We start from the raw sequence: 57,671 nt of genomic DNA on the forward strand, positions 1-57,671 counted from the left end.
TTTCCGGAGCTTGAAAAGCAATTCCAACAGCTTTAGACAATTCGCCCGTACTGTCCGATAATAACAAATAATTTAATTTTCCTTTGTCATCTGTTACTTTCAGACTTTTTGGAGCATCAGAACTTATGGCGATTATTTGATATCCTAAATCTAGCAATTCTTTTTCGGCTTCAGCCAATGCGGCTAAATGAATATTACAATACGGACACCAACCACCACGATAAAAAACTAAAACGGTTTTTTTTTTGGTAATTAATTCGGTTAAATTGACCTCTTTATTTTCAACGGATTTTAAAGTGACATTAGGAATTTTTTCTCCAATAAGTAGTGGTGCGATTTCAGTGGCTGATTTTGGTAAATCATTTTGAGCATTTACCGTTAGTCCAATTGCTAATAAAGCCAAACAAATTATTTTTTTCATAGTGTTACATTTTTAAGTTGTAAAACTACTGTGTTATATCGAGATGATATGTCGGCTATATTACAGTTCTACTAAAATAATTATATTTTACTGATATCTGTTATGATAATTTCTTTTCTACTATAAACAATTGTGCCATTAGTTTCCATTTCATTGAGTAAATGAGTCGCTGTTTGTCTCGAAGTACAGATAATTTGCGCTATATCGTTTTGTGTTAGGTAGTTTTCAATTACAACTTTATTCTCTACTTGTTTGCCTTCTTTTTCAGCCCAATCTTTTAAGAACTGAAACAATCTGGTTTTAGCGTCTTTAGAAATCAAATTAGAATAACTGTTCTTAATGCGTTTCATCTTTAAGCCTACAAACTTAGTATAGGACAAAGCCAGACTTGGATTTCGCAACAATAAATTTTCGAAATCCGACATTAGAAAACTACAAATGGCTACATCATCCGAAAGCACTTTTGCATATTCATTGGATTGAATGTCCGCCTCCAAAGTCAGTTCCCCAAACAAATCTCCTTTTTGAATAATATCTTTAATCGTTTCATTTCCGTCTTCATCGACCGCAACAATTTTTATATTCCCTTTTTTAAGCAAAAAAATTCTTGGTAAATCCGAAGCAGAAAAATAGATAATTTCGCCTTTCTGTGCTTTTTTAAAACCGGTAATAATACACAATTGCTTGATTTGCCCAAAACTCAAAGTCCGAAACAATTTGTGATCGCGCAAATACCAATATTTTAAATCTTCATACATAAAAATTCTTTTCGTAAATGTATTAAAAAAACAATTTGAAAAACAAAACCCTTTCAAATCATAACTTGAAAGGGTTTATAAAATCGTATAAAATATATTTATGAAACTAATGTTCTTGAAATTACAATTCTTTGTATTTCAGAAGTTCCTTCATAAATCTGAGTAATTTTAGCATCACGCATCATGCGCTCTACATGATATTCAGCCACATATCCATTCCCCCCGTGAATTTGAACAGCTTCAATAGTGGTATCCATAGCCGTTTGCGAAGCAAATAACTTAGCCATGGCCCCAGATTGTGAAATGTCTTTCCCTTCATCTTTTTCAGAAGCTGCTTTAAGAACTAGCATTTTTGCAGCCATAATTTGAGTAGCCATATCCGCTAATTTAAAAGCGATTGCTTGGTGTTTGAAAATTTCCTTTCCAAAAGCTTTTCTTACTTGTGAATATTTCAATGCCAGTTCATACGCGCCAGTTGCAATACCTAATGCTTGAGAAGCAATACCTATTCTTCCACCGTTCAATACTGACATGGCAAAGTTAAAACCAAATCCATCAGCCCCAATTCGGTTCTCTTTAGGAACTTTTACATCAGTGAACATTAAAGAATGCGTATCTGATCCACGGATTCCCATTTTCTTTTCTTTTGGTCCAATATCAAATCCTGCCCAACCTTTTTCAACAATAAAAGCATTGATTCCTTTGTGCCCTTTTTCAATATCCGTTTGAGCAATTATAATATAAGTAGATGCAGACGAACCATTAGTTATCCAGTTTTTTGTACCATTTAACAGGTAATGATCTCCATTATCTATTGCAGTTGTTTTTTGAGATGTTGCATCTGAACCCGCTTCCGGTTCTGACAAACAAAAAGCGCCTATCACTTCTCCTTTAGCAAGAGGAACCAAATATTTCATTTTTTGTTCTTCATTACAATATTTTTCTATACCGGCACAAACTAATGAATTATTTACTGACATAATCACCGCTGCAGAAGCATCAACTTTTGAAATTTCGGTCATAGCCAAAACATACGAAACACTATCTAAACCAGATCCGCCATATTTAGGATCAACCATCATTCCCAAGAAACCTAAATCAGCCATCATCTTTACCTGTTCAGTTGGAAACTTAGAATATTCATCTCTTTCAATAACTCCAGGTAACAATTCGGCATTCGCAAAATCACGGGCAGCCTGTTGAATCATTAAATGCTCTTCGGTTAGGTTAAAATCCATATTTTTATAGTAAATTAAATGTTCTTAAATTTGTCGTCAAAAGTAATTATTAAATATCAGATTTCAAACGATTTCGTAAATTTAGCCAATGTTAAAAAAAAAGTATATAGTTGTAGGGGTAATGTCCGGAACTTCTCTCGATGGAGTAGATTTGGCGCATATTGTCTTTACTGTAAAAAATAATAAATGGGAATTTCAAATCTTGGAATCCGAAACCGTTTCTTATAGCGCTGATTGGGTGAACCAATTGAAAATAGCCGTTGATTTTTCAGACAAAGAACTTCAGAAATTAAATCAAGACTACACACAACTCCTGGCTGCTATTATTTTCAATTTTATCAAAAAGCACAAAATCGAAAATCTCGATGCCGTTTGTTCCCACGGACATACTATTTTACACCAACCACAAAACGGATTCACGCTTCAAATTGGTAATTTACCCGAAATCGCTACTTTAATTAATCAAACGGTAGTTTGTGATTTCAGAATTCAGGATGTACAACTTGGCGGTCAAGGCGCACCTTTGGTTCCTATTGGTGACCGAATTTTATTTCCTGAATATGATTACTGCATGAATTTAGGCGGTTTTTCGAATGTTTCATTTGAACAAAATAACAACCGAATTGCCTTTGATATTTCGCCGGTAAACACTGTTTTGAATTTTTATGCGAACCAATTGGGTTTGGATTATGATAACAAAGGCATTATATCAAGAACCGGAATTTGTAATGAAGATTTATTGAATGAATTAAATGCTTTAGATTTCTATCAAAAGAAACATCCTAAATCATTGGGTTTTGAATTTGTAAAAGAAACTGTTTTACCTATTATCGACAGCTATTCCATTCCAGTTGAAGACAAATTACATACTTTCACCGAACATGTAGCGTTGCAAATTGCTTTGGCTTTGCCAAATAAAAACGGAAGCCTTTATATCACTGGCGGCGGTGCTTACAATGATTTTCTCATCGAACGCATTCGGTATCATTTGCCGGAAATGAAAATTATTATTCCATCAACTAAAATCCTGGAATTCAAAGAAGCGTTGATTTTTGCGCTACTCGGTGTTTTAAAATTACGCGGAGAAATCAATGTTTTGAGCAGTGTCACTGGTGCTAGTACAGATCATAGTTCAGGTGAAATTTATGTGTTTAATTCAAAACAAAATCGGTAACTTTTTTCATTATATCTTTGCTTTTTAAATCGTGTCCCAATCCCTCTGTAAGAATCAATTGGCTGTTTTTCCAATGCTTATTTAATCGTATGGAATAATTATAACTAGTTGCCAAATCATTTTTATCATGTACGATTAAAGCCGGAATAGCAATGCTTTCTGCAAATTTAGCACTCGAAAAATAGCTTGGTAATTTTCCTAATTGTACCTGAAATTCATCAATAATTAAGTTGACAGATTTTGTAGTTAATCCTAATGTTTGTTTGTAAAAATCAAAAAAATCGGAAGCTTCACCGGGTGCACCCATAATAACCACTTTTTCAATAGTATGTTCTTTGTATTCATCTAAAAAATAAGCAGTTGCGAATCCGCCGATGGAATGACTGACAATTGATGAAATATCTGAATTTATTTCTAAAAAAACGTTTATAACTTTCGCATACAAAACCACATGAATGTATTTACCGGAAGATAAACCATGAGCAGGTGCATCTAAGGAGTAAACCGTAAAATCGTTTTTAACCAAATGTTCAATATAGTTTTTCCAACGGAAAGAATGGCTGGCCCAACCATGAACTAAAAGTATTTTTTTACTCCCACTGCCCCATTTATACGTTTGGATTTTGTACCCTTCAAAATTTAGAACATCTGACATTCCTCTTTGCAAAAATTCCAATTGATGCGGTTTTACTTTTCGAGCAAATGGATTGCAAAAAAGTAAAAAACCATCCTTTTTTAGCTTTTTTGGATGAATAAATGACAACAAATTGAAATAAAACCCTGTCGATTTTTGCATTATTTTTCTAAAATTCATAATTATTTTTGTTTTAAGATACCGATTGGTATCAAATTGTTTAAATTTTTTTACAGTAATATATCCGAAACAATCCAGTTTTTTAAATGGTTCACTACAATCTCAATATCGGAGTTTGAATTTTGAAGTTTACTCATCATCACACCGCCTTCAAGTGTTGAAATCAATATAGTTGCCACTAGTTTTTCGTTAACTAAATTCCGAACTTGTTTGTGTGTTTTTCCATTGATAATTATTTTCTCCACAGAATCGCGAAAAACGAACAAGGCTTGTTGTGCTTTTTGCTTCAATTCCAAATTAGTATCATCAACTTCTACAGCAAGATTTAGCAGCGGGCAACCACCAATAATTAATGGACTTGTAATGTAACTTTGAAACAAATTAAGCACACAAAACAACTTATCTCTAGTGTTGTTTTCGACCTTAATTTTCTCATTTAAAGCCCCAAAAATGGCTTGCATCATTTTCTGAAAAGCTTCAATTTCAAGACCTTCTTTATTCTCAAAATGCCTGTAAATAGCACCTTTGGTCAAACCTGTAGCCTCAGTAATATCACTTAATGACGTAGATTTATACCCTTTTGTATTAAAAAGAGTAGTCGCTTCTTTTAGCACTTTTGCTTTTGTTATTTCCGATGATCGCATATGTAAAGATACCAATCGGTATCTAAATAACAAAAAAAAAGTAAAATTTCTTTTTAAATTGTTTGAAAAAACTAGATTTGCATATCAAAATTAATTGTCACAAATGAAAGATTTATTAAAGAAATTCGAAAATAAAGAACCTGAGATTGTTTTCCATTGGAAAGATGCTGAAACGGAAGCTGAAGGATGGACAGTTATCAATTCGCTACGTGGTGGTGCTGCCGGTGGTGGAACTCGCATGAGAAAAGGGTTGGATATGAATGAAGTTTTGTCTTTGGCAAAAACCATGGAAGTGAAATTTTCGGTTTCTGGACCTGCTATTGGCGGTGCTAAATCTGGAATTAATTTTGATCCGAATGACCCAAGAAAAAAAGGCGTTTTACAACGTTGGTACAAAGCTGTTTCTCCTTTATTGAAAAGTTACTACGGAACTGGTGGTGATTTGAATGTAGATGAAATTCACGAAGTAATTCCAATGACGGAAGAATGTGGCGTCTGGCATCCGCAAGAAGGTGTTTTCAACGGTCACTTCAAACCGACAGAAGCAGACAAAATCAACAGAATTGGACAATTGCGTCAAGGTGTGGTGAAAGTGATTGAAAATCCAAAATTTTCCCCTGATGTTTCCAGAAAATATACTGTTGCCGATATGATTACCGGTTATGGCGTTGCCGAAGCTGTCCGTAATTATTACACTATTTATGGTGGAGATGTAAAAGGGAAGAAAGCAATTGTACAAGGTTTTGGAAATGTAGGTTCTGCTGCTGCTTTTTACTTAGCCGAAATGGGTGCAAAAGTAATTGGTATCATCGACAGAGATGGTGGATTAATCAATGAAGAAGGATTCACTTTTGAAGAAATAAGAGCCTTATTTCTTGCAAAAGACGGAAACAAACTGGTTGCCGAAAATATGATTCTTTTTGAAGAAATCAATCAAAAAATCTGGACAATCGGTGCTGAAATATTCACTCCATGTGCCGCTTCCAGATTAGTAACTCAATCTCAAATTGACAGTTTAATTGCCAATGGTCTTGAAGTAATTTCGTGTGGTGCAAATGTTCCTTTTGCCGACAAAGAAATCTTTTTTGGTCCAATTATGGAAGATGTAGATCATAAAGTGAGTTTGATTCCTGACTTTATTTCTAATTGTGGTATGGCTCGTGTTTTTGCTTACTTCATGGAAAAGAAAGTACAAATGACAGATGAAGCTATCTTCCAAGACACTTCGGAAATCATCAAAAAAGCAATTGAAAAAGCGCATAATTTGAATCCAAGTAAAACAAATATCAGTGCAACTGCTTTTGAAATCGCATTGAAGCAGCTTACTTAAAATCAAATAGTATTCTTTTATATTTATCGGAACTGGGATTAAGCAGATTTTAAAATCTATTTAATCCCTTTTCTTATTTCTAGTTTTAAGCGAAAGCAATCCTTATTTATATTCTGGCAGTAGCTTTTTACTCTTAACAATTTTTAGTACTTTTCAACGTTTTTTAGTAATAGACTTTTTAAAATTTTAAATACAAATGAGTTCCACCATTTCATCAGATCAAAAGAAATCGTTAGCACTATCTATTCTTTTGTATGCGACAATGTTGTTGATTTTATTTTTCATCCGATTTTGGCCACCTGCAAACATCGATGAACTTGCTGGCGGCGGCGGTGGCGGTGGCGTTACTGTAAATTTTGGTGACAGCGATTTCGGTTCTGGAGCAAATTATAAAAGCGAAGTTTTGGAAATAAAAAACCAAACCAGACAAACGCCTGCAAAATCAACTCCAGAGGAAGCTATTTTATCTCAAGAAAACAGTACCGAAGAAAGTGTTGTGATTCCAACAAAAGAAAAAACTAAAAAACCAACAGTAGTCGTAAAAGAAGAAACGAAACCAGTGGTTGTAAAACCTAAAGTTTCTAACAATACAAATGATGCTTTATCCAGCATTCTAAAAGGCTCTAATAAAGGAGGCGATGGCGATGACAAAGCAGCCGGAAACAAAGGAAAAGCTAGCGGAAGCTTGAGTTCTAATGGTTATTATGGAACCGGTGGTTCTGGTGGGGGAACAGGCGGTGGAAATGGTACCGGAACCGGAATAGGAACTGGCAGTGGATATGGCTCCGGAAGCGGAGGAGGAAGCGGAAGTGGTTCTGGCGGAGGAGTTGGATATTCATTAGGAAACCGAAAAGCATTATCAAAACCCGCACCAAAATATACTTGCAATGAACAAGGAAAAGTTGTCGTAGAAGTTTCTGTTGACAGAACCGGAAGGACTATAAATGCAGTTGCCGGTGTAAAAGGAACTACGAATACCGCAAAATGCTTATTAGATCAGGCCCGAATTGCAGCGATGAACACGAGATGGGATGCCAGCAGTGATGCACCGGAAAAACAAGTCGGTAAGATTGTTTACAATTTCAATTTGAATTAAAACAATTAGGAACGGGCGCCATCGCATAACGAGAGTAACAACTGTGATTGCTTCGTTCCTCGCAATGACAACTGCAATAATTTGATAGTTTACGAATTTGCTTGAGGGATAGAAGCAAGTACCGAAGTACTGCGGATAGCCCGACCGTAATAGAAAAAGGGGCTAATCAGCATAAAGTTGATTAGCCCCTTTTTCTATTGTGGTCACGCCCAAACGATGCGATTGCTTCTTAAAAACTCGCAATGACGCTTACTTGGGACTCGTAGCAATCACAAACTTCAGATTGTTCTTCACTCCTATTTGCAGTACGTCAACTAAATCTTGTACTTGTAAATTGAATGGAATACGAACAATAACGGTTTGATCTTTCTCTGAATTCATCTTAGACATCAAAGTCGTTTCCAGTTCTTCAAAGGAAACCGCTTGCTTATCTATGTAGAATTTTTTATCCTCAGTAACAGACAAACTGATGTATTGCTTGTTTGTTTTCTCGTTAGATTTGGCTTTTGGCAATGTCATTTTGATAACATTAGGATTTGCCAACGTTGATATAATCAGGAAAAACAACAACAAGAAAAACATAATATCACTTAATGACGAAGTAGCCACCTCGGCATGAAATCTTCTTTTTCGTTTTATAGACATGTTACGATCTTTGAATAATATTTACAAACTCTAATATTTGTTTTTGAATTTTCAACGCAAAATTATCAATCTTGCCGTTTAATAAATGATATCCGCTATACGCAATAATACCAACTATTAATCCAGCTCCACTACTGATCATTTTCTCATACAATCCTCCAGAAATATTACCAATACTAATATTCTCAGTTACCGAAATACTGTAAAATATTTTAATTACTCCTGATATAGTTCCAATAAATCCTAGTGTAGGTGCAATTCCGGCAATAAGTCCCAAATGACCTAAATGCTTTTCCATTCCTCCTATTTCTATATCTGCAGCACGATCCATGTTGGATTCAATCTCAATAATAGGCCTCCCAATAACCAAAATACCTTCTCTTACAATATTTCCTGAAGCAGTATTATTTCTTTCTGCAATAGATCGAGCCAAATCAAGATTTCCTGAATTTAGATTATCGCGTACATCGCGCATTAAAAGAGTATCAATTTTTGATGCTTTACTAATATACAAATAGCGTTCAATAATCAGATAAAAAGTGTAAAATAATAGAATCCCGATTGGGATAAGCCACACACCACCTTTTAAAAGAAATCCTAAAGTGGATATTTCGGCATTTGGAGCAATTTTTTCAATAACTACGTTTGAAGCAGCGTTGGTAATGGTGTCGGCCTGTAATTGTATAAAACTAAACATATAATATTATTGTATTTTAATCATTAATTCTAAAAATTATTTCAATTTTGCACTAAAGATACTTTTCGATGTACTATTAAACTAAAAAAATAGAAAAATATTTTAAACAACTACTATTTTATTACAAAAATGAACTATCAGGAAACCATAAATTGGATGTTTAATCAACTCCCGATGTACCAACTTCAGGGCGCTTCGGCCTATAAAAAAGATTTAACCAACACGCATTTACTCATAGCTCATCTTGATAATCCACAAGAAAAAATAAAGTGTATTCATGTTGCAGGAACTAACGGAAAAGGTTCCACTTCTCACATGCTGGCATCCATACTTCAAGAAGCGGGTTATAAAGTTGGATTGTATACATCACCCCATTTAAAGGATTTCCGAGAACGTATAAAAATTAACGAACAGAATATTTCTAAAGAATTTGTCACTGATTTCATCAATGAACACAAAAGTTTTTTCGAATCAAACGACATGAGTTTTTTCGAAATGACTGTTGGACTGGCTTTCGATTATTTTGCCAAAGAAAAAGTAGACATCGCTGTTATTGAAGTGGGAATGGGCGGAAGATTGGATGCCACCAATATCATCACTCCATTAGTTTCAGTTATTACCAATATAGGATTGGATCACACACAATTTTTGGGCAACACACTTGAAGCTGTTGCTTTTGAAAAAGCAGGAATCATAAAGCCAAATATTCCCGTAATTATTGGAGAATATACTCCTGAAACCAAACCCGTTTTTTTGGCCAAAGCCAAAGAATGTAATTCGGAAATCTATTTTGCTCCTGATTTGATTTCAGAAACCTATCCTTCTGATTTAATTGGCGATTATCAAATGCACAATAAAAAGACGGTCTTACAAACCGTTTCTGTTTTAAATAGTCAGAACGAATTTAAAATTACTCCCGAAAATACAAAATCCGGCTTACTAAATGTGGCAAAAAACACCGGACTTCAAGGAAGATGGCAACAATTAGGAGAATTTCCAAAAGTCATTTGCGATACTGCGCACAATAAAAACGGACTGGAAATTGTTTTGAATCAAATACAAAAAGAATATTTTGATACTTTACATATTGTTTTGGGAGTAGTAAATGACAAAGATTTAGATGAAATTCTACCTTTATTCCCTAAAAAAGCTAATTATTATTTCTGTAAACCTAACATTCCTCGCGGGCTTGATGTTCTAATTCTAAAACAAAAAGCAGCAACTTTCGAACTAAAAGGCGAAGTATACAATTCTGTTTCAGAAGCTTATCGAAAAGCAATTGAAAACGCTGCAAAATCTGATTTTATATACATTGGCGGAAGCACATTTGTAGTAGCAGAAATTTTATAATTTTTTTGGTTTTTACTTGCAAATCTAGAAAAGTGGCGTATATTTGCACACGCAATAACGGAAACGAAAGTAACTAAATTGCATTAGGGCGATTAGCTCAGCTGGTTCAGAGCACCTCGTTTACACCGAGGGGGTCGGGGGTTCGAACCCCTCATCGCCCACAAGTTTAATAACAAATGGTTTCAAAACCCTATAGATCTTATGATTTATAGGGTTTTTTATTTTGGGCATACTTCAAATTATTCATTCAATCTTAATGCTAAAGGAGCAAAATCGAGACCCTTCAAATTTCAAAATTTAGGGTCTCGCTAAATCTTCTTAAGTCCAGCAAACAGTCGTACTAACAACCAGTTTACTACTTGTTCAGAATATGTACATCTTGCTTGCTATCAATTAGAAAATTAAATTGAATACTAATTAAAAGGTCACCACTATGAAAGCAAAAATCACCTTGCACATTTATGCAAAAACTACAAAAGCTAATGCAGCTGGACAATTACCCATTTATATTCGGTTAACAGTTGACGGACAACGTTTCGAATTCAGTTCCAAGAAATTCATTGAAAAAACCAAATGGTCGCCAGAACTATCCAAAATGAAAGGTGGTTCGGAAGAAGCTAGAACAATAAATAACTATCTTGATTTAATGAAATCTAAAGTTTTTGATATTCAAATGGAGCTACTTCATAAAAACGAAGAATTATCCCTGGAGAATTTCAAATCTAGAATATTAGGAACCCATCAACGAGAACGAATGTTAATTCCAATTTATCAAAATCACAATGATAAAATTGAAGAACTTATCGGAAATGGTTATGCTTATGGAACATTAGAACGTTTCAAAATATCTTTGAAACACCTGCAAGAATTCATTTTGCGGAAGTATAATATTGCAGACATAAGCATTAATAAAATTGATTATGCCTTTGTAACTGAATTTGAATTCTATTTGCGAAGCGTTAAAAAATGCAATAACAATACTGCTGTAAAATATGTTAGGAATTTTAGAAAAATAATTAAAATCTGTTTAGATAATGATTGGTTAGATAAAAATCCTTGTAGCCGATACGAAGGAAAAATGAAAGAAGTCGAACGAGATTTTCTTACTGAAGTAGAACTAAACAGGATTTACAACAAACGGTTTTCATCAGAACGATTAACTTTAGTGAAAGACATTTTTATATTTTCCTGCTATACTGGATTGGCTTATGTTGATGTAAAAGGATTAAAGAAAGACCACATAGCAATAGGCATCGATGGCGAAAAATGGATTTTCAAAAATCGCCAGAAAACAGATACCAAGTCAAAAATTCCAGTGCTGCCAATTGCCCAAGAAATCATTCAAAAATATGCCAATCATCCAAAGTGTTTAAATGAAGATAGTGTCTTACCCATTTTAACTAACCAAAAAATGAATGGTTATCTCAAAGAAGTTGGAGATCTATGTGATATTTCAAAAGAAATCACTTTTCACATGGCTCGACACACATTCGCAACATCAGTAACACTTACAAATGGCGTTCCCATTGAAACCGTAAGCAAAATGCTTGGGCATAAAAATATTCAGACTACTCAGCATTATGCTAAAATATTGGATAAAAAAGTGAGCGAGGATATGATGAATTTGAGAAATAAATTCAATTTAATAAAAGACTCATGTAATAATTCTTTAGAAGTAAAGTCTGTTTTTTCCTGATATAAGAAGACCATTATATCAACTTATATCAGGATAATGCATTATAAAGAATTAATAAAACTCAACAAATTTAAGATAGTCTTTTTTAAAATCCGTAAATTACTGGAAGTTGCCCATGAGTATTTTTACCGTTCTTTTTCATCTCTCCATTTCTTGGACTTATATTTTATTAAAAACGAGTAACGGTACTTTGGCTTTAAAGGAATAATTGGCTGAGTTACTGGAGAAAAATATTTTGTCGAAAAAACTTCTATTTTGTTGCGTGAACATAATCATCATGGAAGGTTTTGACTGCTTAATTACCGCCTCTATGTTTGAAATTAAGCTCTTGGCCAGATTGATATTTTCGATATGCAGTTTAATATTATACTTTGAATTTTTTTTCACCAATTCATCTATGGTGTTTTTATTTGTTGATATTTCGGTGGGGTAATTGAAATGGAGTATTTCAACTTTTGCCTTTAATGGCTTTGTGAATTCAATTACTTTTTTCAGTTCATTTTCAAGATTTACAAGGTCGGAGGCGTAAATGACGCTCTTTATTTCACTTCTGTGATAATTGTGGGGTATCGCTATAACCGGAACTGTGGAATGGGCGATTAGACTGGAAGTGTTTGTTCCGAATATTTTTTTCAGTTTTCCTGAGCCTCTGGTGCTGATACAGATAAAATTGAATTCATTTTCCTGGGCATATTCCCTGATATTGCTGTCTGCAAAAACAGCACTATTTATCACACACTTATTATTTATAGAAATAACATCCATGTCCTTATAAACCGATGCAACAAATTGGTTCAGTTTTTTTTGAATTTTATTCGCTTCTTTTTTTTCATAATCAGCAAAGGCGGCATCGCTCTTTGATGTAAGGTTTGCAATGTAATAGGAATGAAAAAAAGTCAACTCAAATTTATGTTGTGATGCCAATTGAATGGCAAAACGCAAAGCTCCTTTTGAGTTTGAAGAGAAATCGGTGGTAACAAGAATTTTATCCATTATCTTTTATGTTGATTGTTATTTTGACAAAAAACTATTCAATTGGCTGATCAAACCTAATGGTATTACTATATAAAGCCTAATCCACTTTCATTAACTTTAGTAAACTGAGCCACTTCATTTTTTTTTAATTATTTTTATCACGAAAAGCGGAGGCATCATTATCTCTCTTGTTAACCATTAACGATACTGCAATGCTTACGATTAAAATAACAACAATCACCAACAAAGCAATTTGTATCGGCAATTTGTAGAAATCAACTACCAACATCTTCAGCCCGACAAACATTAATATCAAAGCTAGCCCCTTCGACAAATAGCGGAATTTATCCATCATCCCCGCCAGTGCAAAATACAGAGAACGCAAGCCAAGTATGGCAAACACATTTGAAGTGTAAACAATAAAATGGTCTTGGGTAATTGCCAGTATTGCAGGAATGCTATCTGCTGCAAAAATCAAATCGGTGGTTTCAATCAACACCAAAACTAAAAACAAAGGCGTTGCAAACCGTTTTCCATTCTGTTTTACAAAAAATTTACCACCATGCAGTTCATTAGTAACAGGCATTACTCTTCTGAATAATTTTATAAGGGGATTTTTTTCTGGCTCAATTATCATCTCCTTTTGCGTAAGCATCTTATATCCTGTATAAATCAGTATCGCTCCGAAAACATAAATCGTCCAATGGAATTTTTCGAGTAACGCCACTCCCGCAAAAATAAAAGCAGCCCGCATTATTAAAGCTCCGATAATTCCCCAAAACAAAATTTTATGCTGATGAATCGCTGGAGTTTTGAAATAAGAAAAAATTAAAACGAATACAAAAATATTATCTACGCTCAATGCTTTTTCAATTACGTAGCCCGTAAAAAACTCCAATGCTTTTACCTCACCTTGCCAATAATAAATAAGCCCATTGAAACACATGGCAAGTGTTATCCAAACCCCCGTCCAAATCATGGCTTCTTTAATGCTTACTTCATGCGCTTTGCGGTTAAACACCCCTAAATCCAATGCCAGCATCAGAAGCACGAATACATTAAAGCCAATCCAGAAACTCAAATCCGTTTGCATACTTGTACTTGTTTAATTTTTCGACTCTTCTTGTTTTACCAAATTCATTTGGTCAATTTTTACGGTTTACCAAAATGATTGTCTGTTGAATGTTGCTAAAATATTTACCTATAACTACGTCAGACGGTTTGCTGCTACAAGCTGTTCGGGATTTACTTGTATAAACTGTCTTGAACGAAAATACTTCTTAAAGATAATGAACTTTTTGGCAAATGCCTAACAAAATTTTATACCATGAAAAAACTTGAAGCTTGTATGAATCCTTTATAGTTTGTGATGCCTATACTATTGATTATAGTTATATTTCCTATTCTTTTGTTTATATTCGGTTCGAATTTTTTTTCTATAATACTCTGTAAGTTTGACACAAATGTTGCGGCATAAAAACCTTGTTCAATACTCCAAACTGTATGACCTCTAAATTGTTCAAATTGTTGCTGTGTTGTTTCACAGTAATTGCCAAAGTAGTTTCATGAGTTCAGTGTTTATGTTTTTTTATTTCATCAGCATAAGGATCATATCCATCTTGTTTTAGGTTTTCGTTGATTGGTGCACAAAATATTTCATTTACTATGCTACAATCCATTCTTCCTCCTTGTAAAACACTTCTTGACAACAAGTTTTTCCTCGCAAATAAAACATGTACTTCACAACAAGTATTACATCTTAACATTTTTAAAATATTTTCTTTGAATCCATTTTTCAACACTGATAATTATTAAAATTGAAAAAGCTACCATGGCTGACATCCCCCATGCCTCAGCTTTTAATGGAGATGAATGAAACCAACGATTCATAAATGGAAAATAAACAAAAGCGGCCTGAACAAACAGTACTGTTGCAATTCCGATATAAATAAATGGATTGGAGAAAAGCCCGATTTTATTGACTGAAAAATTAAGAGATCGGCAATCAATAAGGTAAAACACCTGAAATAAAACCATTGCTGTTACAGCCATTGTTTGAGCTTCCGAAATGGCCAGTGAGTGTTCCATGCCTCTGGACAGTTCAATATTATATTCCCAAAGAAATAATCCAATTGTTCCACCTGCCATTACCAGAGAAACCAGTATCATCCTGAAAATTATCAAAGAACTTAATAAAGGTTTATTGGGCTTACGTGGAGGACGATTCATTACATCAGGTTCCATTGCTTCAAGTGCAAGCGGCAATGACAAGGCAACGGCAGTTATAAGATTGATCCATAATACCTGAACAGGCTGTATTGGGATGAGTAGAATTCCCCCTTCTGAGGGAAAAAATAACACGGCAATAAAAATAACCAATCCCAATCCTATACTTGTAGGCAGAAGAAATACAATCGATTTCAAAAGGTTATCAAATACTCTGCGTCCTTCTTCAACAGCAGCCTTTATACTTTCAAAATTATCATCGGCCAGGATCATGTCTGCCGCCTCTTTGGCAACAGCCGTACCACTGATACCCATAGCTACGCCAATATCTGCACGTTTAAGTGCTGGGGCGTCATTTACACCATCTCCTGTCATGGCTACCACTTCCCCGTTGGCCTGAAGGGCTTTTACTAGATTTAATTTATCTTCGGGGGATACCCGTGCAAAAATATTGGTGTTTTTTACTACCTCTTGAATCTCCTGAGCATTCAAATTCTGAAGTTCCTTTCCGGTGATAACCCTGTCTGCATTTATAAATCCAAGTTCCCTGCCTATTGCTGCGGCTGTTGCAGGATGGTCTCCGGTAATCATTTTCACCGTAATACCTGCATTATGACACGAATCGATCGCTTCTTTTACTTCCATCCTTGGAGGGTCACTTATGGCCTGTATCCCTAAAAAAGTAAAATCGCAAAGATCCTCTTCCGTAATGAGTGATGAATGTTCGCTATCCAACTTTCTGGAAGCGAAAGCCAATACTCTCATTCCTGTTCCTGCTAATTGTAAAGCCTCCGTTCGTACCTGTTCTGTGTCAAAGACAATGGATGAATTTTCACTATTTAATAAAAGTGGAATAACTGATTCAGGTGCGCCTTTAAGGTAAAATATTTTTTCTCCGGAAGGGGATAGATGGAGCGTAGCCATTATTTTTTTTTCGGAATCAAAGGGTAATTCATCCAGCCTCCGCCATTTGCTTCTTAGTTCGTCCTCGTTTATTCCAAACTTTCCGGCTACTGCTATCAGGGCAACCTCTGTAGGGTCTCCTACTGATTTCCAATAACCCTCTTTTTTATGAAGTGTTGCATCATTGCACAGTGCTGCAGCCCTAATAAGTTCACCAATTTCATCCTCCTTTCCCTCTTCATCGGAATCATTTTTTAAAATTTTACCATCAGTATTAATACCTACTCCTGTAACATTGAATTTTTGCTTTCCATTCCAAAGTACCTGAACGGTCATTTCGTTAAGGGTAAGCGTTCCCGTTTTGTCTGAGCAGATTACAGTGGTGCTGCCCAAGGTTTCTACAGCGGATAAATGCCTGATAATAGCTTGTCTCTTTGCCATTCGCATAATACCGATAGCTGATGCGATAGTAATTACGGCAGGCAGTCCTTCTGGGATAGCTGCTACCGCAAGAGTAATGGCAAAAAATATTGCATCTATGAATGTATAATTACGAAATATTCCTATTAGAAAAACTAAAATACCAACAAGGATGATGGCATACGTAATTCCCCGTGCAATTTTTTCAAGAGATTTTGTCAGTGGAGATTTGACTGATGTGGTAGTTTGAAGAAGCGCGGAAATTTTACCGATCTCGGTTTTAATGCCTGTCAAAACAACTACGCCTTCTGCTGTGCCGGAAGTAATCAATGTGCCGCTAAAAACCATATTTTTACGATCAGCAACTCCTGCATCTGCGTCAATAATATCCGTGTTTTTTTCCACCGGCAAGGATTCTCCTGTAAGGATAGATTCATTACACTGCATATTTTTTACGAATGTGAGCCGCATATCTGCCGATACCTTATCGCCAGCCTGAAGCAATACATAATCACCGGGAACTAGTTCAGCAGCCTGGATATTCTTTTGCTTTCCATCTCTAATCACTGTAGCATTTTCCGGAATTAATTGAAGAAGCCCCTGAATGGTTTTTCCAGCCTGGTACTCCTGAAGAAACCCGATAATGGCATTAATAATTATTACACAAAATACCACTATACCATCTGTGATTTTGCCCATAGTTATAGCAAGGATGGTAGCAGTAAGTAGAACATATATAAGCGGGTTAAGAAATTGCCTCAGCAAAATTTTAAAGGCACTTTCTCTACTTTGCCTGTAAATGATATTAGGCCCTTCCTTTTTCAAGCGCTTCCCAGCTTCTGTTGTACTAAGACCTTCAGAGGAAGTATCGAGACTCTCTAATACATTACTGTATGAAACTGAATGCCATTCTTTATTTTGGGCTATGCTACTCATAAAATCTTCAGTTATCGTTGCTTTAATTATCTAAAAATAATTAAAATCATTCAGAAATAGGTGCTACTTAAATTTGTTTAGGGTTTGTTTTGTGGTGTCTTACAATATTTTAATAAAAAATAAGTAAGACCGAGTGCAGCAATTAATAAAGCTAAACTTATAATAATATTACTATTTGTTTGCTGTATATCTAGTGTGATTATTTTAGTTGAAATAGCAATAATTGAGATTTCTATAATTGGAACAGTAGGAATTGTATCGGATGAAATAATTAATAGCAATGCTTTTATAAGCTCATATCCAATCGCAATAATCAATATCAAATTAAATACTTCGAATAAAGTGGAAACATCAATCAATAAATAAGGTGGAGCGGTAATTTTTTTAAATTCTAAATAGATAAGATGTAATGTGCCCAATATTAAAATTAAAGTCATAATTCCAACTAAAACACGAATTATATTTTTATTAATGGCTATAATTATTCTTAAAAATTTATCATCGCTCTTCATAGTATTTTTTTTAACAGATTAAAGTTGGAGATTAATTATTTCAATTTTTAAGCGTTGGCTTGTCAAATCGGCAAAAAGCCCTCCGAAAATTGATCTTAAGTTTTCGATATTTTATGTTTGTCCTCTGTATCAATTTTATCAGGGTTGTCTTTTACGCTATTAAAGTCCTGTTATTACAAGTAAATTTAGTTATAAATAATGTGTCCCTTTAGCAATATAATTGTTTTTTTGTTTTTTTTAATTGATTGTTAGCAAAAAAAACAGAAACATTAGCTTGTTGGTTAGCAAAGCGTTAATCGTAAGTTGTCGATGTTTTATGTTTAACAACTATGACAATTTTGTAGGATCTTTGTTTTTTTTGCGTAAGTTTTACTTTTCCACTTTCCACATTTTAATTGTCAGCTTAAGTTCCGCGATTTAGTTTTTTCACGCTTCTATTTCCCACTTTCCAAATTTCGTTTTTTTGCGTCATTGCTTGCTGATGAACCTGATTTGCCAAAAGGAAAAATGCCTAACCATCGTTCAAACGGGTTAACTTAATGGCATTACTCTAGACTACGGTTGTGCCATTTAAAAATAAAAAAACTGCCGAATTTTAAAGTAACGACTCTATATTGGGTTCAGATGTGTATTTTAAAATGGTTTGTTTGTCAATTGTTTGCTCGTTATCAATGTGAAATAAAGATTTCAGCCCTGTATATTCGCAAATGAATTTTTCACTGGAATATACAGGATTCCCGTTAAATATTATTCCTTTAATGGGAATGTTTCTGTTTTGAAGGGCTTCGACAGAAAGCAATGTATGGTTTATGCTTCCGAGATAATTCCTGGAAACCAGAATAACTTCTGCTTTTAATTTTTCTATAAGGTCAATTACCAAAGAATCATCATTGAGCGGAACCATCAAACCGCCTGCTCCTTCAATAATGAGATTATTGCTGGTTGATGGAACTTTAATGGAATCTAAATTAATCGTAACACCATCAATCGCGGCGGCGGCGTGTGGAGACATTGGTTCTGTAAGGCGATACGCTTCAGAAAAAAAATGAGAAGTGGAGTTACTGATGAGTCCCTGCACTTTCATTGTATCCGTTTGGTGCAGATCTCCTGATTGTATAGGCTTCCAGTAATCAGCTTTTAGCGCTTCTACGAGAATGGCTGATACGATTGTTTTTCCTACATCCGTTCCAATCCCTGTTATGAAATATGTTTTCATTTGCCGTGTGTTTTTTAATTGAATTCTAATCTTTGACCCGGAATGAATTCAGAGAAATTACCATTCTCACAGACAAGATTTCCGTTAACAAACGTATGGGTTACTTTTGATTGAAATGTTTGGCCTTCTAATGGCGACCAACCGCACTTGTATAAAATATTTTCTTTACCAACCGTCCAAGGCGAATTCAAGTCAACAAGCGTTAAATCGGCAAAATAACCCTCACGGATAAAGCCTCTCTTTTCAATACCATAAAGTATCGCTACATTATGACACATTTTTTCGGCAATTTTTTCTAATGAAATTAGCCCTTGTTTGTATAATTCAAGCATAACATACAAGGAATGCTGTACCATTGGCGCACCCGACATGGATTGGAAGTATGGTTTTTGCTTTTCCTCCAAAGTGTGCGGTGCATGGTCGGTAGTAATAATATCAATTCTGTCATCAAGCAAGGCCTGCAAAAGTCCTTTTTTATCCTTTTCGGTTTTTATGGCAGGATTCCATTTTATTAAGGTCCCCAATCGCTCATAATCCTTATCTGAAAACCAAAGATTTTGAACCGATACTTCGGTGGTGATATTCTTTTCTTTTAGCGGTATGTCGTTTCGGAACAAATGGGTTTCTGCGGCTGTGGTCAAATGCAGGATATGCAACCTTGCCTTGTGTTTTTCGGCAATGGCAATGGCTCTTTTGGTAGATTGATAACATCCCTCTTCACTGCGAATTAACGGATGACATGCAATTGGCACGTCTTCACCATATTCTGCTCGGTAAATTTCCTCGTTCTCTTCTATGATTTTTTCCATTTCAGAATGAATGGCAATAATGGATTTACAATTCGAAAAAAGTTTCTCCATAGTATCTGGACTATCGGCAAGCAAATTTCCCTTCTTGGTAAAATAAAGTCCATCATCAGAAACTCCTATGAATTGAGACGTATCCATTTGAAGTACATTGTCTAAGTTATCGTTATTAACCCCTAAAAAGAAAGAATAATTAGCCCAAGATTTTTCTGAGGCGATACTGAATTTCTCATCGAGAATTTCAGTAGTCAATACATTGGGAACAGTGTTTGGCATGTCGATAAAAGAAGTCGTGCCACCTGCAACAGCCGCCCTGCTTTCTGTATAGAGATCTCCTTTATGTGTTAGTCCAGGTTCCCTAAAATGTACTTGCCCGTCTATAATACCCGGAAACAGGTACTTTCCGGTTCCATCAATGGTTACAGTTTCCTTTGTGATTTCTACGGACAGATTTCCAATGCTTTCTATAACGCCATTTTGAATAAAAACATCAGCAATTTTAATTTGCCCTTCGTTTACAATCTTGACATTTGTTATTAATATAGGATGTTTCATAGGTGTTTTGTTTGTAATTATTTTTTTTGTGGATTCATTCAATGCCTAAATAGAATTTACACGAGGATAAAAACACTACATGACTATCCGTAATGCAGACTAAATTCATTTTTTGTAGCGCTATTTACCAATTTCTCAATTTTATTTTTTTTTTTAAATACTTGACAATCAGCCATCAGACTGTACTGATTAGCACGGATTTCTTTAACTTGAATGGATAGCAAAATTTAAATCTGTGTAAAATCAGTTCAATCCGTGTTATCCGTGGCCCATTTTTTAAATTTTTTGGATAGTATTTATTTTTGGTGCATATTGCGGACAGTCCTAAAATATCTACTTCACAGCATCAAAAAACAAATGCGTAGTGAGCATAAACCCACTATTGTATTGAAATACCGATTGATTATTTACTCTTTTACCTTGTTGTAAAATTTGACTTAAATAACCCGCTTCAATTTTTACATTTTTGTTTGCTTTATAACCTACTAACGCAGCCAGTCTATTTTGATCAAAAACATTTGCTCCGACATTTTCCCCAAAACCAACAAACACTTCATCTAATACAATAATGCTCAGGCTGTTTTTTATATACAGGAATCTCCGCTCTTAGCCTGTATCGCATCCTGTTGAGGAAAATCCATTCTGTGTTAGTCTCTCCGTTTTGGGTTATAAATTTTTCAAGAAATCGTTGTTCCAAGGTAAATCGATGGGACACCTCCACTTTTCCTATTGGGTTTTTTAAAATTATCTGCTCATACATGCGATGTTCAGAAAAAGTATTTGCATTTGGATAATCCCCATAAGGTTCCGTTTCGGCAAAAGCATAACCTGCATTTAAACTCACATCCTTTTTCAGGGCATAATTCACCCCTGTTCTGAGCAAACTTTGTTGCGGGTTTTTAAGTCCTTCTACTCTTCGCCATTGGTATTCGGTATGCAATGCAATTTTTGAACTTATTTTAAATGTGCCGGTGTAGGCAAGCCAGCCAATACTATTATTATCTGTAATTCTTTGTTCTTGCGAATAAATATAATTGTGTAGAAATAGTGTTAGAATAAAAATAAAATACTTTCCAGTTGTCATAAGTTCTTTGTTATAGTTCGTTTTTAGGCAAGCTATCATTGTCCTCTTTTATGAAGCTATTTATTTAGATTTAGCTTGCGGTAGATTTAATAAAGTTTCTTCTAGAAATTCTACTTTCCCTGTATGAATATCGTAGATGGCACCAACTATCAAAATTTCGCCATCAATATATTTTTTGTGTAATATTGGGTCTAAGTCTCTAAGGTCAGCTACTTGGTCAATTACATTTTGTCTTGCCGCATTATTAGTAGGATTACCAGCAATATGAGAAGATTTTGCTACTGCTCCTTTTATTTCGTTAATAAGCGTAACAATATGACCCGGCACATTTTCAGGACGTTTAACCGCAGCATCAACTGCACCACATTCTGTATGTCCTAATACAACTATTAATTTTGTTTTTAATTTTAAAACAGCAAACTCCATACTACCATAAGACGCAGCCGCAGAAACTTGACCTGCTGTACGAATAATAAATAAATCACCTAAACCTTGGTCAAAAATTAATTCATTTGGCACACGGGAGTCAGAACATCCTACAATTGTAGCAAATGGCTCTTGTCCTTTTTCTAATTTTTTTATAAAGCTAACATCTTGTCTTGGTCGTATACTTTTGCTCTCAATAAATCGTCTGTTCCCGCCTTGAAGTTTTTTAAGTGCATAACGAGGATTTGCATAAGCAGAATCCCTATTTACAATATAATGGTCAGCCCTCCATTTAACAGAATCAATTGCCATTACAGTTTTAGCCTTTTTTTTGGTAGCTCTTTCTGTTTGTGCATGTGTGATATTTTGAATTAATAACAATGCAATAGCGATTAAAAAGTGCTTTTTCATAATTATAATATTTATATGTTTAGACTATAGTAATTCTTAAAATAACTTCTAGGCAATGTTAAAAATTAAATCATTATGGATTTGAATATTTACATAAGATTTAGTTTGTTATTGCTAATTTACAACAAATGAAACGACGGATTTGATTAATAGCTTTTTTATTACATTAGTGATTATCGTTTAACAACATAGAATAATAGACAAGTAGATAGGCATTCCAAAAGTAATATTAAACGGAAAGGTAACTGCTAATGCCATAGGTAAAAACAAACCTGGATTGGCTTTTGGTGCCGCAATTTTCATGGCAGCTGGTACCGCAATATAGGAGGCACTTGCTGCTAGTATGGCAAAAATAAATCGATTACCAACCTCATCAGTCACTAGTTGACTTAAAAACGCTACTACAATCCCATTAATCAGCGGTATTACAATGGCAAATACCAAGGTAGACCATCCACTTTTAATAAAATCGTCTAGTTTTCTTCCGCTAACAATACCCATGTCTAATAAAAAAATGGCTAAAAATCCTTTAAAAATATCAGTAGTAAAGGGTTTAATTCCCATAGCCTGTTGGTCACTAGCTAAAAAACCAATTACTAAACTTCCAATAATTAATAAAACACTTCCATTGGTTAAAGAATGTTTTATTACAGTACTCATTTTACTGGAACTAACTTCTTTCTTGTTGTATAATCTAATTAAAATTACTCCGATGATTATTGCTGGTGCTTCCATTAATGCCATTACTGCTACCATATGTCCGCTGAAAGTATATTTTTGAATTTCCAAAAAAGTCACCGCTGTTACAAAAGTCACCGCACTAACCGATCCATATGCTGCCGCAATTGCACCCGAATTTTCAATACTAAACTTTCGCTTGAGAATAAAAAAACAATAAATAGGAATGACAACCGCAATTAATATCCCAAATAATACTGCCCAAATAATTTCCATATTAAAATCACTATGCGCCAATTCTTGCCCGCCTTTAAACCCAATAGAGAATAATAAATACAAAGAAATAAACTTGGATGTATTGGAAGGAATTTCTAAATCGCTTTTCAATCTTGTGGCAATTATCCCAAGAAGGAAAAACAATAAAGCCGGATTTGTTAAATTATCTAATAGTAAGTCTAAATTCATTTTTTATTTTTTATTTATTTTTTTGTAGCACGTTCTAATCTGTCGTTAATGGATTTTCCTAATTCAAAATCCGGAAATCGTTCTGCAACAATCATATCTAAGTCCATTTTATCCAATCGATGCATTGCAGCATACAAATGTGATGTCGCTTCTTTTAAATCACCTTTTTCAGATAAAACTTCTTGGTGCATTACACTAGCATTTTCAATTCTTTTATTAAAAAGCAACAATCCGATTTTTTTATCAGGAAAACCTTTTATGAATTGCGCTACATCACTTTCTAAAAAAGTGGTGGTTGCCGGTGCGTAATGTCGTGATAACATTCCTGGTGCATCTGGTGCATTTTCTTTTTTGTTTTTAATTTGAATTTCCCCAATAACTTCTTCAATATCTTCCACAGAAATAGAACCCAATCGATATATTACGGGCTCTGCATTTTCAAAACCAATTATGGTAGATTCTATTCCGTTTTGGCAATCACCTCCGTCTAAAACCATCTGCAATTTTTCACTAAAATATTCCGCAACATGCATTGCATTTGTTGGACTTATTGCCCCAAAAGGATTGGCACTTGGAGCAGCTAATGGAAAATCTAATGCTTGCAACAATGCCAAAGTTGCAGCATGATTTGGAATTCTAATAGCCACCGAATCTTTTCCGGCAGTAACTAAATCGGGAACTGATTCCTGTTTCTTCAACACCATCGTCAAAGGTCCCGGCCAAAATTTATCAGCTAATAATCTAGCTTTTTCCGGAATCTCTTTTGCTAATTCGTCTAATTGCTCGATTGATTTAATATGAACAATTAATGGATTAAAAAAAGGTCTTTGCTTCATTTCAAAAATGGCTTTTATGGCTTTTTCGCTGTAAATATTTCCAGCCAACCCATAAACCGTCTCTGTAGGAATGGCAACCAAATCTTCTTGGATTAAAATCTTGACAGCTTTTGATATGTCTTTTGAAACCATTGTCATAATTTATTTTAAGGGTTACAAAAATCACAATACATAGGATCTTCGGTCATTTTTTTATGCGGATACAATTCTTCAGAAGTATGGTTACACTTTTTACAAGTATAAATAAAACTCAAAGTAGAACGCGTAGCCGAATTACACGATTCACACGACAACCCCATTTTGGCATCAGAAACCACAAATCCAGGTGTTTCACACATAGGACATAACGACCGAACTGATTTTACTAATTTTAATGTGGCTGTTTCAATCACTTCCATTCGTGTTGGATTGTATAGTGCGCGCATATCGGTTTCGGCATATACTTTCCCAAATTCTTTCATCATTTCATGAAAGCTTTCCTTTAAAATCCTTTCGTCAGTGATTCCTTTAACTATTTTAGAAATATCCTTTTCTGATGGTTTTAAAATAAGTCCGTGCGATGGAAATTTTACCTGAGTCGCAAATTCCAGTAGCTCGGCTTCATTCTTAATTTCACTGCCATTAAAATTGGTATTCATACTGAGTTCTCTTGCTATAATTTCTAACTTATTTTTTTTATCAATAAAAATTAAAAATTCATCATCGGCATGAGCAAAAAAAATCGTGGGATGCATCCCAAAAGACCCTTCGCTGGCGATTCCTAAATCGCAATCATTCTCTTTCATCGCAAGGAGACATTTATTGCGAAGAGTCGTTAACGCGCTATCTTTTCTCTCAATCTCTCCCGAAAAAGTTCCCAATGTGTCAGTGTCAAATTTATCAGAGACAAAGCAACTTACACCTAATTCTTTTTCAAAAATCGGTGCAATCACGTTTTCCTTTTTGTGCTTAGTTGCGATAAGAAGTTTTCTACCTTTGAACATAAATTACTAATTGTCAATAAGTGAAATGCTTATTTGTGAACTAACTAACAGCCTCTTGTTTTTGGCTTTCGCCTCCGATAGTATCTTCTGTAATTTTTCAATCTCATTTTTTAGCTCAGGAATTCTTTTTTGAGCAATTTCATCGTCTTCTCCAAATCGTTCCTGTGAACTCCAATTTTTTATTTTATGGAAATTTATTTTGGAAGAAAAAATAGGAATTAAAACTTCCCTAGCCTCAACATCCGAGAAGTTACCTTCAATAAGTATTAAATTTTCGATTCTATTCATAATTTTTTATTGTTTTTATTTGATAACTGATAAGAAGAATATGCTCCAAGTATTATTGCAAAAGACGCAAATACTTTACTGTTAATTACGTCATGTGTTGTTAAAGCCATAACAAGTAAAACAATCATTGCGACTATTGAAATTGCTATTTTTATTACTAATTGATTCATTTTTCTATTTTAATTACTGCTTCCAATTTTAAATTCCCTTTTTTTTATCTATATTATTGCTTAAATCAAACAGTTCTTTTTGTAGTAGTTTTATTTTGGACTCCCTAAATCACAATCATTTTCTTTCATCGCAAGGAGACATTTATTGCAAAGAGTCGTTAATGCACTATCTTTTCTCACAATTTCTCCCGAAAAAGTTCCCTATATGTCAGTGTCAAATTTATCAGAGACAAAGCAAATTATGCCTAATTCTTTTTCAAAATCGGTGCAATCACGTTTTCTTTTTTATGCTTGGTTGCTATAAGAAGTTTTCTACCTTGAAACATACTAGTTATTCGTTAAAACTTATTTCAATAGTACTGTTTACGACCAAATTTACTCCATTTGCTTCTGCAACTTCCAGTAAGTTTTTAATTTTTTCTTTAGTTTCGGTGAGTTCCACTACTCGTTTTTTGGAATGAGAAAGGTCATTATTAAAACGAATATGATTGCTAAAATCCTCCAGATTATGGTGGTTAATCTTACTGTTTATTAATGCAGTTAATACTTTTCCTGCTTCTGCGGGAGTAAAAACTCCATCTATTAATTTAAAGATTTGGTCGTTTTTCATTTTTTACTTAATTATTAGGTTTTAGTTTTTTTACTTTTCTAATTATTCGATAAATTTTTTGGATTTCCTTTATATATTAATTCAAAACTATTAATTGGGTCTGGCGATTCCTGTAATTTACGAATTAGCAACATGATTGTATTTTTTAGTTTAACGCGACAAAGATAGATATAATATTATTAATGATAGCAATACTATCATTAATAATTGTAAAATAATTTTTAGCTATATTTGCCAAAGAAAGATGAGACATCTTCTTTTTAGCAATTTATTATACGAAGACCAATCAATACAAGCATTAAAATGGAGTTACAGTTACAAATAAAAATGAATGAAGCATTATTTCTGCGCAACCCTGAACAGTCGGAGTTAGGCAAAAAAATCATTAGACACAGCATTGAATTAATCTATAAAAATGGATTTGAAGCGTTCACCTTTAAAAAATTAGCAAAAGACATTGGTACAACCGAAGCGGGTATTTACCGATACTTTGAAAACAAACATCGCTTGCTGTTATATCTTGTAGCTTGGTATTGGAGTTGGCTTGAATACCAGATAAGCTTTCATACCAATAACATTAATGACCCCATCATTAGATTAAAAATGGTAATCAAATTATTAGCGACAACAGTAAAAGATGATAAAAAAACAAGTTATGTTAATGAGGGACTATTGCATCAAATTGTTATTTCAGAAGGTTCAAAGGCCTATTTAACAAAACATGTAACCGAAGACAATAGACACCATTTTTTTAAACCATACAAAGACCTTTGTGCCGTTATTGGAAATTTAATTTCAGAATGTAATCCGAAATACAAATACCCTAAATCATTAGCTTCCACCATCATTGAAATGGCGCATTTTCAGAATTTTTTCATGAACAATCTACCTTCACTTACCGATTTTGGGATAAATAAGGACGAGGCAAAAATCATTTCTTTTCTTGATGATTTGGTGTTTTCCAGCATAAATAAAATTTAGTTGTCGACGAGATCTCTGTCATTTTTAGGAGCTCTATCCAAGACTGGACATGCTAAACTTTAACCGCATATAAAATTAATAATGCACTTGGTATTGCAATAAGTAAAGGATACGAATAATGACTTTTATGATAGGAAATTATTAAGCCTACAATAGAAATTAAAACCATTGTCAGAAATACCCCCATTGTCCAACCTTCAAAAAGTTCAAAACTTCCTAACCCAAGAACTGATCCTGTGAAGGTAACTAAACCACTATGGACTTTCAGTCCATAGTTTTGGTTGTCAGATTTAAAGTCTGCACGTTGCTAGTCTTCAATTATGAAGTTAACATTATTATTTTCATTCGGGTTTCTGTGATGATGCAAATATTGATTTACCATTTCATCTGTAATATTACCCGCACTCCAACATCCAAAACCTATTGCCCAAAAATGACGACCCCAATATCTTCTTTTTAAGTCTGGAAATTCAACTTGTAGTTTCCTTGAAGAGCGTCCTTTCATTAATTTAACCAAAGTGCTTACATCTTGGGAAGGACGACATTCAATATGCATGTGTACAACAACACTATTGTAAAAAAAGGAAAACTGTATATAATTGACGGAAAAACCAAAAAGGATGAGGAAATTACAATTAAAGTAATCAATTATTCCGAAAGAGTAGTATTGGAAGATATTGTATTCACTAAAAAATAAAACATCTATTTCATTAAAACAAATGGCTCGTAAATCCTGATTGGAATCTAGGATTTACGAGCTTTTTTTGTTTAAAATTTATAATTGTAACCCAATCTAATTACTTGGGTTTCGTAGTAATCGGTGCTTTTGTATTTGAATTCTTGACCTTGAATTTCTTTTTGGATCACCAATGTATTAAAAAGATCGGTTGCATTTAAAAAGAACTCTCCTTTGCCATTTTGGACTGATTTTTTAATACCTAAATCTATAGAGAAACGAGAAGCAATTTTGCCTTGCGGAATAATATCTGGCGCCAAATAAATGGCTGTTACTTGTGCGTCTACTTTTTTGGATAAGTGCAGGGTATTGTTCCATTTAATGTTTCCAGAGAAAATGCCTTGCTTCTCTGCTGAAAAAGTATTGGAAACTGGATACTTATTTTCAACCGTAAAAGCATTAATTTGATTGTGATACGCATTCAAATTGAAGTTGAACGAGTACCATTTTACAATATCTTGCGAAAGAACCATTTCAATACCTGTATTATAGCTTTTATCTGCATTTTGGAAAATAGCATAAATTAAATTGCTATCCGGAACTGTCGATGCAATTCGAGTAATCGTAGCATTTGCAAAACGATGGTAGGCTGCCGAGTAAAAATATCCTTTTTTCAAGTTCGTTTTATACCCTAGTTCAAATAAATTGGTGAACTGCGGGCGAAGTGCAGGATTCCCAACCTTGATAATTTCGGCATCATCATATTTTGGAAATATTCTAATATCGACTTCATTTGGCCTGTCTACCCTTCGATTGTAAAATAATGATATTTTATTGTTGTCATCGATTTTGTATGCCATTCGCACATTTGGGAAAGGTTGGGTATAATTGTAACCGTCACTTTTATACGTATTATGATCTGGATTGACATTGTATTGCAAATCTACATATTCTACACGCAAACCAATTTCGGCTTCAATTTTATTGGTCTCAAAAATATAGTTTCCGTATACAGCAGGAATAATTTCTTTGTAAGTTGCTTGACCGCCAGCACCGCTGTCTATTGGAGAGTTTTCTCCTGGAAAGAATTGCATATTGGTCGGAATATCTCTTTTTCGGAATTTAAACCCAGTTTCAATTCTTCCGTATTTTAAGGGTTTGATGTAATCGATATTGAAATCGGCTACTTTTTCATCGGATAACAATTTGAAAGCATCTTTTCCGGTATAGGTTGGCATAATATTATCAAAAAAATATTGCTCGTCCTCTCTATGAAAAGTATAATTTAAACCAATATTTAGCAAACGTCCCGCTTCTTTAAACTTGTGCTGGTAAGCAACAGTGGCCATAGCGGTGGTTTTTAACTCATCTTCCAAAAATTGCCAAAGACGCAGTCGTTCCGAATAATTTTCATTAAAAAAAGGTTGGTCTCCGTTGTCAATTATTTTTTCGGTTCCAAATAAACCGGAGATTGTTAGTGAATTTTGTTCGTTAATATTCCAATCAATTCCTGTTTTCAACGTAGTGAAATGAGTATTCCGATTTCTTTTTGATTGTTGATTAATAACAGTCCCATCGTTGTAGGTTCGCATTACAAACTCATTCTTATTGAGCGTTTCTGTATAAAGATAATCTCCTTGAAAAAAAGCATTGATTTTGTTTTTTCGATAATTGAGAGAAAGTGTCGGATTAATTTTTGGCGTTAATGAGTATTGCGGACGAATCGTTGGCAAATTTTCTTTTCTTTCCCATAAAGCACCCAATCCTGAGGTAAAACCCACTTTACCGTTGAATCCTTCTTTTTTGTTTTTCTTGTAAATAATATTTATAATTCCGGCGTTTCCGTTGGCATCGTATTTTGCAGAAGGATTATTAATGATTTCAATTTTTTCTATGGCAGATGCGGGTATATTATCTAAGCCCGACTGATTTCCAAATCCTGTTAATGCGGTTTGTTTCCCGTCTATTAATACTGTGACTTTGTCGTTGCCTCTAATTTGCACTTTCCCGTCTTGAACTGAAACCCCCGGTAAATTTTGCATTGTTTGCAAAACAGAACCTCCGCTCTGGCTGATGTTATCTGCCACAGAAAAGGTTTTCTTATCCATTTTCTGATTAATCGATTCTTTTTTGGAAACGATCACGACTTCATTTAAAACAGTAGCATCTTCTTCCAGTTCAATAGTTCCTTCATCTAGAAATTCAGAAAGTGAACCTACATAAATAGGTTGGCTTTTTGTTTTGTATCCAACAAATGTAAATTCTAGAAAATAATTTCCTGCAACTATATTCGAAAATGAAAACCTACCCTCTTCGTTGGTAACAGTTCCTGTAATTAAAATAGTATCTTTTGTGGTTTTCAAGAGTACATTTACAAACGGCAAAGTCTCTTTTGAAGCTTTATCTTTTGTAATACCTGATATTGTGACCACTTTGTTTTGCCCGAATGATTTAGAAATTGAGAGTATTATAAATGAAACTAATACTATTGTTTTTATTCGCATTGTTTTGATTTTTATCTTTTATTAAAAATTTAAAGGACAAAATTGCGAATGAAATTGGAAGAAATATTGAATTTTAGAATCGAATTTCGAAAATATGGAGTTTATCTTGGTAATTATAACTGATTTCCCAATTATTATTCTCTGCGATTTTCTTGATAATTGATAATCCCAAGCCATTTCCTTTTGAGGACGGGTTTACTTTAGAAAAACGTTCGAACAATTTGGCTGTTTCAAGCGATTTTGATAGGCCAGTGTTAGAAAAGAGCAAAGAATTCTTATTCAATGCAACATTTATGCTGCCATTTGCACAATTATGGTTTATGGCATTTAGAAACAAATTGCTTATCAAAATTTCAGACAAAAACAGATTCGTTTTAACAAATGTATTCGTTTCTAAATCCGTATTTATGCTGATATTTTTTGCTAATGCTTGTTCTTTAAAAAAGTCTAATTGGTTTGTGATAACCTCATTTAAAAGAACTTCTTCCGGAATGTTATATTGTTTGCTTTCTATTTTGGATAAAAGCAAAAGATTTTTATTTAATCGATTGAGCCGAGTTGTTGTATCATTTAATTTGCCCAATATTTCAAATTGTTCTTCCGATACATCGTCTCTTTGCAATAATGTTTCCAATTTTCCTTTAAAAATTGCGATTGGCGTTTGCAATTCGTGTGCCGCATTCTCAATAAATTCTTTTTGGCTTTTATAAATTCGTGTATTTTTTTCAATCAATTTATTTATTGCCAGATTGAGTCGATTGAATTCCTCGATGGAATTTGAAGTTAATTTTGGATTGGAACTCTTATCAATTTCAAATTTCTCAATTTGCTCGAGAGTGTCATAAAATGGTTTCCAAAGCGTAATAGACAATCTTTTGGTAATAATGAATAAACCAACCAGAAGAATTAAAATAATCATGGTAAAGACCATTAAGATACTGATAATAAAATCCTCATTGTCAACCAGATTTATTCTGGCAGAAAACTGGTAAGGCTTATCATTAATTGTAACAGAAGAATTGAGCACACGATAGGGCTCGTTTTCTTTGTCTAAATTGTTATAATAACTATGGCTGTACAGCGTGTCTTTAGAAATTATTTTTTGAACTTTCTCTATTTTTATATCCCTATTCCATTTGTTCCAAACCGCAATATCCTTGTCTTTTAATTCCGGAGCATACAACAACTCGAATTCTTCTTTTTGAAGCATTAAAGCTTCGTCAGTTTCGTGCAGATACATTAATTGCGTAATAAAAAAGAATAATGGCGCTGCCAACAGCATCACTATTAAAGAAAATGAAACATAGTATTTTAACGTAGTATGTAATAATTTTTTAGTCATTATTCCATTTATAACCAATTCCGTAAACCGATTTTATGTAATCATTGCTTCCGGCATCGTTTAGCTTTTTCTTTAAATTTTTAATGTGAGCATACACAAAATCGTGATTATCCAGCATATCTGCCATGTCTCCCGAAAGGTGTTCGGCTATGGCACTTTTAGACAAAACCTTGTTCTTATTCCCAATTAGAAACAACAATAAATCAATTTCTTTCTTGGTGCATTCGATTTTCTTTTCTCCAATTTTTACCGATTTGGCCAATGTATCGACTTCAATTTCATTGAATTCAATTTTATTGTTTCCGTCAAATTTTTTTCTTCTTACCAAAGCCTGAATTCTTACCAACAACTCTGAGAGGTGAAAAGGTTTCGTCAAATAATCATCTGCTCCAAGATTGAAACCTTCAATTTTTGTTTCTAAAGTTTCTTTTGCCGAAATTATGATAATTCCATCCGATTTGTTTAGCGTTTTCAGCTCCTTCAAAACAGTAAATCCATCACCATCCGAAAGCATTAAGTCTACCAAAATACAATCATAATCATACATAGTAATTTTGTCTAAAGCCGTTTGATAGGTACTTGCAGTTTCGCAATGAATATCATTTGTTTTTAGATAACTTTTTATGCTGTTGGCAATTTCAATTTCGTCTTCGATGATTAGAATTTTCATAATGCAAATTAACAATTCAATTTTGAATGGAATTTGAATTTAGGAATTTAAATTATTATTTTCTAAATTCAACTAATATTTCATGCGTGTAAAATTCTGGTAACAACCAATTTAAGATTATTTGTAGTCCTAAAGATAATCTTCCTGTTTTTGAGAGAAGCTTCTGAAAATTCAATATTTCTTCAAAATTGATTTGCAGCTTTGACTATTATAAATTTTCAATTAAATAGCGATGAAAAAATTAGCAATGGTTTTAGCTTTAAGTATGTTGACATTTATTTCTTTTGGGCAAAAAGTCAAAGACAAAAATGTCCCACAAATAATCAAGAATGCTTTACATCAAAAATATCCTGATGCCAAGGGAGTAAAATGGGATAAAGAGAAAAACAATTACGAAGCCAGTTTTGATAAAAATAATGTAGATAATTCTATATTGATTACTCCTGAAGGAAAAATTATTGAAATGGAAACGGAAATACAAATTACTGAATTACCTAAAAATGTCACAGATTACGTAAAAAAACATTACACTGGGCAAAAAAATGTAGAAGCTGCAAAAATTACTGATGTAAACGGCAAAGTTACTTTTGAAGCTGAGATAAAAGGAAAGGATTTGATTTTTGATAGCAACGGAAATTTTATCAAAGCAACTAAAGATTAATTACGATGAAAAAGACGTTTTTTTACACAACAGTTACCTGAGTATTGCAGGATGTGCAAGTTGTATGATGCTGATTAAAGATATTTTATCGTTTAAGCAAAATATGTCAAGGCCTTTATTTCTTATTTCCATAAATAACCAAAATGTCTGTATGCCAAGTAAAAAAGTGTTAGCCAAATAATAACTATTACTGTTGCAAAAATCCAATTGCTCTTTTTCAATTTTTGCGGATTGTCCTTTACATTTTGTCTGGCTTCTATCAACACGGCAGTAGGAATTAGTTTGATAGAAAGTCTAATTAAAAGAGGAACAATAATTAAGTCGTCAAGATATCCTATAACAGGGATAAAGTCTGGTATCAAGTCAATCGGACTTAACAAATAGCCAACTGTTAGTCCTATGAGAATTTTTGCAGACAGCGGTGTCCGTTTGTCAGAATAGGCTACAATCAAAACTTGTACTTCCGATTTTAATTGTCTTGCTTGTTGCTTTAGTTTCTCTATTAATTGCATTGTAGTTTTTTTTAGTTTTCCGCAATAAGCGATTATACTTTTTGTCTCGTAGGTTATGAGTTTGCTATCATTACTGATTTAGTAAATCTAACTTTGTTATCAATAATAGAATCCCAGTCCCAAAGTTGCATTTTTTCCAATAGAAAATCCCTCGAGAAAATTTCATCTATTTGTTTAAACCCTATCCATTGGTAACCTTCATGCTCATCAGATAAATAAATAGTATCTGTCAGCATCTCACTAAAGTATATAACACCCGTAATTTGACATTTATCATTATGCATATAATTCCAAGTATCAATCACTTTAATTGGTTTAATTTCAATATTCAGTTCTTCAAATATTTCTCTTTTCAGCGTTTCTTCGGCAGTTTCACCAAATTCCATTCTACCACCGGGCAAGTCCCATAATTTTCGACCATCTTTGAGATTATAAACCGCTAAAAACGTATTGTTTCTAATAATTAAGGTTTTTACAGAAAAGAATATTTTTTTATCCATATCAATTAATCTTAGTAATTTAACACAGCTCCTTTTTTTATTTATTTTTTAAAATTTAGAATCTAAAGCTATAATGTTTTGATGTCCGCTAATAAAGTTTAAAGCTACTTTATTTTTTTGGTTGCAGATAGTAATTGTTTCTAATTGGAGAGACACCGCTAATAACTTATAAATATCAAGACCAGAACAAGAACTAATGGAAGGAGCGTTTATGCATTATGAAATCAAGTACTAAAGAAACATTGTTCCAAAAACATACCTCGCTTAAAAGTCCCGAAACTACGGTATAAGCGAGGTTGTTTTTTATGTTATTTAGTGTCGATTTAGATTTTTAGAGAAGTTGGCAACGGCTGCCACTGTCGTGTAGTGCTTACATTCACAATGTTTATAATCTAATTTTTATTCCACCGTTCAATATAAATCCATCTGTTGGCGTGTAAACTTCTCTAAATTGTGGATTTTGAATTGTTCCAGAATGCATGTTTTCCCATTTCGATTGTCGGCTGTCCAAAAAGTTTTCAAGGTTCAAGAATAAACTAAAATATTTAAACTTGTATTCTCCCGAAACTCCCATAACCCAATAATCCCTAACTTTTTCGTTGTTTGTCAAATACTGATTTCCAACATAAAAGACCTCGTAAGCAATTCGCAATTTTTCTTCCCATTCATACATTACGTTTGCGTTTATCCTATGTTTTGCGGTTAATGGATTTACTGTAGAATTATTATCGAAATTTTTATGAGCGTCAATGTAAGTGTAACCTATGTAACAAGAAATATCCTCAAAACGAAGTTTTACGTTTGTTTCAAAACCTTTAGTATCTATATTTCCATTGGCATTTTCAAAGGCATAATTTACTGTCAGCGGAACCGGATTAAGAACTAACGGTTTTTTGATAATGGTGTAAAAAAACATTTGATTAATGGCAAAACTTACCTCGTCAAAAATGGTAGTTTTGTAATTGACATCAGCATTTAATCCATATGATTTTTCAGGATTGACTTTTGAAAAGTCCAGTGAATTTATATTTTGAAACGCTTTTTCTTCGGTTTCTTCCGAGAAAATGGTAAGTGATTTGTAGCCTAAACCACCGCCAAATCGTGAAGATAATTTTTCGTTGATTTTATACAATAATGACAAACGAGGCAAAACAAAAACATTGCTTCTGTTTGTAATGTCTAAACGTAAACCGCTTTCCAAAATAAATTTTTCGGTTATGTTCAGATTGTTTTGAGCAAAAATACCAAAGGCAGCATTGTAATAATCTAATTTGTCAGCGACTAAATTCATTTGTTTGAAATTATCCGAAACTAAATTCGCCCCCAAATTCCATTCTGATTTTTCGTTGGGGATTAGATAATTGGCTTCTGTAAAAGTGGCTATTTGTTGTCCTTCAAAATTATAAGTTTGTTTTTCTATTTTTCGGTTAAAATATCCAACGCTATTTTTAATTGTCAATATATTTTTATTGTCAAATGTTTTTTCAAATTTTGCTTGTGTCGAATATCGATTACTGTTATTTCGCTCAAAGAACGTATGCGTAGCATCTGATTTGTTATCAATCACTTGCATATCTCCACCAATTCGTTTTTCAAATCCTGCATTTACACCTAAACTAAATGTTGTTTTTTCGTTTGGATAATAGAAAAATTTTGGACTTATGGTATATCTCTCGAATTTTGGAATATCCGAAAACCCGTCATTATTTACATCGTATGCTTTTTGGGAATTACTTGAAGCGTAAATTGTAAGTCCTGATTTCTTGTATTTTCCAGCATAAAAACCACTTAAATCCAACGCTTGTGTTTGATTTATGTTTGCTAAAAATGAAATTTCTCTTGTGTCGGTTGGTTCTTTTGTAATCAGGTTTATCAATCCCGCAATGGCTCCGCCGCCATAAAGCGTTGAAGTGGAACCCTTAATGACTTCCACTCGTTTTAAATTCAAAGGTGGAATTTGCAAGATACTCAAACCACTTGCAAAACCTGAATACAATGGAAAACCGTCCTGTAAAAGTTGCGTATATTTTCCGTCTAAACCTTGAATACGAATACTCGCACTTCCCGAAACTTGGGAAGTTTGTTGCGTTTGAATTCCTGTGCTTTCGGTAAGCAACATTTTTATATTCCCTGGTTGCATTGAAGATTTTTCTTCTAATTCGCCCGCTGCAATCGCTTCGATTCGAGTTGGAGTATTTTTTATTGTTCGGCTACTTCTTGTTGAAGTAACTTTAACTTCTTCTAATTCTTCCGATGATGGTTCTAAAAATATTTCAATAGTTTCATTTTGTGGGAATAAAATGTTTCTTTCAATTTTTCGATAACCAAAAGAACTGAAAACAATGGTTTGTTTACCGTTGGGGATGTTTTCAATTACTACAAAACCTTTTTCGTCAGAAGTGGAACCGTTTTGAGTTCCGTTTAGGAATACAGAAACGCTATCGAGTGCTTCCTTTGTTTTTTCATCTTTGATGATGGCTTTAAAAGTGTTTTGGGCTGTTGCTAAAAATGGAAATAGCAAAAGAATGAATATTATTTTTTTCATTTTAAATTTAAATAGAATTGTTCTGAAATAGTAAAACTGACAACTGCGTAGCAATTGCCTAAAAAAGTCAAATCAAAAATTCATCAAATCAAGTAAGAAGAATGTAGAATAAAAAGCTTATCCCGTTTTGGAAAGAAAGAGCTTTTGTAGAATGAATTGCATTTAGAGGCAGGTAGAATTGCACTTAAATGGAATTGGATTGATGTATCACAATTAATGTCGCAATGCGGAATACTTTGTGTTACACTGTTTGCAAAGGTTTGGTTGCTAAATTGTTGAATATAGGCATGACTTTCATTTTCAAAATTAGCCTTCTCCTCGGTATCCGAAAATTCAAATACGGTGTTGACATAGCAACACGATATCAAAAGCAGAAGTACTATTTTAATGTATCCTTTCATCGTTGCAAATGTATAAACAATAATATTATTTTGTTGGAAATTGATGTGCTCTTTTGTCGGTTTATCTATTTTTTATACGGTCTCGGATCATTTCACACAACTTATAGATAAACGTCGTATATTTGTAAAGTAATGAAATTTTCAACACTCATATTAGCAACAATAATTTTATTCCTCGCTATTAAGCCAGGAATAGATTTGATTTCATTGCAAAATAATAATGAACAAACTTGTTGTGACGGACAATGCAAACCGACTGCTGACAACGAAAAATCATCCAGCCAACAAAAACAAAAAGACGACCGTTCGGGAAAATCCTGTAATCCTTTTCAAGTTTGCAGTTCTTGTGTGTTGCAATGTTCTACAAATCAGCTTGCTGAAATATCTAAACCTAAAATTTCAACTAACCAAAATTTTACTTACCAATCAGTTTTTACTTCTCAATTCGCACCTGACTTTTGGCAACCTCCTAAAATTGTTTAACAATATTAAATTAAACTTTTGCTCCGACAACTTCGAAGCAATATTTCTTTATTGTCAACAATTTTAAAATCAAAAAAATGAAATTTATAAAATCATTAGTTTTGGTATTCATTATATTGATTACCTCAACAAGCATTGCGTTTGCTCAAAAAACAACACAAAATACCGACAGCACAAAAACGGTTACCATCAAAGTAAAGGGAATTACTTGTTCTATGGACTTGAAAATGATTGCTGCCAATGTTGAAAAACTGAAAGGCGTTAGCAGTTGCAAATCAGGAAAAATGGGAACAACCTCTTCATTTGAAGTAAAATTCAATCCTATACTGGTTACCGAAAAAGAGATCTACAGAGTCATCGAGAACACAGGTAGTTGTGAAAATCCAGACGAAAAATCATATAAAGTAAAACAGTAAACAACTGATAAAGCGGGGTTTGTTCTCTCGAATAAACCTTGCCTTATTTTAAAAAAATCACAATGAAAAAATACATCTTCATTGTTGGTTTACTGTTCCCGTGTGGTTTATTAGCTCAAACCATTTTAGGAAAAGTTACCAACGATAAAAAGGAACCGCTTATTGGCGCAAATGTATACTGGCTTGGCCAAACAACAGGAACATCCACAGCCGACAAAGGAGAATTTGAAATTACAAGCAAAGACATCAGCAATAAAAAATTAATTGCAAGTTTTGAAGGACATTCATCCGATACAATAAAAATTACCAATCAAACATTTGTAGTATTCAAGTTGAAAAAGGAAAACATATTAAATGAGGTTGTTATTAAAAAAAACAGAGATAAGGTTACATTATCTAATTTGATTGCTATTAAAACAGAAATCATTACTCAAAAAGAATTGGGTAAAGCTGCTTGTTGTGATTTAGCAGGTTGTTTTGAAACACAAACGACTGTGCAACCACAAACAACTAATGTAATTACCAACTCAAAAGAGCTTCGCATCTTGGGGTTATCTGGCGTTTACAATCAGGTTTTGATTGACGGTTTCCCAATGATACAAGGTTTGTCATACACGTACGGGATTAGTGGAATTCCCGGAACATTGGTTGATAACATCTATGTTTCAAAAGGGGCTAACAGTGTATTGCAAGGGTATGAAAGTATTAGCGGACAAATTAATGTTGAAACCAAAGACCCTGATAACACTGATAAATTATTGCTTAATGTGTATATGAATAATTTTGAAGAAAAACATTTTAATGCCAACTATGCTTTGAAGAAAGGCAAATGGAGTAATCTTACTGCATTTCATACAGTTCAACCTGCAAATAAAATTGACAGGGACAAGGATAACTTTCTCGATTTACCCCTATTGACACGCTATATGATTTCAAATAAATGGAAATATGGTAATGATAAAGATTGGGGCTGGAGCAGTAGAGTTGGTTTACGATTTTTGAATGAAAAACGAATAGGAGGTCAAACATTCTATAATCCAGATATCGACCAAGGAAGTACTTCTATTTACGGGCAAACGGTTAATATTAATCAGCCTGAAATTTGGGCAAAAACTGCTTATCGTTTTAATGACAATCATAGAATAACTTTATTTGTTTCTTCATTTCACCAAGACCAAAAATCTTTTTTCGGAACGGTAAAATACAACGCACAGCAAACGAATTTTTATGGTAATCTTCAATATGAATTGGGCTATTCCCAAAGGCATTCATTAAAAACAGGTATCAGTTACCGTCTCTTAAATCTCAATGAAGACATTGCTTTTACTGACACATCTTTACAAAGAACTTATGCGGGTAATTACAAAAAAGTAGAGAATATTCCGGGTGTATTTGCTGAAAATTCAATGAGTTTTTTCAATGACAAATTAACTTGGATTGCCGGTATTCGTGGCGACCAACATAACCAATTTGGTTTTACTCTTACTCCGAGAACCTTATTAAAATATGATGTTAGCCCGAAAACTGTTTTTCGTGCCAGTATCGGAACAGGTTGGAGAACAGTTAATTTATTCAGTGAAAATATAGGCTTGTTAGTTAGTTCCAGAGATATTGTTTTTTCAGAACAGTTAAGACCTGAAAGAGCTACAAATTTTGGAATTAACTTAACTCAAAAATTTGAGAGCAATAATCTTTCAGGTTATATTAGTGCAGATTTTTATAGAACTAATTTTCAAAATCAAATTTTTCCTGACTATGACAGCGACCCAACAAAAGCAATTATTAAAAACTTCACAAGTACAAGCATAAGCAATGGTTTTCAGACTGAGCTTTATTTGAAAATTTGGAATCGCTTTGAATTTAAAGTGGGCTACAACTTTTTAGATGTTTACAGAGAAGTAAACGGAGGTAAGCAATTCCTACCGTTTAACCCTGCACATAAAGTTTTGACGACATACAGTTATAAACCCTTAACAAACAAATTCCATTTTGATGTAAATATCCACTGGTATGGTGAACAGCGTTTACCTAATACAAAATCAAATCCTATAGAATTTCAACGACCTGATTTTTCACAACCTTATACTTTAGTAAACGCTCAATTTACTTATATTTTTAAAAAGGTTGAAGTTTATACAGGGTGTGAAAATATTTTTGATTTCAGACAGAAGCAACCTATTATCAGTTGGCAAGACCCATTTGGTCAATACTTTGACACTTCATCTGTTTGGGGGCCAACAAGGGGACGGGAAATATATGTTGGCATTCGTTTCAAACTTATAAATGAATGAACCAAAACGTTGAGTTAAACAAAAAAAGGTCACCAAGTATCTAGCGACACTCGCAATTGTCATAGGTAAAACGAGAAGTGCTAACTCTCCTCAAATTTGAAATGTAATCCCCTCATCTCATTATCAAAAAACATAATGCATATAAAAAAAGATGCCTCAGCATCTTTTTTTATATATTCTTATTCCTGTTTACAAACAAACTTCGTTTAAAATGACTTAAACGAGGTTGTTTTTATATTGTTTCATACCGATTTAGGTTTTTTGGAGCGGTTGTACAACGGCTACTGCTGTAGGTACAGTCTTTTATTATTCGGTTAAATTTGGAATAAATTCCTGTATTATTTTCCATTCGTTTTCATAGTAGTTATTGTTTGTAGGTTTTCCACTTGCATTAAAACTTTCGTATGTCAATCTATTTATTTCACTAGAAATATTTTTAGGGAAAACTTTATAAGTTATTTCGTCAAAACCTTGATACATTACTTTGTATCCTTGCAAATGTAATTGTTCTCTGTTTGAAATATTTTTAGTTTTATGTGCTTTAAAAATTACTTCTCTTCCTTTTTTTATTTTTAAACCAATTATTGTGTCTTCTTCTACTAATTTTAAATAAAGAATTTTAGCATTTGGATTTTTTCCATTAGAATAACTGTAATCTATTCTTTTGTCAATTAGCGTTTGAACATATACTTTATTTATATGTCCATTGTCGTAACATTGTAGTAAGAAACCATTTTTATGTTTCTCTTTAATTGGTAATGAAAATAACGCTTCATTTTCTGAAAAATTTAATAATTTGTATGTGCCGTTTTCAAATAGATTAAAATAACGTAATGTAGTTTCACTAGATTCACTTATTTCAGATTCCATATTTGAAAAAAGATTATTTTCTGGACTTTTAATAGTTTCTTCCTCCATTATATCTATAAATGATCTATGTTGATATTTCGAATTTGAATTATTGCTAGAAGATATAAGAAAATCTTCTTCAAATTCTTCATAATTATCTTCTTCTTCAACTTCAACTTCTACATATTCAAGAACTGGAATAAAATGTTCTATTTCGTCTTTTTTAGTATTTCTATTGACAAAATCAACCATTTTTTCAATTTCATTACTCGGATTTCTTTTGTAAGCCGAATATAAAACTCTATAAACTTTCCAACCGACTCGCTCTAAAAACTCTTGTCTTTCAACATCGTAAGCCACATCTTCGGGTAAGGAATGAAATGGGTCGCCATCACATTCAATTGCAACTCTTTTACCATTGTTATGAACTACTAAATCAAGTTTGAAATTAATATATCCCTGTTTGTTTGATTTGTGATTATAATAAGTTTCATTTTCTTTTACTTGAAATTGAGGTTCAATAAAACGAAAACCATTTTTAATTAATTGATTAGCAATATCGAATTCAAACCAACTGTCAAAAGGATTTGGAATGTTATATAAATTTCTTTCTATGTTGATTTCGTCTAAAACCAACTCTTTTATAGGTTTTACTTCTTCGTAAAAGAAATTTAATATTTTATTTCTAAAATCTTGGGGATTCAAATCTTCTGATTTTACAGAGTGAAATAAAATCATTTGCTCTTTTGCTCTACTTAAAGCAACATTTATTTTTTTAAACTCATCTTGGTCTGATAAAATTGCTCTTGGTTTTGCATTTTCATTATTATTTAGTTTTTGAAAATCTAATGCAACCCCTAAAGAAACAAGCATGACATCTCTTTCATCTCCTTGAAATTTAGGTGAATCTTCTATAATTAATTTATGTTTGTCAATTTTGTCTTTACCAAATTCATTCGCTAAATCTTCCTTAATATCTTTTAATTTTTCGGTGTGCTTTGTTAAACCTAAACTTACTACACCAATTGTTTTATTTGCATATTTTTCATCATTTAAAATGTTTTTCAGGTAGTTCTTTATAAACTCTATTTCTTTGTACACTATTTTTTCTTCTGTAAATGCACCATCAATAAAAACAGGAACTTTTGGTTGAAGCCTATTTCCATTTATTTGTTTTAAAGGTCTTAAAGTGTTGTTATAAAAATTAGATTTTGAAAACTCAATAAGTTCAGGAACACATCTAAAATGCTCTTTTAATTCAAGATTTGAAGTTCCTGCAATCATTTTAGATAGAGAAAACAAACTATTGTCGCTCTTAATGTGAATAATATTAGAGTCCAAAAAGTCTAAATGTTTATTTTTAATTGCTTCAAAATCATTTCCATCAGCACCAGTTAGACTACTTGGCGAAGTTTGTTTATCGTCTCCAACGATTATCATATTTTCTGTATAATAACCTAATAATAAACTATTAAAATCTAATTGACTAGCCTCATCTACAATTATACAATCAAAAATTTCAGGTTCATGACCAACTGAATTTAAAACATCATTAAACTTCATAACCCAACAAGAAAGTTTTTTACTAATTTCAATACTATTCTTTCTTGTTAAAATTTGATATTTTGTTTTGTCTCTTATCGCTCTGTTGCTTTGTGTTAAATTATATCTATACTGTTCGAGTAGATTTATAAATTCATCAATTTCAGAATCATCAAATTTATCTCGAAAGTTACTTTTAGCTAAATCAAATAATATTTCACATTTAGTGTCGTATATTTTTTTGTTTATAAATGATAAATCTTCTTTAGTTTTTTGAATATTAATAAATTCATTTTTTATCAAATATGAATTTGCTATCGCAAATTCAAAATTTTCTTTAGATATAAATTCTAAAGGAATTTCATTAATTTTTTCAAAAGTAATTGGAATCATTGACTTAATGTAATGTTCTGATTTAGAAAATAAATTTTCTAAATTTAGATTATCATTTATTGATTTAAGTTGCACTAATAGTTCATCTAATATCTCTTTATTTGGTATTCTTTGAATAGGCAAATAGTCAATAAAATTTTTCTTTATTCTAGATTTTTCTAAAATTATACTTATTTCAGAAAGTGAATTAAAAAGTTCCTGATATTCTATCTCATATTCTTTGAGCTTTTGAAAATCATCTTTATATGCAATAGCTTTTTCTATTAATTCCTCAATTTTAAATCTATCAATGTTAGTAAATTTCGAGAAATTAATGATATTTGAATTATGTTGTATTTTAGTTACAACTTCCTTATTTATTTCAACTTGAGATATAAGTGAATTCAAAATTTCTTTTTTTGATTCTATATCTGCTTTGTCATCATAATCAAAACTAAAACCACTCTTTTTAAGAAGTTGGAAATTATTATTAATCAAAATTATAGCCTGAATAAAGTCTCTTAATTTAATAATGATTTGTTTTGTATTTGATCTAACACTATTAATCGTAATGTCTTCTAAATAAGAAACCTTTTTAAATTTTGAATCAAATTGTTTAGTTAAAAAACTAACCTTTTCATCTTTAATAAATGAAAGATATGTTTCAATGTCAAACAAATATTTGGTTTCATTTTCAATTATAGTTGAAAATGAAATGTTTGTTGTTATATTTTCATTATATTTTATTGGCTTAATTGAAGTTAATAAGTTGTCAATTTCTCTAGAGTTTTGCAATTTAATATCAGAGTTTGAATACTGGTTAAAAGATTCAATAATCTTAGATAAATCAATACTCAAAAATTTATCTTTCAATTCTTCATTAACATTTAGTAAAGAACTGATTTTTTTAATATTTTCTTGAATTTGAATATAATGTATAAAGTCAAAGTCCTTTATTTTTTGAGTTATTGAATTTAAATCAAAATCAATAATTTTAGAGTAATCTGTAGAATGATTTTGTAGATTTCTATAATTAATAATTGACTCCTTTAAATCATCAAAATTATTTAATTGTTCATTTTTCAATTCGTCATTAATCCAATTCCATTCTTTGGAATCTTTTTTTTCCAATTTTTCAACTATTTGAAAAGCTCTCAAATTATTAAAAGTTTCATTTAGAGAAATCATATTATACTCTTTCTCTAATGCTCTAATAATTGTAGTTTTAAGATTAATATAATTACTTTTTAAATTATTTAAATCTTTAATTTTAGATTCAATATTTAAAAAGAAATTATCGGTTAATATACTAGAGATCTTGCTTATACTACTTTCTAAAGAAAACCTATTTTTATTAGTTTCTAATTGAATTTTAGTAAAAATCAAATCGTCAAATGTTTCTGGAATTTTGTCCAAAAGTGACTCAAGTGCTTTGTCTGTTTGTGCAGTAACTAAAACCCTTTTTCCTTGAGCCAAAAGTGAACATAGAATATTTACTATTGTATGTGACTTTCCTGTTCCAGGAGGACCTGTTACAACTGTTAATCTGTTTTTTAGATAATTTTCATAAATCTGCTTTTGCTCATTATTGTATGGCAAAGGAAAAAAAACAGAAAAATCTTCTTCTGCATTTAAAGAAATGGCATTTTCTTTATTGTTTTCAAATAATTCATCAATAAAATAATTTGATTTAGGATAAGAGTTGTTATGCTCAATTTCAGGATTTCTTATTAATAAATTCAAAAGTTTAGATTCATTTTCATTTGAATTATTATAGTCAATAATTGAATCCGTTAATTTTTCAAAGAATCTCGGTTTTTTCTGTTTTATGTTTATTGTTGGCGAAAAAGAAATTTTAAAAAAATCTTCCCTAAAAGTATCACTAATAGGTTTTAATATTGAATCTTGAAATTCTGAATTCTCAGAAATTTTTTGAATATAATTTGATATTAATTTTTTAAAATCATTTTCATAAATATAATCAAAACCTAGTTCAACTACTTTAGATTCAAATGCGTCAATAATATTACTCAAAATGTCTTTTTCAATTGGTACACTGTTTAAGAAAAAGAAATCAGAGTATGGGTTTTCAGTTTCTGAAAAACCTAATTTTATTGCATTGTTTTTAGCAATGTCAAGTTTTAACGGAAAATGAAATAAATGTTGATTAGTTTTAGAAATATTGTTATTATGATTTTTCTTGGAGTATTGTATTAAACCAACACTTAAAACAATTTCTAAATTTGAATCGTTTTTAATGTCGTTAAATGCTCTATAAAACTTTGAGTATATTGATTTACTGAAAGAAAACTTTTTTAATTTTTCAATTTCTTTTTTTCCAATTTCAGAATTTTGAAAGTTTGTTAATTCGTTTTCGTCTTTGTTTATACTGCAAAATTTATTTCTTGCTTCATCAAATTCAATTGAATTGATAAAATTTTCAGGGATTTTTATATCAGGTTTATACGGTTTTTCTAAAGAAAAAATTATTGCTTGTTTAGTGAAATCATTGGAAAAAATCTCCGTTAGATTGGTTGTGCATATTTTAGATTCTACTAATTCTTTGATATCGTCAACCCAAATGAAATTAGAAGAAATGCTTTTTGATAAAACATCTTTAACACCTCTTTCAAGTAGTTTTTTATATTCTTTTAGAAAAGTTATGTATTGGTTTATTACACTCATTAATGTCTAAGTTCTTTATTTTCAAATATACAATTTCTTTTCTACAGTCAACTTGGGTAAAATTGTACCTAAATCGTAAATATACACAACTCCCAATTACTAACATATTATAACAAAAAATATTATGCATAAAAAAAGACACCTCTCGGCATCTTCTATTTCTTCACCCTATCCTTCCAACTACCATTTTTATCATAATTTTTCCTAAACTCATAAATCTTTCCTCTCAGGTAAAGACCTAAAAACCAAGCCACAATAAATCCTATTATTTCATACCATTCCATGCCTCAAATATAGAACGCATAGAGCCTTACTTATTTAGCCTAAAATCAAATAATCCTGAATTGATAAGTTTTAATCCTGAATTGATAAGTATTCGTATTGTTATAAAACAGAAAAAGATGCCTAGGCATCTTTTTCAATTATTTATTTCTTTTCTGAATTATCAGCAGAGTCTAATTCGTCATAATATGTTTCAAAATCGAAATCTATATTAAATAGTTCTCTTGGATGCACACGAAGACCTTTGGCAAGTTCTATAAGACTTGAAAGTTGACAATCAATTTTATTATTAGCAATATTACTTATCTTTCCACTATGAATTTCACATTTAGCAGCAATCTTTGCATAAGTAGTTTCCCCTTTTAAAGATTTTACCTTTTGTGCAATCAGTTCTTTAATTTCTTTTGTCTTATTTTCATTCTTCATTATTATCTTTTAATGCAATTTGAATAAAACTCAAAAAATAATCATTACCGAATTCGGTAATATGAATAAAATAATTATCTTTGCATAAAGATTACATTCAAAATTGTAATTTTGCGACTCTTCAAAAAAAACATTGAAGCATTCGCTTTGAATCTCGTATCAGAAAACTGGTAATTTTATAGGAACGAGAAGATAAGTACGATGCTCACGTCCCATGGCGTGGGCTCACTTATTGTTCCCCGGTATACCAGTACCTCTGATGCAGTAAGATGAGTTCCATGCCATTTTTTTGTCCAATATTTAGGCAAAACTCAACTTCAATTCTTAGCACCGCTTCCTTTTTTTAGTTTCGCAATACCATTAATTAATTGAATTAGTTGGGAAAGGCACTGCCACCGTCTGGCTGCAAAAGGCAACGGCAGTTGGCTTTCCTTAAAAAAACTTTAAAAAAATGCCAATGAATTAAAAAAAAACACAAAAACCTTTGTGCCTTAGCGGTACAACAAAAAAAATGGCCCTCTATCTCGTCGACAAACTAACTAGAGGACCGTAGCTAATAAAACTAACGTTTCACTTAACCAACCCAATATTATGAATAATTTTTCATTAAACAAAGGATGGCTGGTACTTTGCTATTCCCTTATTTTAGGGCTGTGCTTGTGCCACTCTCCTTTGTTTGCACAAAATGTGCCCCTTAGTACTACTTCAAAACAACAAGTCACTGGTACCATAACAGACGGTGGTGCCCCTCTGACTGGCGTAAGCATTTCAGTAAAGGGAGAACAAAAAACAGTAATCTCCAACTTCGACGGGAAATTTACTATAGCGGTATCATCCAACGACATTCTCATTTTTACTTACATGGGGTTTAAGACCGTTACAATGCCTGTAGATGGTCGTTCCGTAATTAATATTCGGATGCAAGAAGACGCGACCACGCTACAGGAGGTCAAGATCAATGCAGGCTATTATTCCGTGAAAGAAAGCGAACGCACCGGTAGTATTTCGAAAATCACTTCTAAAGACATAGAAAAACAACCCGTTACCAATGTCCTTGCAACGATGCAGGGACGAATGGCAGGAGTTGATATTGTACAAGATAGCGGTTCGCCAGGTGGTGCTTTTACTATCAAGATTAGAGGTCAAAACAGTTTAAGAGCTGACGGAAACCAACCGTTATATATTATTGACGGTGTACCCTATTCATCAGAAACCATAGGTGCAATCGCTACTTCGGGCACGGCACCGACTTTGACCAGTCCGTTAAGTTCTATTAATCCATCGGATATAGAAAGTATTGAAGTACTTAAAGATGCTGATGCAACAGCTATTTATGGTTCGCGTGGTGCAAATGGTGTGGTGCTAATTACTACCAAAAAAGGAAAGGCAGGTGAAACGAGTTATACTGTTAATGCCTCGACGAGTTTTGGCAGTGTTACCCGAACGCCTAAACTGATGAATACCCAACAATATCTTGCGATGCGCCAACAAGCTTTTGCCAATGATGGCGTTACTGTATTTCCTAGTTATGCGTATGATGTTAATGGTACTTGGAATCAGAACCGATATACCGATTGGCAAAAGGAATTGATAGGCGGGACTCCTGAAGTTAATAATTTACAAGCATCGGTATCGGGCGGAAGCCAACGCACACAGTATTTATTGAGTGGAAACTATCGAACTGAAACAACTGTATTTCCGGGTGATTTTAAATACACTAAAGGCGCTACACATTTCAATATGAATCATACTTCAGATGATGACCGATTTAAAATTACTTTTTCGGCTAATTATATTGCACAAAAGAACAATCAACCGTCTATTGACCTTACCAGAGTTTCACGAACCTTGGCACCTAACGCTCCTGCGTTATATGATGCCAATGGTAATTTGAATTGGGAAAATAGTACTTGGGATAATCCTCTTGCAGGATTGCTGTCGCAATTTGATTCGAGAATAAAAGACTTAACCGCTAACACGGTATTATTGTACGCTATTCGCCCGAATTTACAATTTAAAACCAGTTTGGGTTACTCTGATTTGAACAGTAATGAAAGTAGGACGCAACCCTCGACGATGTATAATCCTGCGTATGGTGTAGGTAGTGAAATATCTTCGCTTAGTACTAATCAAACTACTCGAACTTCTTGGATTGTTGAGCCACAGCTTAATTGGAATAAAGTGATTGGGAAAGGCAAAATAGATGTTTTGCTAGGTGGTACTTTTCAGAAGCAACGCACGGAGCGACTTTTTCTAAATGGCTTTGGGTTTGCGAGTAATAGTTTGATTCATGATTTGGCTTCAGCTTCTATTAAAACCATTGATTTGAGCGATGAAACTATTTACAAGTATCAAGCTTTTTTTGCCCGAATGAATTATACTTGGGATGAACGTTATATTCTCAATGTTACCGCTCGGCGTGATGGGTCGAGCCGATTTGGACCAGGAAAGCAATTCGCCACTTTTGGTGCGATAGGTGCTGCTTGGTTATTTTCGAACGAAGCTTTATTAAAAGATAACTCGGTACTTAGTTTTGGTAAACTGAGAACTAGCTATGGCACGGCCGGTAATGATCAAATAGGCGATTATCAATTTCTGGATACTTATACTTCTTCGGGTAATACTTATCAAGGCACTATTGGTTTACAGCCGGTACGGTTATTCAATCCAGAGTTTGGGTGGGAAACGAATAGAAAATTTGAAGTAGCAATTGAAACAGGTTTTTTGAAAGACCGATTATTTTTAACCACGGCTTACTACTTTAATCGTTCGTCAAATCAATTAGTAGGTATACCATTGCCGGGAACGACTGGTTTTAGTTCGTTGAATGCTAATCTTGATGCGACTGTGCAGAATAGCGGATTGGAATTTACGTTGCGTACTGTCAATTTTCAACATAAGCACTTTGAGTGGACCACTAATTTTAACATTTCAATCAATAGAAATAAACTGATTTCTTATCCTGGTCTTGAAAGTTCGACTTATGTCAATACTTATGTAGTGGGTCAACCTATTAATAGTATCAAATTGTACCATTATACCGGTATGAATCCGACAACAGGCGTTTATGAGTTTGAAGATGTAAATGGTGATGGTACGATTACCTCAATGGGAGACCGAAAAACTATTGCTGACTTGAGCCCTCGTTTTTTTGGTGGATTGCAAAATCAATTTAAATATAAAGGATTCCAATTGGATTTTCTTTTTCAGTTTGTGAAACAACAAGCTTTTGGATCGATGCCCGGAGTTCCCGGAACGGCGATTAACCAATTAGCAAGTGTGAGTGATGCGGCAGCGCAACAACCTTATACGGCTGGTGCTAATGGAGCGGTTACTACGGTATATTACCGCTATGGGTTGAGTGATGGTAATTTACAAGATGCTTCTTATGTACGCTTGAAAAATATTTCATTGACGTATGATTTGCCTTTGAAATTTACTCATGGTGTGCGTTGTCAATTGTATATGCAAGGACAAAATGTGTTGACGTTTACCCATTACTCTAATGGAGACCCAGAGTCTAAATTCAGCGGTTACTTGCCCCCATTGAAAGTGTTTACCGGTGGAGTGAAACTAACTTTTTAATCTAATATTTACTATCATGAAAAATTTTATAATACCCCTAATAGTTTTTTTAGCCTTGTACTGCTTTACAGGATGTGATGATTTTGTTGATGTTGAAGTTCCTGCTTCACAACTTACCGGAAGTATTGTTTTTGAAGACCACGCTACAGCCAATGCTGCTATGGCTGATATTTATTCTAAACTTCGCGATAGTGGGTTACTATCGGGAAATAGCATTGGTTCTGCGACTTGCTTAGGATTGTATGCTGATGAATTGGTTTATTATGGCACTAATGATGAAAATGTTTTCTTCTTATTTAATAATAGTTTGCTTTCTAATACTTCCATTGTATCTCAACAATGGAATGAAAGTTATCATCAAATTTACTGTGCTAATGCCGTTATTGAAGGTTGCCAAAACTCGACAGCTTTATCAACAGCTGATAAGAATCAGTTTATTGGAGAAGCCACTTTTGTTAGAGCCTTAGTACATTTTTACTTGATGAATTTGCATGGCGATGTACCTTATATTACTACAACCAATTATGAACTTAATCGAGTAGTTACACGAATGCCTACAGCTGAGGTGTATAATCATATTATTACTGATTTGGATCAAGCCATTGCACTACTATCTGAAAATTATATATCGGCAGACCGAGTTAGACCTAACCGTTCGACAGCTTCTGCATTATTGGCTAGGGTTTATCTTTATAAAGGCGATTGGGCTGCCGCTTCTAATGCTGCTTCGGCAGTATTGAATAATCCCGCTTATGTGTGGGAAAACGATATTGATAAAATATTCCTAAAAGAATGTACCGCTACGATTTGGCAGTTTTCGCCAAAATTGGACGGTAATAATGCCGATGAAGGCGCGACCTTTATTTTTCAGAGCGGATCGCCACCGTATGTTGGGTTAAGTTCTGAATTGGTAAACTCTTTTACTAATAATGACCTTAGAAAAACACATTGGATTGCTACGGTTACCGATGGAACTAACACTTGGTATCATGCTAATAAATACAAACAAAATACGAATACCGGAACTTCTGTTGAATATTCAATTATTTTTAGATTGGCGGAGCAATATCTTATTCGGGCTGAAGCACGAGCAAGACAAGGCGAATTAAGTAATGCAAAAGACGATTTGAACATAGTGAGACATTTGGCAGGATTACCCGATACAGCGGCAGTTACCGCTGATGAAGTTATAACGGCAGTTATGCAAGAAAGACGATTTGAATTTTTTACCGAATATGGACATCGGTTTTTTGACTTGAAACGTAATGGTTTTCTAAATACCATTTTACCAACTGTTAAACCGGGATGGAATACTACTGACCAACTTTGGCCAATTCCAGAAACGGAATTGCTTATGAATCCAAATCTTACCCAAAATCCCGGCTACTAATGAAGCTATCTTTTTTACCAATTGTTTATGGAGTCATAACCATAATTCTAATTGGGTTAGTTCCCTGTCCTGTCATAGGACAGGTGCTAACTAAAAAACAACTTACTGAAGCAGATTATCATTTGTGGGGTACTATGGGCGCGGAACAGTTATCTGAAAAAGGAAATTGGATTAGTTATCGGATGTCTTATGAATTGAATGTGGACACGTTGTTTGTTAAGAACACTAAAACGTATCAACGCTATGTCTTTGCAGATGGGAGTGATGGCAGATTTGGGAGTGAGCCTACATTTGCTTACAAAATGAAAAATGTTCTTGTTGTGGTTGATTTGGAAACAGGAAAAGAAAACAGAATTTCTGCGGTGGAACGTTATGATTTTTCTGCTGATGGACGTTTTCTTGTTACCTTGGAAAAGAACCATGCTCTTGTCGTTAGAAAAAATGGAAAAGTCCTTGATAGTATTGAAAATGTAAGAGAGTATAACTGGAATGATGAAAGCATTATGCTAGTATATGCTACTTTGGAAAATGGAAAGGGAACAGTTGGGTATTTGGATTTACGAGATAATTATGTTAGTCATTTGATAGTACAACCAACAACGCAGCATTTTGAGGTTTTGAAATGGCAGCATAAAGGAAAGACACTTGCTTTTTATGGTGTTACTGAAGAAACTACCGAACTGTATTATTATGATTCGATTTCGGGAAAGTTATCTAATTTAAAATCTACAAATGCCAATTACCCTGCACACATTAAAATTACTCCTGACCAAAATATAGCTTTGAACATTTCTCGTGATGGTAAGAAAGTTTTTTTTGGGATAACGAATATTGTTGCCAAAGACACTACGGTCTTATCGGGTGGTGTTGCGATTTGGAATGCCAAAGACAAAATGCTTTATCCCGACAGGAAGCTGAGGTCTACAGTAAGTTACCCAGAATATTTGGCTTTTTGGGATATTGAAAATGGTGTTGTTCGACAACTCAGCACAGCAAAACAATCTTGGGCAATGTTGACCGGAAAGCAAGATTATGCTTTGGTGGCTGACCCTTATCAATATGAACCGCAATACAAATGGATTGCAGATATGGATTATTATCTGCTGAACCTTGAAACCGGTACTCGGGAATTATTTTTAACTGCACAATCAGGATATATGAACCAAATGGGGATTTCTCCGGACGGTCGCTATATTACTTATTATAGAGAAAGTAATTGGTGGGTGTATGATATTAAAAAGAAAACCCATACTAACGTTACTAAAGGATTAGACATTAGTTGGGATAATAGAGCCAACGATCCAGGGAATGAAATAAACGTATGGGGACAACCGGGTTGGACAACAAATGGGAACTATGCCATATATTATGATTACTATGATATTTGGGTAATTTCTCCTGATGGCACACAACGCAAACGACTTACCCAAGGTAGAGAAATACAGTTGCGTTTTCGGTTAGATGCTTCCGCCATATTTGATAAACAAGATATCAATTATTCTGGTGTTGGGGTTTATAATTATGACCTTTCTAAAGATGTTTTACTAACCACTCTTGATATGTATAGCAGTGCCAATGGTTATTATTTGCTACATCCCAATAAAGGAGTTAAGCCTTTTATAATGGATGGAAGTTCGATTAACAAACTTCAAAAAGCAAAAGGGAATAATGCCTTTATTTATGTAACGCAAAAGTTTGATAGTCCGCCATGTTTACGATTTCGAAATGGTAATACTGATATCGTTATGGTACAAAGTAATCATCAACATAAACACTATCAATGGGGCAAATCGGAAATGATTCATTATAAAGACAGTAAAGGAAACCCTTTAAATGGTGCTTTGTTTTATCCAGCTAATTATGATGCCACCAAAAAATATCCTATGATTGTGTATATTTATGAAATCGTATCTCGTGATGTAAACCAGTATGTGAATCCAAGTATTCATAACACATTAGGTTTTAATATAACAAACATGACTGCTAACGGTTATGCGGTTTTGTTAGCCGATATAGCTTTAGAAAAAGGAAATCCAGGACTTTCAGCTGTGGATTGTGTAACATCAGCCGTTAATAAAATTATTGATATGGGTATTACTGATGCCCGAAAGATTGGGTTAATGGGCCATTCGTTTGGAGCATATGAAACCAATTTTATCATCACACAGACCAATATGTTTGCTGTTGCAATTAGTGGTTCGGGAGTGTCAGATACTATGCAACATTATTTTACCATAAATACAGACTACAATACGATAGATGGATGGCGGTATGAGAATCAGCAATATCGAATGGGTTATTCTTTCTTTGAAAATCAAGAAGGGTATTATAGAAACTCGCCTTTACTTAATGCGAGTAAAATTAATACTCCGTTGTTGACTTGGGCAGGAAAGTTAGATAAAAATGTGCAACCACGTCAAGCAGAAACTTTTTATGCCGCTTTGAGGCGATTGAAAAAAGAGAGTGTTATGTTGGTCTATCCTAATGATGGACACATTTTATTTAATCCAAAAAATCAGGAAGATTTGACGCTGAAGGTGCAGGATTGGTTTGGTTATTATTTGAAAGGTGAGCCAAAGGCAAAATGGATGAAAGCGGATAATGAAACAAATTAAAAAATAATATGCAGTTTCCCAAAAGAAACTGCATATTACAATTTTAGCACTTAGTGAATCACCTTGTAGAGATTGGAGCTACAAGCATTTGCAGCATTTTTTTTCCAAACTTGTCTAGGAGTACTTTCACTAGACATACAAGTTTGGCCGGTATTGACCTCTGTACAATTTACATTGACTGAAAGACAGTTTGTAGGTGAAGGGTTTTGGATGAATCCAGTGATCAACACTGTTTTTTTGGCATCCTTAACTTTTGCATCATTGGTGCTAACCGCTGCGGCACTTGCCATTGTGAATGCCAATACAGGCAGAATCACTTTTAAAATTGTTTTCATGATATTACAAATTAAATTAAAATTTTGACTTACTCTTTTTTACAGGTTTTCAGTCTTAACCCTGCTACCGGCCGGTAAAGATTTTTGTTGTTTTGTTATTTTGGGTACAGTAACGAAATGTTTATCCAAATGATATTTGTGTAAATAATGACCAATAATTGCGTATAAATTATTTCCAGAAATTAACATTGATTGTACTTTTGCTTCATTGACATCATAGATGTAAATACTTGACAGATAGGTGTTTTTTTCAATATTATAAACATCGACAATTGAGGCTTCTTTCCACATTTCTTTTGGCTCATAACGCCCGATTAGTTTAGAGTTCACAAAAAGTAACTTATCGGAAACAGCAGTAAGTTGATTCACTGTGGATGATGGAGAAGCTATTTTTCTTTGCTTAGTGTTTTTTATATAAGCAATTTTCAAGTTAGCATGAGTAGTAGTATCGATAGTATTACCGCGATATATAAGGTTGAGGTTTTTGTCGGCAATAATAAATTGATTTCTATAATAATAGACGTAGATGAATTTTTGAAGTCGCTCGTCAAAGTACATCATTCCATCTGTGTCAAAGAAGCCATCAATTTGCTTTTGCAATAGTTTAGGAGCATATTGTACTTGTAAGCTGTCAGAGAATGTAAAAGTTCCCAATGTGTTGTTTAATGACTTTAATTCCTGTGCCCGGAATACAATCTTGTTGGGTGTGACAATCTCGGCTTTAGAAAAATAGTAATTGTTGTCATGCATTAGCAGTTTTGCTTTCCAATCGGAAATATTCCCTTTGTAAATAACCGGTACTGTTCCATCCATTAGATAAAAGTAAGGTGGTGCTACACGGACCTGAACGGTTCGGAAAGGAAAATTTTCACGTTCCAATTGAATTTTATAATGATGTTTGACATTTAATGTTGAGTCATAGGCAGTAATATGTAATGGTGCTTGGTTATCGCCAAGATAAATAGTATTACCATCGGTTCCTGCAAAGTATTGAGAATTACTATTTAAATCGGTTCCTACTGTTTTAGTTGCGGAACCTTGAATAAAACGGCGAATAAATGGGTTTTCATTATGCATCAGATTATCGGAAGAAATGTAAAGAGCAGCAATAAATGTAAAACTGATGAAAGTCATTACTCCCAAAAGTATTGTGCCACTCTTATTATCTAATGAGTATTTCGATTTTATTTTATTTCCACTACTTCCATTTTTATTTTTAATATTAATAGTGCTTAAAATTGCAATAACTGCGAGAACAACAAAACAAATGTTAAAAATTAAGTGTTCGTTCCAATCCATATTTTCCAAAATACCCCCGCAGGAACAAGGAACATATGAGCTATAATTGGTTATAATAATTATATAAGCTGTAAACATTACCATTAAGCAAAACGATGAAAACAATCCGATTAAACGGAATCTGGGTATTGACAATAATACTGAAATGATGATTTCTATTATTATCACTGTGTATGAGACAAATCCTGTATAAGCGCTAAGTAAAGGTGATTGACCAAGTTGAGCCTGAAAGTTGTCGAAATCCATTAATTTGCTAATAGCAGCATATACAAACAACAGTATATAAAGAAGGCAAATCGTTTCAATAATAATAGTTTTTATGCGTTGTCTTGATTTCATTTCGTAAAGAGATTGATATTAGTTATGTAAAATTCTCAAAATAGAATCACATAAGTGTTATCAAATCAGGATCTTGTCTTATCAAATCAGGATTTTTTTATTTTTGCAAGTTTGCAGTTTACTTTATAAACAGCTCTAACACTAAATAATACAGAACAACTTATCAAATTGATGACCGTCTTGCCATGTTAGTTGGAGAATAACCAAATTTAATTTTGAAAGCTCTTGAAAAATTAGGATAGGTAGAAAATCCTGCCATGATAGCAATGGTTTTTAATGGAATTTTCGTGTCCTTTATCAGAAGTTGTGACCGCTTAAGCCTTTCATTATTATAAAATTGCTGTATGGTTATTTTAAATAAATGCCTAAAGCCATTTTTTAATTTGTATTCATTAGTGCCAAAAAGCCGGGATAGTTCTTTTAAAGTTGGCAAAGTGGAATCCATATGCGTTAATATATAATCATAAACTGCTTGTGTTGATTTTACATCTAAATAATTATGAATTTTCTGTTCCTCGGCAGTAACAGCTTCACTTGAGAAGGTCTTCTTTTCCTTTATGTCTTCTACAATAGCGAAAAACGAACTAATTACTATGTCTGTGCTCTGACAGAGCTTTGAAATACTACAGTAGGCTGGGATAAGCAATTTATCAAAGGTGGAGAACTCCAGTGGTACAGTGGTGTGATAGGATTCATTTTGTACCATTTCTGTCTTTACAGTTTCCCATAGGAGTGATGATTTTTTTGTAAGTATTCCTGTAAAATCTTGTCCTAAAAGGTCGTTGGACTCAAATCCCAAAAGGTTAGGAACATCAGCACTGAAATTTTTTAGAGCAAAATTACAATCTAGGATATAGCTACTTTGAACGATATACCGGTAACTAAAATGGGGATTGACATAACCACCGTGGAAAACAGATTCCTTCATTTCTTCAGCCATCCAATTCACTAGAACGGTCAATGCTTCCAGTTCATCGTCATTTCCTGTTCTGGGTATACGGTAGGCAAAATTTCCTTCTGCCATCTCAAGAAGCATTTGGCAGACATTATGTATACGTTGTTGATTTATTTCCTGTTGCATAGTGTCGTTAATTAAAATTTTTAATTCTAAACGAAAACTTCCAATACTTTTTTAATGATAGGTACCAAAAATAAAGGAAAATGCAATAATAAATAATCATTTATTGTTAAGCTTATCAATTTAGGATTATGACTTATCAATTCGGGATTTTTTAATGTATCCCGTCTTAAAATAGCGATACACAAAAACATTATTATGGAAGAACTTTAATATAACTCAAAGCCTATAATCAAATATCCGGAAGCCTCCTCTTAATGTCCTTTGGAGTTTGTCCAAAATGGTTTTTAAAGGCTCTTGAAAAATTAGGATAACTAGTAAATCCATTCGTAGAAGCGATACTTTTTAAAGGAATTTTTGTTTCCTGTATCAAAAGACGGGCTCTTTTCATCCGTTCATTCGTATAAAATTGATAGATACTCGTTTTAAATAATTGTTTAAATCCAGATTTCAATTTATAATCATTGGATCCAAAAATTCGTGAGAGATCTTTTGAGGAAGGTAGAGGAGAATTCAAATTAGCTAAAAT

General features: G+C 33.2%; 46 protein-coding genes, 1 tRNA gene and 2 pseudogenes (2 of these 49 cut by a window edge). 15 read left to right on the forward strand and 34 right to left on the reverse strand.

From position 1 onward, the window contains the following. The 3 genes from E0I61_RS08815 to E0I61_RS08825 form a co-directional block, all read right to left on the reverse strand. Positions 1-421, reverse strand: partial view of a peroxiredoxin-like family protein gene (locus E0I61_RS08815; protein ID WP_132070758.1) — the 5' portion only. It extends 179 nt beyond the left edge of the window; only the first 421 of its 600 coding nucleotides appear in the window; its start codon is at positions 419-421; the stop codon falls past the left edge of the window. An 80-nt stretch (positions 422-501) separates the two neighbouring features. Continuing rightward, positions 502-1,179, reverse strand: a complete 678-nt coding sequence (locus tag E0I61_RS08820; RefSeq protein WP_131995947.1) for a Crp/Fnr family transcriptional regulator — start codon at positions 1,177-1,179, stop codon at positions 502-504. A 98-nt stretch (positions 1,180-1,277) separates the two neighbouring features. Then, positions 1,278-2,417: an acyl-CoA dehydrogenase family protein gene (locus tag E0I61_RS08825; protein WP_131995949.1), complete on the reverse strand. Its 1,140-nt coding sequence runs from the start codon at positions 2,415-2,417 to the stop codon at positions 1,278-1,280. An 88-nt stretch (positions 2,418-2,505) separates the two neighbouring features. Between E0I61_RS08825 and E0I61_RS08830 the strand changes: the two genes are divergently transcribed. Continuing rightward, on the forward strand, positions 2,506-3,591 hold the full coding sequence (locus tag E0I61_RS08830; RefSeq protein ID WP_132070760.1) for an anhydro-N-acetylmuramic acid kinase: 1,086 nt from the start codon (positions 2,506-2,508) through the stop codon (positions 3,589-3,591). On the opposite strand, the gene E0I61_RS08835 is transcribed toward E0I61_RS08830, so the two are convergent. Then, complete coding sequence (locus E0I61_RS08835; RefSeq protein ID WP_132070762.1) at positions 3,569-4,405, reverse strand: alpha/beta hydrolase; 837 nt, start codon at positions 4,403-4,405, stop codon at positions 3,569-3,571. The genes E0I61_RS08830 and E0I61_RS08835 overlap by 23 nt on opposite strands. 50 nt (positions 4,406-4,455) lie before the next feature. Continuing rightward, positions 4,456-5,049, reverse strand: coding sequence for a TetR/AcrR family transcriptional regulator (locus E0I61_RS08840; protein ID WP_131995958.1), 594 nt, complete (start codon positions 5,047-5,049; stop codon positions 4,456-4,458). Positions 5,050-5,152: 103 nt separating this feature from the next. Here E0I61_RS08840 and E0I61_RS08845 point away from each other — a divergent pair, with 103 nt between their 5' ends. Next, on the forward strand, positions 5,153-6,379 hold the full coding sequence (locus E0I61_RS08845) for a Glu/Leu/Phe/Val dehydrogenase dimerization domain-containing protein (RefSeq protein WP_132070764.1): 1,227 nt from the start codon (positions 5,153-5,155) through the stop codon (positions 6,377-6,379). 196 nt (positions 6,380-6,575) lie between these two features. Next, positions 6,576-7,475, forward strand: coding sequence for an energy transducer TonB (locus E0I61_RS16295; RefSeq protein ID WP_165930201.1), 900 nt, complete (start codon positions 6,576-6,578; stop codon positions 7,473-7,475). 249 nt (positions 7,476-7,724) lie between these two features. On the opposite strand, the gene E0I61_RS08855 is transcribed toward E0I61_RS16295, so the two are convergent. Further along, the gene (locus E0I61_RS08855) at positions 7,725-8,120 is read right to left on the reverse strand and encodes an ExbD/TolR family protein (protein ID WP_131916957.1); all 396 of its coding nucleotides are present in this window, start codon (positions 8,118-8,120) and stop codon (positions 7,725-7,727) included. Between the two features lies 1 nt (position 8,121). Next, positions 8,122-8,817, reverse strand: a complete 696-nt coding sequence (locus tag E0I61_RS08860) for a MotA/TolQ/ExbB proton channel family protein (protein WP_131916956.1) — start codon at positions 8,815-8,817, stop codon at positions 8,122-8,124. Between the two features lie 129 nt (positions 8,818-8,946). On the opposite strand from E0I61_RS08860, the gene E0I61_RS08865 reads away from it, so the two are divergent. From E0I61_RS08865 to E0I61_RS08875, 3 genes are all read left to right on the forward strand, one after another. Continuing rightward, positions 8,947-10,167, forward strand: coding sequence for a bifunctional folylpolyglutamate synthase/dihydrofolate synthase (locus E0I61_RS08865; protein ID WP_132070766.1), 1,221 nt, complete (start codon positions 8,947-8,949; stop codon positions 10,165-10,167). Positions 10,168-10,253: 86 nt separating this feature from the next. Next, positions 10,254-10,328, forward strand: a tRNA-Val gene (locus E0I61_RS08870). A gap of 272 nt (positions 10,329-10,600) precedes the next feature. Next, entirely contained in the window at positions 10,601-11,863 is a 1,263-nt protein-coding gene (locus E0I61_RS08875) for a site-specific integrase (protein WP_132070768.1), read from the forward strand. 159 nt (positions 11,864-12,022) lie between these two features. Here the strand turns inward: E0I61_RS08875 and E0I61_RS08880 are convergent, their stop codons facing one another. The 14 genes and pseudogenes from E0I61_RS08880 to E0I61_RS08945 form a co-directional block, all read right to left on the reverse strand. Next, complete coding sequence (locus E0I61_RS08880) at positions 12,023-12,856, reverse strand: universal stress protein (protein ID WP_132070770.1); 834 nt, start codon at positions 12,854-12,856, stop codon at positions 12,023-12,025. A gap of 127 nt (positions 12,857-12,983) precedes the next feature. Further along, positions 12,984-13,931 carry a TerC family protein gene (locus E0I61_RS08885; protein ID WP_132070772.1) on the reverse strand — a complete coding sequence of 316 codons (948 nt, stop codon included), beginning with the start codon at positions 13,929-13,931 and terminating at the stop codon, positions 12,984-12,986. Between the two features lie 659 nt (positions 13,932-14,590). Next, on the reverse strand, positions 14,591-17,323 hold the full coding sequence (locus tag E0I61_RS08890; protein ID WP_132070773.1) for a cation-translocating P-type ATPase: 2,733 nt from the start codon (positions 17,321-17,323) through the stop codon (positions 14,591-14,593). 77 nt (positions 17,324-17,400) lie between these two features. After that, on the reverse strand, positions 17,401-17,835 hold the full coding sequence (locus E0I61_RS08895; RefSeq protein ID WP_132070774.1) for a phosphate-starvation-inducible PsiE family protein: 435 nt from the start codon (positions 17,833-17,835) through the stop codon (positions 17,401-17,403). Positions 17,836-18,430: 595 nt separating this feature from the next. Further along, positions 18,431-19,051, reverse strand: a complete 621-nt coding sequence (gene bioD, locus E0I61_RS08900) for a dethiobiotin synthase (RefSeq protein ID WP_132070776.1) — start codon at positions 19,049-19,051, stop codon at positions 18,431-18,433. A 14-nt stretch (positions 19,052-19,065) separates the two neighbouring features. Beyond that, positions 19,066-20,412 (reverse strand): dihydroorotase, encoded by a 1,347-nt coding sequence (locus E0I61_RS08905; RefSeq protein WP_132070777.1) that lies wholly within the window; start codon positions 20,410-20,412, stop codon positions 19,066-19,068. A 333-nt stretch (positions 20,413-20,745) separates the two neighbouring features. Then, positions 20,746-21,535: pseudogene (locus E0I61_RS08915) on the reverse strand (DUF2490 domain-containing protein). Between the two features lie 21 nt (positions 21,536-21,556). Further along, positions 21,557-22,333 carry a carbonic anhydrase gene (locus E0I61_RS08920; RefSeq protein ID WP_205728748.1) on the reverse strand — a complete coding sequence of 259 codons (777 nt, stop codon included), beginning with the start codon at positions 22,331-22,333 and terminating at the stop codon, positions 21,557-21,559. Positions 22,334-22,513: 180 nt separating this feature from the next. Beyond that, on the reverse strand, positions 22,514-23,476 hold the full coding sequence (locus E0I61_RS08925; RefSeq protein WP_132070781.1) for a sodium-dependent bicarbonate transport family permease: 963 nt from the start codon (positions 23,474-23,476) through the stop codon (positions 22,514-22,516). A gap of 14 nt (positions 23,477-23,490) precedes the next feature. Next, on the reverse strand, positions 23,491-24,450 hold the full coding sequence (locus tag E0I61_RS08930) for an L-threonylcarbamoyladenylate synthase (protein WP_132070783.1): 960 nt from the start codon (positions 24,448-24,450) through the stop codon (positions 23,491-23,493). An 8-nt stretch (positions 24,451-24,458) separates the two neighbouring features. After that, the gene (locus tag E0I61_RS08935; protein WP_132070785.1) at positions 24,459-25,295 is read right to left on the reverse strand and encodes a DUF6671 family protein; all 837 of its coding nucleotides are present in this window, start codon (positions 25,293-25,295) and stop codon (positions 24,459-24,461) included. A 6-nt stretch (positions 25,296-25,301) separates the two neighbouring features. After that, positions 25,302-25,583 carry a hypothetical protein gene (locus E0I61_RS08940; RefSeq protein WP_132070787.1) on the reverse strand — a complete coding sequence of 94 codons (282 nt, stop codon included), beginning with the start codon at positions 25,581-25,583 and terminating at the stop codon, positions 25,302-25,304. Beyond that, positions 25,580-25,753, reverse strand: coding sequence for a hypothetical protein (locus tag E0I61_RS16300; protein WP_165930203.1), 174 nt, complete (start codon positions 25,751-25,753; stop codon positions 25,580-25,582). Before E0I61_RS16300 ends, E0I61_RS08940 begins: the two co-directional genes overlap by 4 nt. Positions 25,754-26,084: 331 nt before the next feature. Further along, the gene (locus E0I61_RS08945; protein WP_132070789.1) at positions 26,085-26,363 is read right to left on the reverse strand and encodes a hypothetical protein; all 279 of its coding nucleotides are present in this window, start codon (positions 26,361-26,363) and stop codon (positions 26,085-26,087) included. A 327-nt stretch (positions 26,364-26,690) separates the two neighbouring features. Here E0I61_RS08945 and E0I61_RS08950 point away from each other — a divergent pair, with 327 nt between their 5' ends. Then, positions 26,691-27,344: a TetR/AcrR family transcriptional regulator gene (locus E0I61_RS08950; RefSeq protein WP_235832091.1), complete on the forward strand. Its 654-nt coding sequence runs from the start codon at positions 26,691-26,693 to the stop codon at positions 27,342-27,344. Positions 27,345-27,651: 307 nt separating this feature from the next. Here E0I61_RS08950 and tnpA read toward each other — a convergent pair. Then, positions 27,652-27,906, reverse strand: a pseudogene (gene tnpA, locus E0I61_RS08955) (IS200/IS605 family transposase); the annotation flags it as partial. Here tnpA and E0I61_RS16305 point away from each other — a divergent pair. Further along, positions 27,895-28,041, forward strand: coding sequence for a hypothetical protein (locus E0I61_RS16305; protein ID WP_165930204.1), 147 nt, complete (start codon positions 27,895-27,897; stop codon positions 28,039-28,041). The pseudogene tnpA and the gene E0I61_RS16305 sit on opposite strands and share 12 nt — an antisense overlap. 71 nt (positions 28,042-28,112) lie before the next feature. Here the strand turns inward: E0I61_RS16305 and E0I61_RS08960 are convergent, their stop codons facing one another. The 3 genes from E0I61_RS08960 to E0I61_RS08970 all read right to left on the reverse strand — a co-directional run bounded on the left by E0I61_RS08960 (position 28,113) and on the right by E0I61_RS08970 (position 32,536). Then, entirely contained in the window at positions 28,113-30,524 is a 2,412-nt protein-coding gene (locus tag E0I61_RS08960; protein WP_132070793.1) for an outer membrane beta-barrel family protein, read from the reverse strand. Between the two features lie 73 nt (positions 30,525-30,597). Then, entirely contained in the window at positions 30,598-31,866 is a 1,269-nt protein-coding gene (locus E0I61_RS08965; RefSeq protein ID WP_132070795.1) for a sensor histidine kinase, read from the reverse strand. Then, positions 31,859-32,536 carry a response regulator transcription factor gene (locus tag E0I61_RS08970; protein ID WP_132070797.1) on the reverse strand — a complete coding sequence of 226 codons (678 nt, stop codon included), beginning with the start codon at positions 32,534-32,536 and terminating at the stop codon, positions 31,859-31,861. Before E0I61_RS08970 ends, E0I61_RS08965 begins: the two co-directional genes overlap by 8 nt. A 232-nt stretch (positions 32,537-32,768) precedes the next feature. On the opposite strand from E0I61_RS08970, the gene E0I61_RS08975 reads away from it, so the two are divergent. Beyond that, entirely contained in the window at positions 32,769-33,197 is a 429-nt protein-coding gene (locus E0I61_RS08975; protein WP_132070799.1) for a PepSY-like domain-containing protein, read from the forward strand. Positions 33,198-33,319: 122 nt separating this feature from the next. Here E0I61_RS08975 and E0I61_RS08980 read toward each other — a convergent pair whose 3' ends face one another. The 3 genes from E0I61_RS08980 to E0I61_RS08990 form a co-directional block, all read right to left on the reverse strand. Then, the gene (locus E0I61_RS08980) at positions 33,320-33,709 is read right to left on the reverse strand and encodes a YkvA family protein (protein ID WP_132070801.1); all 390 of its coding nucleotides are present in this window, start codon (positions 33,707-33,709) and stop codon (positions 33,320-33,322) included. A gap of 53 nt (positions 33,710-33,762) precedes the next feature. Next, complete coding sequence (locus E0I61_RS08985) at positions 33,763-34,209, reverse strand: NUDIX hydrolase (RefSeq protein ID WP_132070803.1); 447 nt, start codon at positions 34,207-34,209, stop codon at positions 33,763-33,765. Positions 34,210-34,594: 385 nt separating this feature from the next. Further along, complete coding sequence (locus E0I61_RS08990) at positions 34,595-36,754, reverse strand: TonB-dependent receptor (RefSeq protein WP_132070805.1); 2,160 nt, start codon at positions 36,752-36,754, stop codon at positions 34,595-34,597. Positions 36,755-37,287: 533 nt separating this feature from the next. On the opposite strand from E0I61_RS08990, the gene E0I61_RS08995 reads away from it, so the two are divergent. The 3 genes from E0I61_RS08995 to E0I61_RS09005 all read left to right on the forward strand — a co-directional run bounded on the left by E0I61_RS08995 (position 37,288) and on the right by E0I61_RS09005 (position 40,345). Next, positions 37,288-37,638 (forward strand): hypothetical protein, encoded by a 351-nt coding sequence (locus E0I61_RS08995; RefSeq protein WP_132070807.1) that lies wholly within the window; start codon positions 37,288-37,290, stop codon positions 37,636-37,638. Positions 37,639-37,715: 77 nt separating this feature from the next. Beyond that, positions 37,716-38,054 carry a heavy-metal-associated domain-containing protein gene (locus tag E0I61_RS09000; protein ID WP_132070809.1) on the forward strand — a complete coding sequence of 113 codons (339 nt, stop codon included), beginning with the start codon at positions 37,716-37,718 and terminating at the stop codon, positions 38,052-38,054. Positions 38,055-38,116: 62 nt separating this feature from the next. Beyond that, entirely contained in the window at positions 38,117-40,345 is a 2,229-nt protein-coding gene (locus tag E0I61_RS09005; RefSeq protein WP_132070811.1) for a TonB-dependent receptor, read from the forward strand. 306 nt (positions 40,346-40,651) lie between these two features. Here E0I61_RS09005 and E0I61_RS09010 read toward each other — a convergent pair whose 3' ends face one another. Next, positions 40,652-45,793, reverse strand: coding sequence for an AAA family ATPase (locus tag E0I61_RS09010; protein WP_132070813.1), 5,142 nt, complete (start codon positions 45,791-45,793; stop codon positions 40,652-40,654). Between the two features lie 426 nt (positions 45,794-46,219). Next, positions 46,220-46,501 (reverse strand): helix-turn-helix domain-containing protein, encoded by a 282-nt coding sequence (locus tag E0I61_RS09015; RefSeq protein WP_132070815.1) that lies wholly within the window; start codon positions 46,499-46,501, stop codon positions 46,220-46,222. A 591-nt stretch (positions 46,502-47,092) separates the two neighbouring features. On the opposite strand from E0I61_RS09015, the gene E0I61_RS09020 reads away from it, so the two are divergent. From E0I61_RS09020 to E0I61_RS09030, 3 genes are read left to right on the forward strand one after another with little or no spacing between them, the layout of a single operon-like run. Beyond that, a complete protein-coding gene (locus E0I61_RS09020; RefSeq protein ID WP_132070817.1) occupies positions 47,093-50,086 on the forward strand; it encodes a SusC/RagA family TonB-linked outer membrane protein in 2,994 nt (997 codons plus the stop codon). Positions 50,087-50,102: 16 nt separating this feature from the next. Next, entirely contained in the window at positions 50,103-51,476 is a 1,374-nt protein-coding gene (locus tag E0I61_RS09025; protein WP_132070819.1) for a RagB/SusD family nutrient uptake outer membrane protein, read from the forward strand. Next, positions 51,476-54,091, forward strand: a complete 2,616-nt coding sequence (locus E0I61_RS09030) for an alpha/beta hydrolase family protein (RefSeq protein WP_132070821.1) — start codon at positions 51,476-51,478, stop codon at positions 54,089-54,091. The genes E0I61_RS09025 and E0I61_RS09030 overlap by 1 nt, the downstream gene beginning before the upstream one ends. 50 nt (positions 54,092-54,141) lie before the next feature. Here E0I61_RS09030 and E0I61_RS09035 read toward each other — a convergent pair whose 3' ends face one another. From E0I61_RS09035 to E0I61_RS09050, 4 genes are all read right to left on the reverse strand, one after another. Next, positions 54,142-54,426, reverse strand: a complete 285-nt coding sequence (locus E0I61_RS09035; RefSeq protein ID WP_132070823.1) for a DUF6520 family protein — start codon at positions 54,424-54,426, stop codon at positions 54,142-54,144. Between the two features lie 39 nt (positions 54,427-54,465). Beyond that, positions 54,466-56,064, reverse strand: coding sequence for a MauE/DoxX family redox-associated membrane protein (locus E0I61_RS09040; protein WP_132070825.1), 1,599 nt, complete (start codon positions 56,062-56,064; stop codon positions 54,466-54,468). Between the two features lie 163 nt (positions 56,065-56,227). Next, positions 56,228-57,088 (reverse strand): helix-turn-helix domain-containing protein, encoded by an 861-nt coding sequence (locus E0I61_RS09045; protein ID WP_165930205.1) that lies wholly within the window; start codon positions 57,086-57,088, stop codon positions 56,228-56,230. 286 nt (positions 57,089-57,374) lie between these two features. Then, on the reverse strand, positions 57,375-57,671 hold the end of the coding sequence (locus E0I61_RS09050) for a helix-turn-helix domain-containing protein (RefSeq protein ID WP_165930206.1). It continues 582 nt past the right edge of the window; 297 of the gene's 879 nt are visible here — the last part of the coding sequence; its start codon lies beyond the right edge, outside the window; the stop codon is at positions 57,375-57,377.

The organism is Flavobacterium ranwuense (assembly GCF_004349315.1).
GTDB lineage: Bacteria > Bacteroidota > Bacteroidia > Flavobacteriales > Flavobacteriaceae > Flavobacterium > Flavobacterium ranwuense.

Bases quoted from the DNA above. Each gene is read 5' to 3' on its own strand.
- E0I61_RS08820 (WP_131995947.1), bottom strand. From the start codon at position 1,179: ATGTATGAAGATTTAAAATATTGGTATTTGCGCGATCACAAATTGTTT.
- E0I61_RS08825 (WP_131995949.1), bottom strand. From the start codon at position 2,417: ATGGATTTTAACCTAACCGAAGAGCATTTAATGATTCAACAGGCTGCC.
- E0I61_RS08830 (WP_132070760.1), top strand. From the start codon at position 2,506: ATGTTAAAAAAAAAGTATATAGTTGTAGGGGTAATGTCCGGAACTTCT.
- E0I61_RS08835 (WP_132070762.1), bottom strand. From the start codon at position 4,405: ATGAATTTTAGAAAAATAATGCAAAAATCGACAGGGTTTTATTTCAAT.
- E0I61_RS08840 (WP_131995958.1), bottom strand. From the start codon at position 5,049: ATGCGATCATCGGAAATAACAAAAGCAAAAGTGCTAAAAGAAGCGACT.
- E0I61_RS08845 (WP_132070764.1), top strand. From the start codon at position 5,153: ATGAAAGATTTATTAAAGAAATTCGAAAATAAAGAACCTGAGATTGTT.
- E0I61_RS16295 (WP_165930201.1), top strand. From the start codon at position 6,576: ATGAGTTCCACCATTTCATCAGATCAAAAGAAATCGTTAGCACTATCT.
- E0I61_RS08855 (WP_131916957.1), bottom strand. From the start codon at position 8,120: ATGTCTATAAAACGAAAAAGAAGATTTCATGCCGAGGTGGCTACTTCG.
- E0I61_RS08860 (WP_131916956.1), bottom strand. From the start codon at position 8,817: ATGTTTAGTTTTATACAATTACAGGCCGACACCATTACCAACGCTGCT.
- E0I61_RS08865 (WP_132070766.1), top strand. From the start codon at position 8,947: ATGAACTATCAGGAAACCATAAATTGGATGTTTAATCAACTCCCGATG.
- E0I61_RS08875 (WP_132070768.1), top strand. From the start codon at position 10,601: ATGAAAGCAAAAATCACCTTGCACATTTATGCAAAAACTACAAAAGCT.
- E0I61_RS08880 (WP_132070770.1), bottom strand. From the start codon at position 12,856: ATGGATAAAATTCTTGTTACCACCGATTTCTCTTCAAACTCAAAAGGA.
- E0I61_RS08885 (WP_132070772.1), bottom strand. From the start codon at position 13,931: ATGCAAACGGATTTGAGTTTCTGGATTGGCTTTAATGTATTCGTGCTT.
- E0I61_RS08890 (WP_132070773.1), bottom strand. From the start codon at position 17,323: ATGAGTAGCATAGCCCAAAATAAAGAATGGCATTCAGTTTCATACAGT.
- E0I61_RS08895 (WP_132070774.1), bottom strand. From the start codon at position 17,835: ATGAAGAGCGATGATAAATTTTTAAGAATAATTATAGCCATTAATAAA.
- bioD (WP_132070776.1), bottom strand. From the start codon at position 19,051: ATGAAAACATATTTCATAACAGGGATTGGAACGGATGTAGGAAAAACA.
- E0I61_RS08905 (WP_132070777.1), bottom strand. From the start codon at position 20,412: ATGAAACATCCTATATTAATAACAAATGTCAAGATTGTAAACGAAGGG.
- E0I61_RS08920 (WP_205728748.1), bottom strand. From the start codon at position 22,333: ATGAAAAAGCACTTTTTAATCGCTATTGCATTGTTATTAATTCAAAAT.
- E0I61_RS08925 (WP_132070781.1), bottom strand. From the start codon at position 23,476: ATGAATTTAGACTTACTATTAGATAATTTAACAAATCCGGCTTTATTG.
- E0I61_RS08930 (WP_132070783.1), bottom strand. From the start codon at position 24,450: ATGACAATGGTTTCAAAAGACATATCAAAAGCTGTCAAGATTTTAATC.
- E0I61_RS08935 (WP_132070785.1), bottom strand. From the start codon at position 25,295: ATGTTCAAAGGTAGAAAACTTCTTATCGCAACTAAGCACAAAAAGGAA.
- E0I61_RS08940 (WP_132070787.1), bottom strand. From the start codon at position 25,583: ATGAATAGAATCGAAAATTTAATACTTATTGAAGGTAACTTCTCGGAT.
- E0I61_RS16300 (WP_165930203.1), bottom strand. From the start codon at position 25,753: ATGAATCAATTAGTAATAAAAATAGCAATTTCAATAGTCGCAATGATT.
- E0I61_RS08945 (WP_132070789.1), bottom strand. From the start codon at position 26,363: ATGAAAAACGACCAAATCTTTAAATTAATAGATGGAGTTTTTACTCCC.
- E0I61_RS08950 (WP_235832091.1), top strand. From the start codon at position 26,691: ATGAATGAAGCATTATTTCTGCGCAACCCTGAACAGTCGGAGTTAGGC.
- E0I61_RS16305 (WP_165930204.1), top strand. From the start codon at position 27,895: ATGCATGTGTACAACAACACTATTGTAAAAAAAGGAAAACTGTATATA.
- E0I61_RS08960 (WP_132070793.1), bottom strand. From the start codon at position 30,524: ATGCGAATAAAAACAATAGTATTAGTTTCATTTATAATACTCTCAATT.
- E0I61_RS08965 (WP_132070795.1), bottom strand. From the start codon at position 31,866: ATGACTAAAAAATTATTACATACTACGTTAAAATACTATGTTTCATTT.
- E0I61_RS08970 (WP_132070797.1), bottom strand. From the start codon at position 32,536: ATGAAAATTCTAATCATCGAAGACGAAATTGAAATTGCCAACAGCATA.
- E0I61_RS08975 (WP_132070799.1), top strand. From the start codon at position 32,769: ATGAAAAAATTAGCAATGGTTTTAGCTTTAAGTATGTTGACATTTATT.
- E0I61_RS08980 (WP_132070801.1), bottom strand. From the start codon at position 33,709: ATGCAATTAATAGAGAAACTAAAGCAACAAGCAAGACAATTAAAATCG.
- E0I61_RS08985 (WP_132070803.1), bottom strand. From the start codon at position 34,209: ATGGATAAAAAAATATTCTTTTCTGTAAAAACCTTAATTATTAGAAAC.
- E0I61_RS08990 (WP_132070805.1), bottom strand. From the start codon at position 36,754: ATGAAAAAAATAATATTCATTCTTTTGCTATTTCCATTTTTAGCAACA.
- E0I61_RS08995 (WP_132070807.1), top strand. From the start codon at position 37,288: ATGAAATTTTCAACACTCATATTAGCAACAATAATTTTATTCCTCGCT.
- E0I61_RS09000 (WP_132070809.1), top strand. From the start codon at position 37,716: ATGAAATTTATAAAATCATTAGTTTTGGTATTCATTATATTGATTACC.
- E0I61_RS09005 (WP_132070811.1), top strand. From the start codon at position 38,117: ATGAAAAAATACATCTTCATTGTTGGTTTACTGTTCCCGTGTGGTTTA.
- E0I61_RS09010 (WP_132070813.1), bottom strand. From the start codon at position 45,793: ATGAGTGTAATAAACCAATACATAACTTTTCTAAAAGAATATAAAAAA.
- E0I61_RS09015 (WP_132070815.1), bottom strand. From the start codon at position 46,501: ATGAAGAATGAAAATAAGACAAAAGAAATTAAAGAACTGATTGCACAA.
- E0I61_RS09020 (WP_132070817.1), top strand. From the start codon at position 47,093: ATGAATAATTTTTCATTAAACAAAGGATGGCTGGTACTTTGCTATTCC.
- E0I61_RS09025 (WP_132070819.1), top strand. From the start codon at position 50,103: ATGAAAAATTTTATAATACCCCTAATAGTTTTTTTAGCCTTGTACTGC.
- E0I61_RS09030 (WP_132070821.1), top strand. From the start codon at position 51,476: ATGAAGCTATCTTTTTTACCAATTGTTTATGGAGTCATAACCATAATT.
- E0I61_RS09035 (WP_132070823.1), bottom strand. From the start codon at position 54,426: ATGAAAACAATTTTAAAAGTGATTCTGCCTGTATTGGCATTCACAATG.
- E0I61_RS09040 (WP_132070825.1), bottom strand. From the start codon at position 56,064: ATGAAATCAAGACAACGCATAAAAACTATTATTATTGAAACGATTTGC.
- E0I61_RS09045 (WP_165930205.1), bottom strand. From the start codon at position 57,088: ATGGCAGAAGGAAATTTTGCCTACCGTATACCCAGAACAGGAAATGAC.